This is a genomic window from Mycobacterium europaeum, assembly GCF_002102155.1.
GTDB classification, from domain to species: Bacteria; Actinomycetota; Actinomycetes; order Mycobacteriales; family Mycobacteriaceae; genus Mycobacterium; species Mycobacterium europaeum.
On record NZ_LQOU01000046.1, the window covers coordinates 57,672 to 101,182 of the forward strand.

Below are 43,511 nucleotides of genomic sequence, written 5' to 3' on the forward strand. Positions count from 1 at the left end.
GACGATGTCGAGCCGGCCGAATTGTTCGATCGCGTTCGCCACCACTCGCTGCTGGCCCGCCAGGTCGCGGACGTCGACCTCGTCGGCGATGATCTTGCGGCCCTCGCCCTCGACCAGGTTGACGGTTTCGGCCAGCTCCTCGGGGAGCGCCGGGGGGTAGCCGTTGTGTGCGGCGACCGGCGCGCAGGCGTCGATCGCGATGATGTCGGCGCCGGCCCGGGCCAGCCGGACGCAGTGGGAGCGGCCCTGGCCGCGGGCGGCCCCGGTCACGTAAGCGACCTTGCCGGCCAGTGGGGCGACGGGATCGGTCATGCCGAGAGCTCCTCTGCTTGAGACTTTGCCTGAGAATCACCGGCACGTTGATAGCTGAATTCGTAGTCCGACAATGGGGACCGCCGGCTGAACCGGCGCGACGCGGTGATGGTTTGCGGCCGGTGATACACGGTGTCGCGCTGCGAATTGACGAAATACGTGGAAAGGCGGGGGTTGCACGCCGTCAGGTACAGGTGGACGGCCTTGCCTTGGCGGTGCATCTGTTCGTTCCACCGGTCGAACGCCGCCGGGCTGACGGCAACGCTCGTCGCGCCGCGACGCCGGGTCTCGTCGATGAGGCGCACCGCGTGCGCGGCCATCGTCTCGACGAAATCGGGCCAGGCGAAGCCGACGAAGCCGAGCGGTCCGACGATTTCCCACCGGTTGGGCAAGCGCGGGTGCGCCGTTCCGGCGTAGCTGCGCAAGCCATGAGCGCGGTAGTCCTGGGCGAGGTCGAACCCGTTCTCGCCCAGTATCGTTCCGGGACGGTACGTTTCGGGATCGGTCCACAGCTCGTAGCCGGTGGCCAGCACGATCAGATCGGCCGGGTGGTCGACGCCGTCGGTGGTGCGGATGCCGGTCGCGGTGATCCGATCGATGGGAGCGGTGATCAGGTGAGTGCCCGCGTGGTTGAACACCGGCAGGAAGCTGCTGGAGATGACGGGACGTTTGGCGAGCAGGCCGTACCGGGGGACGAGAGCGCGACGTGTCCGCGGATCCTTGACCACCGAACGCACCAGCAGCCGGTAGAGCATCCGGCACCACGCGTCGTATAGGGGCATGAGCCGCACCAGCATTCGGTCGGGGAGCCGCGGCAGCAGGTGCACCAGCGGCGCGACCATGAGGGCATCCATTCCCGCCCGGCCCAGCGCGTTGATGGCATCGACCACACCCGGCAGGCGCAGCGCGAAGCGCATCCACGGCCTGATGTCGAAGTCGATCTTGGGCAAGACCCATGCGGGGGTGCGCTGGTAGATGTCGAGGGTGGCCGCCCGCGCCGACACGGCCCCGGCGATCTGGACACCGCTGGATCCGGTACCGATGATCGCGATGCGCTTGCCCGTGGTGTCGTAGTCGTCGTCCCACGCGTTGGGACGCAGGACGGTCCCGGTGAAGTCGTCGACGCCGGCGATGTCGGTGACGTCCTTGGCGTTGACGTAGCCGCCGACCGAGTTGATCACGAACCTCGCGGACACCGAATCCCGGCCGTTGAGCTTCAGCCGCCATCGGGACGCCTGCGCGTCCCACTTCTGTTGGACAACTTCGGCGTTCGGGCGCAGGTACGCGTAGAGCCCGAGGCGCGCGGCGGTGTCACGCAGGTAACGGTAGATCTCGGGGCCCGGCGCGAAGAACCTCGTCCAGTTGGGGTTGGGCGCGAACGACAGCTGGTACCAGAGCACGGGGATGTCGACGGCGAGGCCCGGATAGTGGTTGTCTCGCCAGGTGCCGCCAAAGTCATGGCCGCGTTCGAGGATGACGAAATCGGTTATCCCCTTGTCGCGCAGGAGCTTGGCCGCGGCGATGCCGCCGGGGCCGGCGCCGATGATTGCGACTTCGTAATCGGGGTCAGGCACGTTGCGCCCCGATCAATCCGGTGATCATGTGATCGCTGACGAACCGCCGGACCGCCCGAGGATTGTCGAGGTTCACCGAGATGGGCGGGATGAGCTCGAAACTGAACAACATTCGCACGATCCATTCACTGGCGCGCACGGGGTCGATGTCGGCTCCGACTTCCCCGCTGCGCTGGGCGGCTTTGACCAACGGCTTCCACAGCTCGATCGAACGGCGCATCAACTCGTCGCCACCGTGCTCCAGCAGCAAGACCAGGATGCTCTGATTGATGCCGCGGGACGTCGACAGCGATCGCTGACGATGCGCACAGATCAGCACCGCGACGGCCGCGGCCTGGTCGGCCAGCGTGCCTTCCTTGGCGACCTCCACGGCCATGGTGGCGATGAACCCGGAGGCCAACTCGTTGAGCGCCGCGGCGATGGCGTTGTCCCGGGTGCCCAACAGGTTGTGCACGGTGCCACGGGACACGCCGGCGGCCTCGGCCACCGCCGTCAGGCTGAATCGCCGCGGCCCCAGGTGGCGCAGCGTGTCGGTCGCGGCCGTCAACAACGCGGTCGGTACGGGTTTGACGGCGTCCACCGGCATTTGGACACATTAGCGATTTGTGTTCAAAGCGGTCAACGGTTGACCGATGCCCGAGGCGTCGGGCATGCGCTTTGCGTCCTCGTGAGAGCGATCGGAATGCTCGAACGGGCGGCGTCGTTGGTTGCCGATATGCCCACCGGAATCATCCTGATGGCGCGCCCGGATGCCGCCAATCTCGTCGACGATGTGATCGCGCAAGCCCGAGGAGCTTATGAGCACGGTGTCACCAACGTGATCGCCAGGGAACAAGTCGCCGGCGCCGTCGAACTCGCTGCCATCGGACCGGAAGACCTTGTCGTGCAACAGTTGCGCCGCTATCTCGATGCGGGTGCCACGGATCTGGTGATCAGCCCGATCGACCGCTCAGCGTCGGTGGACCGCGAGGCGCTGGGGAGAGTCACGGCCGCGGTGTGAACCGACGGGTGTCAATCGGCGACTGGTCGCCGAACAGGACCACCTCGAGCTGGTGCGTGGTCGAGTGATTCACCGCCATATAGCGGCGAGCGCGGGCCGGAGATCGGCCCCCCACTTCGGCCACGCTGCGGCTACGGTGATCTGTATGCCGCCGGCCAGCCGCTCGTCTACCAAGGAGGTCAAGCGGCGCCCCAAAGACCGCAAGGCACAGATCGCCCGCGCCGCCGCCGACGCCTTCAGTGAGCTGGGCTACCACGCGGTCAGCATGGAAAACATCGCGGCTCGGGTCGGAATCTCGGCGGCGGCCCTGTACCGGCATTCGCAGGGCAAATACGACCTCTTCAGGGACGTCTTCCTTGCGCTCGGTCAACAGCTCGTCGACGCGACCGCCTTCGCCGACGCACTGCCGGCCGACGCCGACCCCGAGGAGACGCTGCGCGCCGTCGTCAGCGCGCTCATCGATTCGACGATCGTCAACCGCACCGCCGGGGGGCTGTACCGGTGGGAGGGGCGTTACCTGCGTGGCGACGATCAGATCGCGCTTGCCGAGCAAGTCAAATTGCTCAACCGGCGCCTGCAGCGGCCGTTGGTCCAGATCCGCCCGGAGCTGACATCGCGGCAACGTTGGATCCTGTCCGCCGCGACCCTGAGTGTCATCGGCAGCATCACCGATCATCGTTCACGACTCGGCATTGCCGAGATCCGGGCGACGCTCTCCGACATCGCGGACGCCGTGTTGCAGGCGGACTTGCCGGCGTCACGCACGAGTACGCCCGAGCCGGTACGGCCGGCCACGCTTACCATCGCCGCCGGCAGCTATGAGCTGCTCCTGCACGAATCGATGCGGCTCTTCAACGAACGGGGCTACCGCGAAACCGGCATGGAAGACCTCGCGGCGGCCGTCGGCATACCGGTCGCAAGCATCTACCAGTACTTCCCGAGCAAGGCCGCCATCTTGGCCGTCTCCTACCGGCGCGCCGCAGACCAGCTGTCCGGTGACCTCTCGACGATCCTGGCCACCACCAGTGATCCCGACCGGGCGCTGGCCCAACTGATCGACGCGTACGTCACGCGATCGTTGGCGAATCCCGAGTTGGCCTGCGTGTATTACACGGAACGTCATAACCTGCCCGACACGGATGCCGTACTGCTGTACAACATCCAACGCTCCACCGTCGAGTCCTGGGCGCGGCTCGCGGTGGCGGCCCGGCCCGATTTAACGCTGGGCCGGGCGCGGTACGCCGTCCACGCCGCGTTCGCCCTCGCCGTGGACATCGGGCGACTCGTCCTGCCCGACCCGAACCAGCCCGCTCGCAACACGGTACGCCGGATGATGGAGGTGACCGTCTTGGGCAGACCCCTGACCACGTTCGGTAGCCCGCACCGTTCCAGCACGCGCCGCCGCTGACCGACGCCGATTGCACCGGCAGTCGGTCAAAGATCCACCACCAAATAAGAGCCGGCGCGAGAATAAGTACCCACTTGCGCGGCGGAGCCGTCTCGCGGTCTGCGGTTGACCAAGGCTAGGGAAACCCCAAACCTGTTGACTGGGAGCAATTCCGCTCAAGCGGCCAAAGTCATGTCTCGGCAGTAGCCATGACCATGCTCTTCACAAACCAGCCGAATAGCGATTAACATAGCTGCCATCTGACCCACCCGCCGCGGCGTGGCGACATTCACGCCGTCGTGCGCCGGCGCGACCCGGTACGCCCGCGCGAAAGGCACATCCGATGCTCGACAAGATTCGTCGCCTGCTCGACTACCAGCTGACGATCGCCGAGCTGCTGGGCCTGGCCGTGCTGCTGGGCACGCCGTACCTGATCGTCGGGGTGATCTGGTCGTCCACTCACACGGCGCACCTGCGCGACATGCACGGCGTCGACCTGGTGGTGTCTTTCCTCGGCTCGATCGTGTCATGGCCCGTGCTGATATTCGCCAACGTGTGCATGACCTAGGGGAGTGACATGACCAGACGTGGACCGCTGATCTTCGCGGTGGCCGCAGTAGCCCTGGCTATCGGGCTGGGCGCCTTACGGTTCCCCGTGTTCATCGACGCCTACGACCAGTTCGGCTGGCAGGTCAAATGCGGTAGCGGTTTCACGACCGACCTCACCCAGGCGGCGGTCGCTGACAACAGCAACGGCCACGGAACACCCGCGCAACCCGCCCGGTCCAGCACGAACTACGTCGGCCAATGCGACGACGCGCTGCTGATTCGGCGCGCGTGGGCTATCTCCACTGCGACGGTCGGTGGCCTCACGTTGATGGGGCTGGCGGCCGCGGCGCTCGCACAGGACCGCCGGCGGGCCGGGGGCTGAGGCGCTTCCGCTGTACGGCGCCGCTATGCGTGGCTGCGCAGCCTAGCGCGTGCTTTCATCGGCCGTGTCATGGCGGGACTGCTGCAACCCCGGCGCGTCCGGGTCGTCGTGCTGATGCTCGAGTTGTTCCTGCAGCTTGCGCTGTTCCTCGGTCGCCTGCCTGGCATCCTCGGGCGCGGGCGGCGGGTCGACATTGACTTGCTGGTCCACGTGAGATCTCCTCCGGCCGGTGCTGTCGCTCCAGGCAGGGTCTCCCGAATCGCGCGCCGCGAAACCTGCCGGCGTCCGGGCGCTAGCCGAGGTGCGCGGACAGCAGCCAGGCCCGCATCGACTTGCGGCCGTTGCCCTCGTCGCGGATGTCGGTGCCGGCGACGGCCCCGAATCCGTCCAGGACGCTGTCGGGAACGTTGGCGTGGATGCGTGCCGGCCGGATCTCGTCGATCACCCAGTATTTGGCGACCACATCGCGCAGCTCGTCCTCGGTCACCGCGTTGATCGGGCTGTCGGCCGGCATGCCTTCGCGGTCGAAGACCAGCACGAAATAGGAGGCGCCGGGTGCGGCCGCCCGCACGATGGACTGCTGATAGCCCTCACGCAGCTCGACGGGCATCGAGTGGAAGAGGGTGCTGTCGACGATGGTCCCGAAGCGACCGTCGTTACCGCCGAACGCGCTGATGTCCGCGACATCGAATGTGGCGTTGGCAAGGCCGCGCCTGGCCGCCTTTTCGCGGGCCAACTTGATGGCGGTGGGCGACTGGTCCAAGCCCACCGTGGTGAAGCCGCGCTCCGCGAGGAACAACGACACCGCCGCCTCCCCGCAGCCGGCATCGAGGACGTCGCCGTGGAACTTCCCGGCCTCGATCAGCGCCGCGATCTCCGGCTGCGGTTCGCCGATGCTCCACGGCGGGCGGTTGCCCTCGCCCATCTCCGGGGCCTCGCCCCGGTAGGCGGCTTCGAACATTTCGTGAGTCGGTTGAGACATGCCACCGTTATATCAACCACGCTGATATATGTCAACGGGATTGATATGGTTTCCGGTTTCCTTATCGCAGGGTTGCGGTCAGGTAACCGGAATCCTCGCCGAAGGAAGCCAGCTCATCGTCGGGAACGTCGAATCCGTGGGCGGCGAAGGCCTCCTCGGTTGTCCGGATGTCGACGTGCCAACCATGCGCCGCCAGGTATTCGGCGGCGGTATTGCGGTCGCCGGTGTAGAAGAGCTCGGCCAAATTGATGTCGGAGCCCAGGCGTTGTGACCGCTCGGTCAACTTCTGCGCCCAGTCCGTCGGGATGTTGCGCAGATCCATGTGTTCGGTCGCGATCCGGCTGCCCGGCGCGGACAACGCAACGATGTTGTCGAACAAACGGTCCTGCGCCTCGGGCGGCAGGTAGACGAGCAGGCCTTCGGCGCTCCACGCAGTCGGGGCGCCGGCGTCGAAGCCGGCCCCGACCAGGGCGGCCGGCCAATCCCCGCGCAAGTCGATCGCCACCGTGCGGCGCTCGGCGGCCGGCGCGGCGCCCAAGTCGGCGAGCACCCGCGTCTTGAACTCGATGACGTCGGGCTGGTCGATCTCATAGACCAGCGTGCCGGCCGGCCAGGGCAGGCGGTAGGCCCTGGTGTCCAGGCCGGAGGCCAGGATGACCGCCTGGCGAATGCCGGCTTCGGTTGCCTGCATGAAGAAGTCGTCGAAGTAACGGGTGCGGACCGTGATCTGCTCGTTGACGGCCCGGCGGTTGAGCAGGGGATCGTCGGAGCGGTCGATCTCGTTGTCGAGGAGCTTGACGAAGACCTCGCTGCCCACCGCGCGTACGAGCGGATCGGCGAGGGGGTCGTTCAGCAGGGGCCGGGGCCCCTGCGAAGCGATTGCCCGCTGTGCGGCGACCGCCGTTGCCGTCGCTCCGACGCTGGAGGCCAGGTCCCATCTGTCGTTGTCGGTGCGGGCCACGCCTCATCCCCTCCAATTAGTTAGCTCGTTTAAGCGATACCGTCCACTCTACGCGTCCGGCTGGGGGATGACTGCGGAGCGAGGACGTGTTGAGATCGGGTATGGCCGACGAGATCGAACTGAGCCCTAGGGGCTGGGTGCGCGACCAGACCGAGCAAATCCTCAAGCAGGGCACGACCGACGGGGTCGAGATTCTGGGTCGGCCCGTCGTGCTGGTGACCGTGACCGGAGCAAAGTCCGGCAAGAAGCGGTACGTGCCGATGATGCGCGTCGAAAACGACGGCCGTTACGCCATGGTCGCGTCGAAGGGCGGCGCCCCCGCCCATCCGTTGTGGTACTCCAACCTCAAGGCCAATCCGGACGTCACACTGCAGGACGGCGAAAAGGTGTTCGCGCTGAGGGCGCGCGAACTCGAGGGGGCCGAGCGCGAGCAGTGGTGGCAACGGGCGGTCGAGGCTTACCCTCCCTACGCCGAATATCAGGAGAAGACAACGAGGCGGATACCCGTCTTCGTCCTGGAGTAGATGCGCTGCGCCGCAGGTGATTTCGCCGGGCGGCGCGAAGCAGGGGTCATCGACACCCCGACCGTTCTGCGCGGCAAAAGATTTGCATTCGATATGCGCCCGGACCGTCGGGTTGCGACCGGGTTGACCGGCCCATACCGTCGATACGCATAGGCAGGGCACGCTGAGCAGAACAACGACGTTCCCGGCGGCGGTGATCCATTGTGCCCCAGATGTTTACAGTGCGCTCTTGGCGCGTCACGGGTGGCTACCCGAACGCGCCCCTCATTGCACATCCCAGGGAGGGCCGATGCTACCCGCCGGGCGGCCACGCGAAAACGACAGCGAGGGGGCGGAACCGACGCGCGCCGATCGGTGGCGCGCGGTCATGCAGTACGACCTGCCGGCGTCGTTGGTGGTCTTTTTGGTGGCGCTTCCATTGTCGCTGGGGATTGCGATCGCATCCGACGCCCCCGTGCTGTCCGGCTTGCTCGCGGCGATCGTCGGAGGCATCGTCGCGGGGTGCCTCGGCGGGTCACCGTTGCAGGTCAGTGGTCCGGCGGCCGGACTCACGGTCGTCGTCGCCGATCTGGTCTCGCAGTTCGGCTGGGCGGTGACATGTTTCATCACCGTCATCGCCGGAGCGCTGCAAGTCATGTTGGGACTCAGCAGAATCGCACGGGCAGCTCTGGCGATCTCACCGGTTGTGGTGCACGCCATGCTCGCCGGAATCGGGATCACGATCGCGCTGCAGCAGGTGCACGTATTGCTGGGTGGTGAATCGCAGAGCTCGGCCTGGACGAACGTCGTCGGCCTGCCCGCGCAAATCGTCGGTGCGCACCGGCCCGGGGTCGTCCTGGGCCTGCTTGTCATCGGCATCCTGGTCGCCTGGCGCTGGGTCCCGCCCCGGGTGGCCAAGATCCCGGGCCCGCTCGTCGCCATCGTCGCCGCCACCGTTCTCTCGGTTGCGTTGCCGTTCAACGTCTCCCGCATCAGGCTGGACGGCTCGGTGCTGGAGGCGCTGCGGCTGCCTCAGCTGCCCGAGGGCGACTGGGGGGCGACGGTGATCGCGGTGATCACCGTCACGCTGATCACCAGCGTTCAAAGCCTGCTGACCGCGGTCTCGATCGATCGCATGCACACCGGGGCGCGCACCGACTTCAATCGCGAGCTGATCGGGCAGGGGGCGGCGAATATGGCGTCGGGCGCGATCGGCGGGCTCCCGATCGCGGGCGTGATCGTGCGCAGCGCGGCGAACGTCAACGCGGGCGCCAGAACTCGCGCCTCGACGATCATGCACGGGGTCTGGATCCTGTTGTTCGCCGTGCCCTTCGCGGGGCTGGTCGAACAGATCCCCACCGCGGCGCTGGCGGGTTTGCTAATCGTCATCGGAATCGAGCTGTTGAAGCCGGCCCACATCGAGACCGCTTTGCGCAACGGCGATCTCGTCGTCTACCTGGTGACCATTGTCGGCGTCGTCTTCCTCAACCTGCTGCACGGCGTGATGATCGGTCTCGTCGTGGCGGTTGTCGTGACCGGGTGGCGGGTGGTGCGCGCCAAAGTGGAAGCCAAGCCGGTGGGTGACGAATGGCACGTGATCATCGAAGGGGCGTGCACCTTCCTCGCCCTGCCCCGGCTGACGGGCGTGCTCGCGACGATCCCCGAACGCACCACGGTCACCGTGCACCTGCTGGCCAACTACCTCGATCACGCGGCGCACCAGGCGATCAGCGACTGGCAGCGCCGGCATTGCGCGACCGGCGGAGAGGTCAAGGTCCACAACGGGCTGATGGAACCTCATGGGCGCGTGCGCAAGCCGCCGAAAGCCCACCGCGCCGTCCACCTGAGCCTGGTCGAAGCGGAAGCCGGTTAGCCGCTACTTCAGGTCGGCCGCGACCCGCTCCAGCGCGGCGAGGTGGTCGTCGACGGTCGCGAGCCCCGCGTTCATGGTGTTGACCGACAGGTGGGTGGCGCCCGCGGCGCGCCAGGCCGCGACGTCGGCGGCGGCCTTGTCGCGGTCGCCGGTCCAGCTGACCCGGCCTTCCATGCCGAGGCCGGCCGCGTCCCGGCCCGCGGCCGCGGCGGCGCGCTGCACCTGCGCGCGCGCATGGTCCAGGCCCGGTCCCGGAACGGTCATCGGGAACCAGCCGTCGGCGAGCCGTCCCGCGCGTTCCAACCCGCGGTCGGAGGCCGCGCCGATCCACACGGGAATCGGGCGTTGGGTGGGCAGCGGCGCCAGTCCCGCGGCGGTGACCGTGTGGTATGTGCCGTCGAATGTGACCGATCGTTCGGTCCACAGCCTGCGCAAAAGCTCGATCTGCTCCTCGGAGCGCCTGCCGCGATTGGTGAACGTCTCGCCCAGCGCCTCGTATTCCACGGCGTTCCAGCCCAATCCGATGCCCAGGCGGAACCTGCCACCGGTCAGCAGATCGGCTTCGGCGGCTTGCTTGGCCACCAGTGCCGTCTGCCGTTGCGGCAGGATGATGACACCGGTCACGAGTTCCAGTGACGTGATCGCGGCCAGGTAGCCGAACAGGACGAACGGCTCGTGGAACGTCGAGTCGATGTCGTAGGGCCCATCCCAGCCCCGGTGCACGCTCGGGTCGGCGCCCACCACGTGGTCATAGGCGAGGATGTGGGTGAAGCCGAGCCCTTCGACTGCCTGCCCGTACGTGCGGACGGCTGCGGGGTCTCCGCCGAGCTCTGTTTGCGGGAACACGACTCCGATGCGCATTCGTGTTGCAACCGCACCGCAGCGCCGTTGCTTCCCGCACGCGCCGAAAAAGTTTGGGACGGTGCCGTCTTCGCGCCTCGCGGCAAGTGGTCGCTCGAAGCGACGATTCTGAAGTGGTACCCGGGGGAATGTCCGACACCGTCGCGGTTGACAACGACGGTCGGCGCCCGGATATTTCCCCCACACTCGATGATGGAGAGGTGACCAGAACAAAGATCATGAGCGCGGTGCGGGTCGGCGCCTTCGAGCCGACCTTCGAAGCCGAGCTGAGCGCGCGCTACGACATCGAGAGGCTTCCCGACGGCCCCGGGCGGGCCGCCTTCCTGGCCGACCACGGGGCCGACGTCCGGGTGGTGATCACATCCGGCTCACCCGGCATCGACGCCGACATGATCGCGGCGCTGCCCAACCTCGAGGTCATCGTCAACAACGGGGCCGGGGTGGACCTGATCGATCTGCGGGCGGCGCAACGCCGCGGCATCGGCGTCAGCAACACCCCCGACGTCCTGTCGGAAACCGTGGCCGACACCGCCCTGGGCCTGATCCTGATGACCCTGCGCCGCTTCGGCGCCGCGGACCGCTACGTGCGGGCGGGCCGATGGGTACGCGACGGCCCTTTTCCCTATGGCCGCGACGTCAGCGGTCTGCAGGTCGGGATATTGGGCCTGGGCCGGATCGGGTCGGCCATAGCGACCCGTCTGCTCGGATTCGACTGTGCCGTCGCGTATCACAATCGCCACCGCATCGACGGGTCGCCGTACCGCTACGCCGGCTCGCCGGTGGCGCTCGCCGAGTCGGTCGACATACTCGTCGTGGCCACCACCGGCGACCACGAGACCCGCCATCTGGTCGACCGCACGGTCCTCGAGGCGTTGGGACCGGAGGGCTACCTGATCAACATCGCCCGCGGCAGCGTCGTCGATCAGGACGCGCTCGTGGAGTTGCTGGCCGGCGGGGCGCTGGGCGGGGCGGGGCTGGACGTCTTCGCCGACGAACCGCACGTGCCGGCCGAGCTGTTCACGCTCGACAACGTGGTGCTGTTCCCGCACATCGGCAGCGCGACCGCCCGAACCCGCAGGGCGATGGCGCTGCTCGCGATCCGCAACCTCGAGAGTTACCTCGACAGGGGCGAACTGGTGACACCCGTGCTGCGACCGCGCAGGTGACGGGGCCGGCGGATCATGTCAGATGCCTCACACCGGATGGTCCGCCCGCGGGATAACGGGTATCTGGCCATCCACCATGAGTGAGACCACCCAACGCCAGCTCGGGCAGACGGACAGTCCGATCGAGGACGAGCTCGAGGACGCCTTCAGCAGGATGCTGAGCGAGGGCACCCAGCGCCTGCATCGCACCTGGCGCGGCGTGCTGGTCACCGGCTTCTTCGGTGGCACCGAGGTGGGAATCGGGGTGCTCGCCTACCTGGCGGTGCTGGACGCCACCCACCGCCCGCTGCTGGCCGGCGTGGCGTTCTCGATCGGATTCCTCGCGCTGCTGCTGGGCCGCAGTGAGCTGTTCACCGAGGGTTTCATCATCCCCGTCGTCACTGTGGCCGCCAAGCGCGCCAGCCTCCCGCAGCTGTTCAAACTCTGGGGCGGCACCATGTTCGCCAACCTGGTGGGTGGTTGGGTGATCATGTGGCTGATCATGACCGGATTCCCCGAGCTGCATGCGCAGACCATCGAATCCGGCACCCACTTCGCGACCGCGCCGCTGTCCGGCCAGAGCATGGCGCTGGCCGTTCTCGGCGGCATGGTCATCACGCTGATGACCCGGATGCAACACGGCACCGATTCCGTCCCCGCCAAGATCGCCGCCGCCGTCGCCGCCGCCTTCCTGCTCGCCGGGCTGCGGCTGTTCCATTCGATTCTTGATTCGCTGTTGATCTTCGGCGCGCTGGCCACGGGCAAAGCGCCGTTCGGCTACCTGACCTGGCTGGGTTGGTTCGCCTACACGGTGGTGGGCAACATGCTCGGCGGCCTTCTGTTCGTGACGTTGCTGCGGTTGTTGCGCAGCAAGGATCGGCTCGAGGAGGAGCGCGCCGACGCCGAGTCCTCGTGACGAGCTTCTGTGCGCGTCAAAGCAGTTGCGGCATGACCTCGCTCGCCACCAACTCCAGATGCGCCAGATCGGACAGGTCCAGCAACCGGGTATAGACGCGCTGCACGCCGATGGCTTTCCAGGCGTCCAGCCTGTCGACGATCTCCGTGGGCGTGCCGACGAGTGGGCTGGTTGCCGCGTATTTCGCCGCCAGCTGCGGGGTCCGTTTGGCCTGATGCTCCTTCTCGAACCAGCCGCCGCCCAAGCCGAATTCGACCCGCCCCGAGCTCATCTCGTCCACCTGCGCCACCGCGATGGCCAGCGGGCCCGGATAGCGGGACGCCGCGTAGGTCACCAGGGTGCCCAGCCGGATGCTCGATATCTCTGTATGTCGTTGGACGGCAAGCCGATTCCCAATGGCTACCCGGCCGTGGCCAAAGCGAGACGGCCAACAAGTTAACACCACGCCCGCAACTGGGTATGCCCTTAGCATGACCTCACTTCTTCCACCCACGGTCGTGACTCCCGCGCGGTTGACCTGCGCCGGTGCCGCCGACGCCGTGACGGCGGCCGAACTGCGGCGCGCCCTGCGCCGGTGGCTTCAGGAGGTGACTGAGGCCCCCGCGGAGGTTCGCGACGACATCATCCTCGGCGTCAACGAGGCGCTGGCCAACTGTGTCGAGCACGCCTACCGGACCCACCGCGCGGCCGGCACCATGAAACTGCAGGCCAGCCACGACCCCGCCGCCCAGTCGATCAGCGTGTGCGTCAGCGACCGCGGATCGTGGCATCATCCCTCGCCGCAGCGCCTCAGCGATCCACGCCGGTCTCGCGGCATCATGCTGATGCACGCACTCGCCGACCACTGCACCATCAACGCCCACCCCGACGGCACCACGGTGTGCCTGGACTACACCACCCGGCCCCGGACGTCCTAGCCCGTCACCCGGTTACACCCCGACGGCGCGCTCGAGATCCTTCAGCGACGTCTCCAAGTGGCCCAGCAGCCGCTGCAGGTGTGGCACGCTGCGGCGGCAGCCCACCAGGCCGAAGTCGAGGTTGCCGGCGTTGTTGGTCACGGTGATGTTGACCGCCTGCCCGTCGAGCGGAATGGACAGCGGATAGTTTCCGTCCAGCCGCGCACCACGCCAGTACAGCGGCTCCGAGGGTCCGGTCGACACGTTGGAGATGACGATGTTGAACGGCGGTGACGCCGCCGACAGGTAGCCGGGGATCAGCCCGAAGAACAGGCCACCGATGTTGAATGCCGACAGCGCCAGCTGCTGAACCGGGGGCAACTGCTGGAACACCTCTTTGGTGTCGCGGATCGAAGTGCCGATGATCTCGAGACGCCGCGCCGGGTCGTCGAGGTCCGTGGCCAGGTTGCACAGGAATGTGCCGACCTGGTTGCCTCCGCGGTCGTCGTCGGCCTTGCGGAGATTGACCGGCACCATCGCCGTCAGCGGGGCGTCCGGCAGCGCGCCCTGCTCGAGCAGGTAGGCGCGCAGCGCCCCGGCACACATGGCGAGCACGACGTCGTTGATCGTCACCCCGGCCGTCGACTTGACCGATTTGATCCGGTCCAGCGACCACGACTGGGCGGCCACCCGGCGGGCGCCGCCGATCCGGACGTTGAACATGCTGCGCGGCGCCCGGAACGGCAGCGTGAGCTGTTGCTCGAGCAGCGCGGCCCGGGCCAGCTTGAGCGTGGACGGCGCCAGGGCGAGCGCCGAACCGGCGACGTCGCCGGCGCGCCCGAGCAGCGACCGGCGCTGGTGCCCCCCGCCACGTTTGCGCGGACCGAGACTCCACGGGACGCGCACCTCGTCGTCGTGCGGGTCGGGGGTGAAGGCGCGCTGCACCAGCCGCATCGCCGACACGCCGTCCATGAGGGAGTGGTGGTACTTGGTGTAGACCGCGTACCGGCCGTCCTGCAGGCCCTCGACCAGGTGGGCTTCCCACATCGGGCGGTGCCGGTCGAGGAGGCTGCCGTGCAGCCGGGACACCAACTCCAGCAGGTCGCGGACCCGGCCAGGCTCGGGGAGGGCCGAGCGGCGCAGGTGGTAGTCGAGCTCGACGTCCTTGTCGAACGACCACGCGAGGTTGGTCAGACCGCCGAAGAAGGCCGGATGCTTGCGGAACGTTGGTTGCACGTCCGTGCACTCGAGCATGGCCTGGTAGGACTCCCGGACGAAATGGGGTCCGGCGTCCTCGGGCGGTTCGAAGAGTTGCAGCGATCCCACGTGCATCGGGTGTTCGCGCGACTCGCCGATGAGGAACAGCGCATCGGTCGGCGATATCGGTTCCATGGTCAACCCCGTTCTTTCGTTGCGCCGTCCACGCGGCACACGCCCATGTCGTAGTAGCCGCAGCGCGCGTTTGTTAATCGCGAATCACCGCGCCGAATCCGGTCACCGGCCGAAGCGCTTGCGGGCGCGGCAGTTTGGGCGCATGCGCGCGAACGGGGGCGGTCGAGGGGTGAAGGTGCCGGCGAATGCCCGAAACGGGACGGGCGGGTGCGGCGGCTATCGCGACTTGCGGAAGGCGGCGGTGATCCCGGCGACCCGGGGGTCGGCGCGTAGCTCCTCGAGGGTGGCCGGTAGCGGAAGCCGCCAGTTCGGATACTCGTCGATGGTGCCCGGCAAGTTCGGCTGGCGGGGTTCGGCCAGCACGTCGTATGGCGAGATCAGCTTCAGACGGCTGGGGGTGGCCGCCAGCAACCGGTGCATCGCGGCGATGATCGCGGTTTCGTCCGGGTCCGGACCCGCCAGCAGGCCCTCGGCGCGCAGCAGCTCCAGCCACTCGGCGCGTTCCTTGTCGGCCACCGACTGCTCGCCCGCGACGTCGTCGAGCAGGCCCAGGTCGGCGCGCACCCGCACGTGTTCGCCGCGCAGGAATCCGGCCGCCGTGGGCAGGTCGTGGGTGGACAGGCTGGCCGCCGCCCGCGACGGCCACTTCGCCGGCGGAAGCAGCGGCTCGCCGGGCGCCGACTGGTCGCGGGTGAACCAGGACACCGCGCACCCGAGCATCTCGTTGTCGGCCAGCGCCTGGGTCACCTCCGGTTCGACGGTGCCCAGGTCCTCGCCGACGACGGTGGCGCCCGCCCGGTGCGCCTCCAGCGCCAGGACCGCCAGCATGACGTCGGCGTCGTAGTGCACGTAGGTGCCGCGATCCGGGCCGTCGCCCGGCGGAATCCACCACAGCCGCCACAGCCCGGCGACATGGTCGATCCGCAGACCGTCGGCGTGGCCGAGCACCGCCCGCAGCATGTCCCGCAGCGCGGCATAGCCGGTGGCGGCGAGGCGGTCCGGCCGCCACGGCGGCAGTCCCCAATCCTGTCCCCGCGGGGTGAAGTTGTCCGGTGGCGCCCCGACGCTCACCCCGGCGGCCAGCACGTCGGCCAGCGCCCACGCGTCGGCGCCGTTCGCGTCCACGCCCACCGGCAGGTCGTGCAGCACACCGAGCGCCATTCCCGCGTCCCGGGCGGCGTCGCGCACGGCGGCCAACTGCTCGTCGCAGCGCCGCTGCACCCAGGCATGGAACGCCACCCGCGGCGCCAGCTCGCGGCGGGCCGCCGCTACCGCCGGCCCGGCGACGTCACGCAGCGGCGCGGGCCATCGGGTCCACCGGCCGCCGTGGCGTTCGGCCAGCGCGCAGTACGTGGCCCAGTCCCGCAGCCCCGTCCCGGCGGGCGATTCGTCCAACGGGCTGGGCCGGCCTTCGGCTCGCCACAGCAGTTCCAGGGCCGACCGTTTGGCCGCCCACACCAGGTCATAGTCGATCCGCTCGGTGGTGGCCGAGACCCGCAGCGCGTCCACCTCCGCGCGGGTGTCCGGATCGGCCCGCCGGTACGCGTCGAGGTCCTCGACCCGCAAGGCCAGCGGAGTGGCGAACCGCCGGCTCGACGGGGTGTAGGGGGACGGCTGCACCGGATGCGTCGGACCGGGCGCGTGCAGCGGGTTGAGCAGCACCGCGCCGGCCCCGTGTTCGGAGGCCGTCCACTCGAGGAACTCCCGCAGGTCGCCCAGGTCGCCCACGCCCCAGGACCGCGCCGAGCGCAAGCCGTAGAGCTGCAGCATCCACCCCCACGTTTCCGGCGTCGGCGGCACGCGCGGCGGCGCGGCCACCAGGGTCGCTTCCTGGCCGTCGTCCAGGTGCAGCCGATACCAGCCCGGGGTCAGGTCACCGGGCAGCTCGTCGCGCACCTCGATCCGCTCGCCGTCCTCGCTGACCAGCAGGGCGGCGCGGGGCATCGGCCGGGGACGTCCGCCCACCCGCACGGCGACGGTCGGCGCCAGGGCGCCCGGGCGGTCACGCTCGGCCAGTCGGGCCAACTCGCGGCGCCGGTCGGCTTCGCTCGCGGCCTCGACGTCGAGCAGGCCGAGCACCCGGATGACGACCTCGGCGTCGACCTGCACGGGCTCCCGCCGCTCGTTGCGATAGGAGGTCGCCACCCCGTGTGCCGCGGCCAACCGGCGGAGGTCATCGGGAACCGGCTTGGGCTGCGCCGTCAACGCGGCGGCCCGGGTGGGGCGTCCGCAGGGGCGGCCGGACGGCGGTGACGCTGAAGCACAACGCTTATATACCCAGGCCGGGGATTCTCACACGCCCCACCCAAAGGCGTTCGCCGTCAGCCGCTTTCGCCTAGTGAACGCGAAACGGCCGCGTGAGCAACGGATTTCAGGTGTCTCGGCGGGAGGGCTACCTGACGTCGTCGGCCAGCTCCCGCGCCTCCTGTTCACTTTCCACCGCGGGCCCGGAACCGGGCAGCGGCTTGCCGGCCACCTCCGGTGTGAACAGCAGCGTGACGGCGCCCACCAGGCCACCGAAGATCAGCATGTAGGCGGGCGCCATGACGTTGCCCGTGCCGGAGACCAGCGCCTGGGCGATCAGCGGCGTGGTGCCTCCCACGGCCGATATCGAGATGTTGTACGAGATGGCCAGCGCCCCGTAGCGCACGTTGGTGGGAAACAACGCCGGCAGCATGGCGGGCGCGGTGCTGTCGAAGCACAGCTCCATCGCCCCGATCAGGAGAACGCCGAGGAAGATCACCGGGTAGATGCTGCCGAAGCGGATGAGCAGGAACGCGGGGATGGAGCCCACGATCAGCAGTGCACAGCCCGTCCACATGATCGGTTTGACGCCGATGCGATCCGACAGCGCGGCGACCAGCACCACCGTGACCATCAGGATCGCCAGCGTCACCACGATCATCACCAACCCGGCGGTGTGACCGACGCGAACGAACAACTTGAGGTACGTCGGCAGGTAGCCGGTCAGCATGAAGTCGGCGACCTGTGAGGTGAGCACCAGGGACGCGCAGATCAGCAGGCCGCGCCACTGGTCGACGACCGTGCGCCGAAACTGCTGCCGGCCACTCTCGGGCGGGTGCGCGCCGTCGGTCGCGGTCTCGTAGGCGGAGGACTCCTCGAGCCGCAGCCGCAGAAATAGCGCGAACAGGCCGAAGGGCAGACCCAGCAGCAGCGGAATGCGCCAGCCGTAGGTCAGCATGTCGTTCTCGGGCAGCCAGGTCTGCAGCCCGGTCACCAGCATCCCGGCGAGCACGAACCCGACCAGGTTGCCCATGGGCAAAAACCCGACCATCATGCCGCGTTTGTGGTCGGGCGCCTGCTCGACCAGGTAGGTCATCGCGCCCACGTACTCGCCGCCCGTCGACAGGCCCTGACAGACGCGGGCGACGACCAGCAGGACCGGCGCCCAGATGCCGATGACGCTGTACCCGGGAAGCAAACCCGTCACGGTGGTGCTCACCGTCATCATCAGGATGGTGACGACAAGGACCCGGTGCCGTCCGATGCGGTCGCCGAGCGGGCCGAAGATGAACCCGCCGAGCGGGCGCACCACGAACGCCGCCGCCAGGGTGCCGAAGGTCGCGAGGAGGTGGACGCCACTGACGCTCTTACCGGGATAGAACACCTGAGCGATGGTGGTGGCGATGTAGCCGTAGACGCCGAAGTCGTACCACTCCATGAAGTTGCCGATGGCCGTGCCCATGATGGTCTGGCGCATGGCCGGGTCGGCGACCCTGATCTCTTTGCGTGCCCATTTCCTCCGGCGGCCCCGTGCACTCATCGACGAATTGCGTACCCAGAAGTGTCGCGGGCCGAACAAATCTCACTCCCAACCGGCTCTATCGTCTCCACCCGACCGGTGGCCGATGGTAGCGACCCGGGCCGGGTCGACGGGAATTCACTGACCTTTCAGGCTGCCGATGCGAAGCGAGAAATCCTGCGGCGGCGCGGACCGTTCCCGTGGCGCGGACCGCCCGCCGGCCTCGATGTCCTCGACGTAGCGTTGGGGGTCGCGGTCGACGATCGGCAAGCCCTCGGTGGTGGGATGCTCGGCCATGAACTCGCTGTATTGGCGCCCCAGCGCTTCACGAAGGCCGATGGGGGCGCTGCGACGGAAGTCCGACAGCCCTTCTCGCTCCTCTTCACCCATGTGGTCGTCGTTGGCCTCACGGGTGCGCCCGACCGCGGCCCACCACTCTTCGTCGCCGACTTCGGCGGCGTTGGCGTCGCGCACCCCGTCGCGGATGTCGTTGTGGTCCCCGATGGCGTCGAGCGTCTCGCCTTCGGCGTCATCGGAGCCCCGCGTCAGCAACTGCGGGTAGAAGATCTTCTCCTCGATGTAGGCGTGCACGTCGAGCTTGTCGGCCAGGGGGCGCCACACCCGCGCCAGGGCGGCCTGGTCGGTCGGTGTCTGAGCCTGCAGGTCGTCCAGCCTGGCGAACTGTTCGCGGAACCACTCGTGGTCGGCGAGGATCAACATGGTGATGTCAGCCATCGCGACGCCCCACCTCCCTCACCGCTACGGTTCGCGGCCATGGTGTCCCATGGCGCCGAACCAGTCAACCGGGGGAACGCGCCGACGGGGCGGCGCAGACCGTGCGGATACACTGGGGCACCAGCATGCCGATCGACAGCGATCGCACGCCGTTAAGCCCCACCGATGTCAGAGGTTGTTTGTGCCGGAAAATCGCAGCGAGCCCGCAAGCCTAGAGCCGCATTTCGAGGACGTTCAGGCCCACTACGACCTGTCCGACGAGTTCTTCGCGCTCTTCTTGGACCCGACGCGGACCTACAGCTGCGCCTACTTCGAACGCGACGACATGACCCTCGAAGAGGCCCAGCTCGCCAAGGTCGACCTGTCACTGGGCAAGCTCGGGCTGCAGGCGGGCCAGACGCTGCTCGACATCGGCTGCGGCTGGGGTACCACCATCGTGCGGGCGCTCGAGCGTTACGACGTCAACGTCGTCGGCCTGACGCTGAGCCGCAACCAGCAGGCACACGTGCAGCAGCGCCTGGACCAGCACCCCAGCCCGCGCAGCAAGCGCGTGCTGCTGCAGGGCTGGGAGCAGTTCGACGAAAAGGTGGACCGCATCGTGTCCATCGGCGCCTTCGAGCACTTCGGCCGCGACCGCTACCCCGACTTCTTCAAGATGGCGTACGAGGCGCTGCCCGCCGACGGGGTGATGATGCTGCACACCATCATCAAGCCCAGCGACGAGGAATTCGCCGAGCGCGGACTGCCCATCACCATGACCAAGCTGCGGTTCATGAAATTCATCATGGACGAGATCTTCCCGGGCGGTGACCTGCCGCAAGCTAAGAACGTCGAAGAGCACGCGACCCGCGCTGGCTTCAGCCTCAAGCTCGTCCAGCCACTGCGGCTGCATTACGCGCGCACCCTCGACACCTGGGCGGCCGCCCTCGAGTCGCGCCGCGACGAGGCCATCGCGATTCAGTCCCAAGAGGTTTACGACCGGTACATGAAATACCTGACCGGCTGCGCCGACCTGTTTCGCGAGGGCTACACCGACGTCGCGCAGTTCACCCTGACCAAGGGCTGACAACCCGGGCGAGCCGCAGGCGCGCCCGGATCGGTTTATCAGCCCCGGTCCCGGGGTAAATCCACGAGCAACAACCTGTTTGGGTGCGCGCCGACCGTCGTCGGCGCAAAACCGCAGGGAAGGATGATCGTGAGTGCGAAGCATCGAATGACCGGGGCGCCAGAGCAAAGACGGCCAGCGGATCCTGCGGCGCGGCGGGGCTCGGGTGTCGCGGGCCTGTGTGACGTCATCTCCGCCTCGATGCTGTGCGCGGCGACCCTGACCGCCCTGGTACTCAACGCGCCCCACGACGAGAAGCGGACCGTCGGGGCGAGGCAGGAGTCGCCGCCGCCCGCGTCCCAGCCGGTGCGGCAGGAGGGCACCGTGATCGCCGTGTCGGAGGGCTCGGTCACCGCGCGCAGCGCCAACGGGTACACCCAGACCTATCTCGTCACCCCCGGCACCACCCTGATCGCTCACGGCGGCGTCCAATCCGGCAGCGCCACGCCGCGTTTCACCGTCAACGACCACGTCGAAATCGTCGGAACCATTCAGGACGGCACCGCCTTGGCCACCGCGGTCGCCGACCGCGACGTCGCCCACGGGGACGGGCCACCGATGGATTTCCTTGACGGGCAGGTGGTTCCGGCGGGACGCACCTGACGTTCGCCCGGTCTAAGCACCGAACCGACGAATAGCCCTGCCGCGCAACGTGTCCAGCGCGCGGCCGTTTTCGGTGGATCCCCCCTTCTCCTGTTCGGCCTCCCGGCCTAGTCTGTATGCCATCCAGCGCCAGAGGAGGCCCCGTGAGCGACCACGAAGTAAAGATGATCGTCCTGTCGACCGACGACCTCGACGAGTCGATCCGGTTCTACAGCGAGACCCTGGGCATGCCGCTCAAATTCCGCGACGGAGCGCACTTCGCCGCCCTCGACGGCGGCCCGGTGACGCTCGCGCTGGCGACGGCGGTGGACCATCCCATACCTGGCCAGGTCGTCGTCGGCATCAAGACCGCGGACGTCGACGCCGCGGCCAAGGCGGTGGAGGCCAGCGGCGGCGGCATCGTCAAGGGGCCCTACGACGACGCGCACGAACGCCGCGCAGTGGTCTACGACAACAAGGGCAACGGCCTGGTGTTCTACAAGTCGCTGGGCCGGTGACGGGCGCGCTCATTTGCCGGTGCGCTCGCGGTGCTTGCAACCCGGCCAGCAGCACGGCCGGCGCTTGCCCTCTTCCAGCTCCTCCTGCGTCCGGCGGATGCGGCGCTGACGGGTCGCCTCCTGCTTGGCGTCCTCGACCCAGCAGATGAACTCGTTGCGGGCCAACGGGGTGATGTCCTTCCATGCGGCGAGCGCCGTGGCGTTGCCGATCAGCGACTCACGCAGGTCCGCGGGAAGCTCGTGCACCACTCCGCCGGGTATCCGCTGGCTGCTCATGGGCTCAGGCTAACCCGGTCAGGACACGTCGTTTGCGGGCAGTCGCCCTCAGCAAGGAGGACACATGACGCCGGACCGGCGTGTGAGCGTGGTGGTGATCACCTCAGTGGGTCCGCCCGCACGGGCTAGGAGGTCAAGTGCGCGCTGTCGTCGTGCAATTCGTCGCGGCGCAAGGTCATCGGGGTGAGGTCGGGAACATCGCCCCCGGAGACCACGACACGGGTGATCGGCGTGAGCGCCCGGAACAGGGTTTCCACCTCGTCGTCGCTGAGCGCATCGAGTGCCGACAGGGAAAGCGCGTCGGTGGATCGTTCGATGTGGTCTTTGAGTTCGCGGCCGGCCATCGTCAGCGAGCCGTCATCGGCGAGCAGGCCCCGCTCGGCCAGCCGCCGTGCGTGGTGCGCCCATGCCGCCTCGTCGTAATCGCGGGTGCGCGCGATGTACTCGCGGGGCACCCCGCCCGCGGCGGCATGCAGCACGTTGGATTCCCGGCCCGAGATGCCGGCGGCGGCCAGCACCGCCACGTGTCCGTCGCCGCGGTGCTCGCGCAACAGGGTCGTCGCGTGCCACAGTGCGGCCAGCGGATCGTCCGGCCAGGGCAGCGCCAGGTTCGCGGCGAACAGCGGGCGCCCGTCCAGTGGCGCCTGCCGCGCCGCCTTCCCTGCTAAATCCGCTGCCGTGCGGACGTTTTCGTCCGCGCCCAGTCCGTAACGGCGCAGCGCGGCGACGGCGGACTCCTGGCGGGCGCGCAACGTCGCGTCGGGATCGGCGACCTGCCAGGCCGCCGGGAGAGCCTTGGCGACCCGCTCGGGGGCGAAGTTGTAGAAGATGGCGGTGACCACCTCGCGCGGCACCATGCCCAGCGGCGCGGACCGGGCCGCGAAGTAGCCCATCCAGAAACCGCGGAAACCGAGCGCGTCCAGCGCCGCACGCGCCTCCGGCGCGAAATACGTCACCGCATGCACCGGCTCGAACCGGTCGAAGAAGCGCCGCGCCAGCATCGGTTGTCTTTGCATCGTCGCAGTCAATCACAGGGCGGGAGCGGGCGGCGGCGTCAAAGCCTCAGCAGGCGCTCGGCGTTGCGGTGGGCGATCTTTTCCCTGTCGTCTTCGCTGATGGGCATCCGATCGAGAAACTGTCGGCAGGCGTTGATGTTTCCGTAGGGATAGTCGGCGGTGAACACGACGCGGTCGATGCCGATGACGTTCACCATCGCCAGATAGGCGGTGAAGGACAGACTCCAACTGGGATCCATCGCGCCGGGCTCCTGGGTGAAGAAGTCACCGGCGAGGATGCCGCCGTAGAAGTTCTCCCGAAGGTATTCCTTGACGGTGCGCTTGAGGCCGCTCACCTCTGCCGGAAACGAGTAGTCGGTCCGCCATCCCATCCAGCTCAGCGCCTCGAAGTGGTGGCCCACGATGATCTGCAGCGCGGGGAAACGGTCGAACACCCCACCCAGGATCAGCCGCAGGCAGTGCACTCCCGTGTCGAGGTGCCAGCCGACGCCAGCCCCCGCCAACCGAGCCGAGACTTTGCGGTCGAAGCCGGCGTAGTAGGCGTCGATGACCGGCTGTGGCGGCATGGTGGGGTGCAGAAAGACTGGCACGCCCAGCGTTTCGGCCGATTCGAAAACCGGCCAGAAGAAGGTGTCGTCGAGATAGCGGCCGTTGACGTGACCGTTGATCAGGGCGCCCACGAAGCCGTGATCGCGGACGGTGCGTTCGAGCTCGCCGGCGGCCGCCGCCGGGTCGCGCATCGGCAGGGTGGCGAAGCCGCGGAATCGGTCCGGGTGCCGGGCGATCGCGGCCGCCACCGCGTCGTTGGCCCGGCGGGCCAGCTCGATCGCCGCCGCGGGCTCCAGCGTCTCGGGTCCCGGGACGGAGTGGGAGAGGATCTGCAGGTCGACGCCCGCGGCGTCCATCGCGGCGATCCGGCCCTCGCCCAGGTCGTTGATGCCCGGCGGCCATTCCCCGTCCGGCCCGGGGGAGCCGTAACCGGCCTCCTTCAGCAGACCGGTCGCCGCGTCCTGCCCCTGCTTCTCGTGTTCTTCGGCGATGGCCGGGAGCTTGTAGTGCTCTTCGAAACCGATGACTTTCATCCTTCTCCTCCCGTACATGCACACCTACGACACCGGAGCGCCGGCCGTTCACCGGGGGTACCCGCGCCGGGCGCCGGCTGTCGGCGCGGCGACCGTTCGTGGGCCGCCCCGGCGACACCCCGCATAGTCTGCAACCGTGACGATCCCGTATGACGAGGCGCTGCGCGAGCGGATCAGGGGCCATCTGGCGGCCCACGACCGTCGCGAGTTGACCGACCCGACGAAGCGGCACGCGGCGGTCGCCGTGGTGTTGGTCGACTCGACCCTGGGCGAGGACCGGGTGGATCCGGCGCCGGTGGACGAGTGGATCGGAGGTCGTCCCATGCCGGAGCCCGGCCTGGACGGCCGGATGGTCGGGGTGTCCGGCGGTGCGGCTTTCCTGTTGTGCCGCAGGGCGTCTCGCCTCAATTCTCATTCGGCGCAATGGGCGCTGCCGGGCGGCCGGCTCGACCCGGGCGAGACCGCGACCGACGCGGCGCTGCGGGAAATGCGCGAGGAGGTCGACATCGACCTGCCGGGCTCGGCGGTGCTGGGCCTGATGGACGATTATCCGACCCGATCGGGCTATGTCATCACGCCGGTCGTGATGTGGGGCGGCGGGCGCCTCGATCCCCGCCCGGCGCCCGACGAGGTGGTGGCGGTGTACCGGGTGGGGCTACACCAGCTGCAGCGCGACGATTCTCCGCGTTTCATCTCGATCCCGGAGAGCCCCCGCCCGGTCGTGCAGATCCCGCTGGGCAACGACCTGATTCACGCACCCACCGGCGCCGTGCTGCTGCAACTGCGGTGGTGGTGTCTGGAGGGCCGTCACGACCCGGTCGACGAGCTCGAGCAACCGGTCTTCGCGTGGAGGTAGTCATCGATGGGATGTCGCACCCAATCTCGGCCGCTCACTCCTTCGCCCCCGCGGAGAGCCGGTGCTCGATGACGGCCAGCGCGCGTTCGGCCCATCGAATGTTCTCTTCCTCGAACGTGATTCCGCGCAGCAGGGTCAGGTAGGGGCCGACCCGTTCGGCGTGCGCCAGGTATTCCTCCTCGTCGCGCCCGTTGAGCACGCGCGCGCGCAACCGTTCGTAGCGTTGCAATTTGGCCGTCGACCACTGCAGGCGTTCCCAGATGAACTCGCGCACGGCGGCGGTGTCGCCGGTGTCTGCGGCCTGCACCTTGACCAGCAGGTCGTCGCGGATCGCCAACGGTTTCGGCGGCTTGCCGGTGAACTCCCGGATCGCGTCACGGCCGGCGTCGGTCAGTGCGAACAGGCGTTTGTTGGGCCGGCGTTCCTGGTGCACGAGGCGCGCCCGAATGAGGCCTTGCTCAGCAAGCCTGTCGAGCTCGCGATACAACTGCTGCGGGGTGGCCATCCAGAAGTTCGCGACCGACGCATCGAAGTCTTTGGCCAGGTCGTAGCCGGACGACTCGCCCTCGAGGAGGGCGGCCAATACCGCATCACGCAGCGCCACCGAAGAAGGCTACAACGATATGAGTAGTCAACAAAGTGATTAATCGCACTATGGACACCTCGGGGTGGACGGCATACCGTCAACGACACTTGGCGAAACGAGAGGCGAGGTGTCGGATGCATCCCTTCCGCAAGGCGGTCGAAGAACGCGACGAGAAGGGCATCCAGGCGCTGCTGGCCGACGATGTGGTGTTCACCAGCCCCGTGGCGTTCAAGCCCTATGTCGGCAAGCCGATGACGGCGGCGATCCTGCGCGGGGTGTTGCGCATCTTCGAGGACTTCCGCTACGTCCGTGAGATACACGACGGCAGCGGCCGGGACCACGCGTTCGTGTTCGAGACCGGACTCGCCGGGGCGCCCGGAGTCAAGATCACCGGTTGCGACTTCCTGCACTTCAACGAGGACGGCCTCATCGACGACTTCATGGTGATGGTGCGGCCGCTGTCGGGCGCGAAGGCGCTGTCCGAGGCGATGGGTGCCCAGTTCGAGCGGATCCAGCAGGACGCGCTCGAGCTGGCCGGCGAGTTCGCCACCGCGTAGGCGAACATGCGAATCGGACTGGGCATCAACTATGCGGGCGGTTTCAAGGACGTCGCCGCCGAAGTGGCCGATCTCGAGCGCGCCGGGCTCGACATCGTCTTCGTCCCGGAGGCGTATTCGTTCGACGCGGTGAGCGCGCTCGGCTACCTGGCCGCCAGCACCGACCGGGTCGAACTGGCCTCGGGCATCATGCAGCTCTACACCAGGACGCCCACGCTGACCGCGATGACGGCGGCCGGCCTCGACTACGTCTCCGACGGCAGGTTCACCCTCGGACTGGGCGCATCCGGTCCGCAGGTCATCGAGGGGTTCCATGGCGTCCCCTACGACGCGCCGATCGCCCGGACCCGCGAAGTGATCGACATCTGCCGCCAGGTGTGGCGCCGTGAGACCGTTCAGCACCAGGGCAAGTACTACACCATCCCGCTGCCCGCCGGGCAGGGCACCGGGCTGGGCAAACCCCTCAAGCTGATCAACAAGCCTGTCCGAGAACGTATCCCGATACTCGTCGCGGCGCTCGGGCCGAAGAACGTCGAGCTCGCGGCCGAGATCGCCGAGGGGTGGCAGCCGATCTTCTACCTGCCCGAGAAGTCGCAGGACGTCTGGGGTGAGGCGCTGGCCGCCGGCCGGGCCAAGCGGGATCCCGGTCTGGGCGAGCTCGAGATTTTCGCCGGACCGGTGCTGGCCATCGGCGAAAACGTCGACTCGCTAAGGGAATTCGTCAAACCTCACCTCGCCCTCTACATCGGCGGAATGGGCGCCAAGGGCAAGAATTTCTACCACGCCCTGGCGACCAAGTATGGCTACGGGCCGCAGGCCGATCGCATTCAAGAGCTCTACCTGGCCGGCGACAAGGACGGCGCCGCCAAGGTGGTGCCCGACGATCTCGTCCGCGACGTGAACCTGATCGGCAGCCGCGAATTCGTGCGGGACCGCGTGGCCGCGTTCGCCGAAGCGGGGGTGACCACCCTCAACGTCGCACCCATCGCGTCCACAGCCGCCGAGCGGATCAAGCTGATCGAGACGCTGCGCGAACTCGTCTGACGCCGACGAGGCGCGGCCGAAAACCCCGCCGCCAGAACGGCGAACGGCCGCGTGGTTGAGAGAGGCGAACGGCTAACCCTGGCGGTGGGCGTCACGCCGGAGCCGAACCGCCCGGCTCACTGCCGTTAGCAGCGCCAGTGCCGCCATCACCGCGAGGATGGCCGTCGACACCGTCCGCCCGACCGTCGCCAAGATCAGTGGCAAACCGAAACCGATGTACGTCACCACGTAGAACGCGCCAACGAGCCCGCCGCGCAGGCGTTTCGGCGCCGCGGCCTCCAGGTCGATCAAGCCCTCGCGCAGGCAGAGGCCGGACGCGCACCCCAGCATCACGAACAGCGGCACCCCCAACGCCAGCGGGATGGCCGGCGGGGCCAGCGCGGTGACCGCGTAGCCGAGCGCGGCCAGCGCCGCGCCCGCGATGCCGGCCTGCGGACCCCACCGGCGCGCCCGCGCCAGCACCTGGATCAGCCCGCTGACGCCGTTGACCATCAGCGTCGCGGTGCCGGCGGCCAGCGGAGCCGCCAGCCCGGTGTGCACGCGGCCGGGAATCGCGATGAAACCCAGTGTCGCCGAGGCGAACACCCACGGCGCCAGCGGCATGGCCCAACTCAACGCCGGCGCCACGCCCTGCTCGGCGGGCGTCGGCGGCTCCCACACCTCAGTGGTTGACCGCGCGGCGGCCCCCGAGTGCCGTGCCGTGACGACCACGACGGACATCGCCGCCACGCCGACGGCGGCCGCGATGCCGAACGACAACCGGATGCCGGCCGGCCCGGCGGCTGCGATCACGGCTCCCGCGAACGGGCCGATCGCGAAACCGGCCATCAACGCCGCACCGGCGGCCGCCGCCCCGGCGGGGCCATTCAGATCCGAGGCCCAGGCCGTGCACGAACTCATGGCCAGCCCGACCCCGAGCCCGACGATCAATCGTCCGATCAGCAACGCGTCGTACTGCTGTGAGCACAGCATCGCGATCGTCCCCGCCACGGCGGTCGCCGAGCCCGCCAGCGCCACCGATCGCCGCCCGAACGCATCCGATGCGCGCCCGCCGACGAGCAGGCCGGGCAACAATCCCAGCGCGTACACGCCGAAGATCACGTCGAGCGTGGCCGGGCTGAGCTGCTGGCGAACGCTGAGCACCGGCATCAACGCGACGAAGTGATTGGCTACCCAGCCGACGGACAACAACAGCACCAGCACACCGGCCAACACGCCCCGCGTCGACGCGGGGCCGCCGGCGATCGCCGGCGTGACCAATGTCGACCGCGTTGAACCATTGGACCCCGACACAGTCGTTTTCCCTCCTCGGGCCTGGGCGCGGCCGCACCGGCCCACCACGGAAGACGCCTGAACGACGATGTGGGCGACGCGGTTATTCCCGTCAGCCCGCCAATTGCCCGCGCCGCAAACCCGAGGAGCTGTCGGGCAACTCGGCTGTGGGGGTTTCAAATCGACCGATTTGGTGTACAGATACCACTACTGAAGCTCCAGGAAGGCAAACAATGAAGCAAATCGCGGCTGCCACGTTCGCGATCGCCGTACTCCTGTCCAGCGCGTGCTCGGCGTCACAGGTCATCAACACCGGCGGCGACACCAAGTGCAAGGACTTCACCTCGCAGGACGAAAAGAAGCAGAACGACGAGGTCAGCAAGATGCTGAAGGACAAGAACGGCACCGACCCGTCCAATGCCGAGATCTCGGCCACGCGCCTCTCGGCGTTGACGTACTGCCAGACGCTGGGCAAGCCCGACACCAAGATCTCCGACGCACCGCACGGCTGACCGCCCGGCCCGCGCCTATCCGGTTATCGGCGATCGGCGGTAATGCTCTCCTGTTGCCGGCGGCCGACGTAGGCCTCGGCGTGCATCCGGTCCACCATCTGCGGGTGGTGCAGTTCGAAAGCCGGGCGCTCCGAACGGATCCGGGGCAGCTCGGTGAAGTTGTGTCGCGGCGGCGGGCAACTGGTCGCCCACTCCAGCGAGTTGCCGTGACCCCACGGGTCGTCCACCAAGACGGGTTCGCCGTAGCGCCAGCTCTTGAACACGTTCCACACGAACGGCAACACCGAGGCGGCAAGGATGAACGCACCTACCGTGGAGACGAGGTTGAGCGTCTGAAATCCATCGGTGGGCAGGTAGTCGGCGTAGCGGCGCGGCATCCCGGAGTTGCCCAACCAGTGCTGGACCAGGAAGGTGGTGTGGAAGCCGATGAACGTGAGCCAGAAGTGCAGCTTGCCCAGTCGCTCGTCGAGCAGGCGCCCGGTCATCTTCGGGAACCAGAAATAGATGCCCGCATACGTCGCGAACACGATGGTGCCGAACAGCGTGTAGTGGAAATGCGCGACCACGAAGTAGGTGTCGGTGACGTGGAAGTCCAGCGGCGGGCTGGCGAGCAGCACGCCCGTCAGTCCGCCGATCAGGAACGTCAGCAAGAAACCGATGGCGAACAGCATCGGTGACTCGAACGTCAACTGGCCCCTCCACATGGTGCCGATCCAGTTGAAGAATTTGATGCCGGTGGGCACCGCGATCAAGAACGTCATGAACGAAAAGAACGGCAGCAGTACGGCTCCGGTGGCATACATGTGGTGGGCCCAGACCGCAACCGACAGCGCGGCGATCGACAGCGTCGCGTACACCAGCGTGGTGTAGCCGAACAGCGGCTTGCGGGAGAACACCGGGATGATCTCGGAGATGATGCCGAAGAACGGCAGGGCGATGACGTAGACCTCGGGATGCCCGAAGAACCAGAACACGTGCTGGAACAGCATCACCCCGCCGTTGGCCGGGTCGTAGATGTGTGCCCCGATGCGACGGTCGGCTTCGAGGCCGAACAACGCGGCGGTCAGCAGTGGAAAGACCGCCAGCACAAGCACGCTGGTGACCAGGATGTTCCAGGTGAAGATGGGCATCCGGAACATGGTCATGCCCGGCGCGCGCAGGCACACCACCGTGGTGATCATGTTGACGGCCCCCAGAATGGTGCCGAGGCCGCCGATGCCCACTCCCAGAATCCACAGGTCCCCGCCCACGCCGGGGCTGTGCACCGCATTGGACAGGGGCGTGTAGGCGGTCCACCCGAAATCGGCCGCGCCGCCGGGAACGATGAAGCCGCCCAACGCGATCAGCGCTCCGCAGACGAACAGCCAGAACGACAACGCGTTCAGCCGTGGAAACGCCACGTCGGGTGCGCCGATCTGCAGGGGCAGCACCAGATTGGCGAATCCGAAGACGATCGGGGTCGCATAGAACAGCAACATCGCCGTGCCGTGCATGGTGAACAGCTGGTTGTACTGCTCATTGGACAAGAACTGCAGCCCCGGCCGGGCCAGCTCGAGGCGCAGCAGTAGCGCCATCAGGCCGCCGATGAAGAAGAAGATGAAGCACGCGACCATGTACATGATGCCGATCATCTTGTGGTCGGTGGTGTTGATGACCTTGTAGATCAGGCTGCCGGTGGGGCCCAGTCGCGGGGGAAACGGCCGACGGGCCTCCAGGGCAAGGGCGGGCGGCGCCTCAGCGGTCATGGGTAACCTCCACACATCCGGATGCCGGACCGTAATCGTCAAGCCGCCCAAGTATTCCGAGCCGGCGCCGCGCGGACCTAGGGCCAAACGTCCCTAAATCCGCGCGAATCCTCCTGCCCTGGGACGCAGGAAGGGAAGCCTTCCCAATGCGGACAACGAATTTCGGGTCGATCGCGGAGTTTGGTGTTGACCGGTGACCCCTGAACGACGAACATCGACCCAACGCGGCGAGCATCTCCAGCCCGGAGAGGCCGGCACCCCACAATCGGCAACCGCACCGTAGGAGAACCGTATGAGCACCCGAATCATGGACGAGGCCGCGCGGGTTCTGGCCGATCCATCGGCTTACGCCGACGAGAAGCGGTTACACGAGGCGCTGACCTACCTCCGGGCTCACGCGCCGGTCTCCTGGGTGGAAGCCGAAGGCTACAAACCGTTTTGGGCGATCACCAAGCACACCGACGTGATGGACATCGAACGCCAGAATGACCTGTTCACCAACGATCCGCGGCCGCTGTTGATGGTCTCGGAGGGCGAAGACGTGCTGCACGCCCAGATGGAGGCCGGCATCGGCCTGCGCACGCTGATCCACATGGACGACCCGCACCACCGCGACATGCGAAAGATCGGCGCCGACTGGTTCAGGCCGAAGGTGATGCGGGAGTTGAAGTGTCGCGTCGACGAGCTGGCCAAGATCTACGTCGACAAGATGGTCGAGGCGGGACCCGAGTGCGACTTCGTCCAGGAGGTCGCGGTCAACTACCCGCTGTATGTGATCCTGTCACTGCTCGGGCTGCCGGAGTCCGACTTCCCGCGCATGCTCAAGCTCACGCAGGAGATGTTCGGCGGTGATGACACCGAGTTCCAGCGGGGCGCCACCACCGAGGACATGCTGGCCGTGCTGCTGGACTTCTTCAACTACTTCGCCGCGCTCACTGCGTCGCGCCGCGAGCACCCGACCGAGGACCTGGCCTCGGCGATCGCCAACGCCACGATCAACGGCGAACCGTTGTCGGACATGGACACCGCGTCGTACTACGTGATCGTGGCCAGCGCGGGCCACGACACCACCAGCGCGGGCATCGCGGGTGGCATGCTGGCGCTGCTGGAAAACCCCGGTGAGCTGGCGCGGCTGCAGAAGGACATGGGGCTGATGGGCACCGCGGTCGAGGAGATGATCCGCTGGGTGGTGCCGGTCAAGGAGTTCATGCGGACGGCGCAGGCCGACACCGAGGTGCGCGGGGTGCCGATCGCGAAGGGCGAATCGGTTTTGCTGTCCTACGTTTCGGCCAACCGTGACGAGGACGTGTTCACCGACCCGTTCCGCTTCGACGTCGCGCGCGATCCCAACAAGCACTTGTCGTTCGGCTACGGGGTGCACTTCTGCCTGGGCGCCGCGCTGGCCCGGATGGAGATCAACAGCTTCTTCTCCGAGCTCGTCCCGCGGATCAAGTCGATCGAGCTGGCCGGTGCGCCGGAGCTGATGGCCACGACGTTCGTCGGTGGCCTCAAGCACCTGCCGATCCGCTACTCGCTGAAGTGAATTCCTGCCGACTCAGGTAATGGCCAGGCAGGCCGCGCCAGCTCATAGGCGGCGGCGAGCCCACACACCCCGACGCCGACGATCACGATCACGCGGTCGGCATACCCACGCGCCTAGAAGAAGAACCCGGCATGTGGCGCGTCCGGCACGGCGAACAGCCGGTCCGCGGTGGCGATCGCAGACGGGTCCTCGGCCCGGGCCAGGCCTGCGACGGCAAGGTCGCGCCACGTCGTTCCGCCGAGCAGGACGGCGCCAAGCCCCTCGACGTCGACCTCGACGTCGGCTCGGCTTCCCGTCGGTTCGGCACCGCCCCCGCTGACCGTGAAGCGGGCCGAATTGGCCGGCAGCAAGGCGTCGTTGACCGCAACGGTGACGTCTCCGCCGCCGCCGCAGTAGTGGCGCGCATCCAGCGCCCGTGCCACGTCCACGACACGCAGCCAGGTCTCGTCGTGCACCGCGGTGACCCGGGCCGCCCGCCGGTCGGCCAGCAACCAGGGCAGCGGGTCGTCCATCGGCAACATCCAAAACACCACCCGGTCAATGAGATCCAACTCCAGCAGGAAGCGCAGCAATCCGAGATAGGCCTCCGCGGTGGGTGCGAAGAAATCCTCCACCGCGATGGTGCGCTGGTCGCTGACGAACCACCGTTCGGTGTCGACGGGTCGGTAGCGCGCGAAACCCGATTCGGACCCCGGCTCGCCGTGGATCGCGAAATACACAGGGCCGGGCGAGTGTTCGGTGCGCAGGCGCAGGCTCTCCCACCACGGCTCCGGCCGGTCGATCGTTCCCGGACGCGACGGGCGATTCCGGGCATAGATGCCGGGCAGCAGCTCCCAGGCGTGTGCGGCGTCGACCAACCGTACCGGGCCGCCGGCGGCGACGTCGCGGCGCAGCGCGGCGCGCGCCGTGTGCACCTCCACCGTCTGCGACGAGCTGGCGACGCCGTAGCCGTACCGGCCGTAGATCGTGGCCTCCGACGCCCGCAACGACGCCACCACTTCGCCGCGGGCGGCGATGTCGCGCAACTGATGACGAATCAGCTCCGTGGCGACACCTTGCCGGGTGAAGGAGGGCAGCACCCCGATGTGCGTGACGGCGGCGTGCCCCACCATCGCCCCGCCCGGAAGCGTCATTCGGCTGGTCACGGCGTCCGCGGTGCCGACGAGTTGGCCGCCGACGAACGCCCCGACGGTGCGGCCTGGTTCGAGCAACTTGGCGATCTGCCCGGGCGGCAGGTCCGGCAGCGGCGGGAAGCCGATCATCGCGACGCGGAACACGTTGGCGGCGGCGAGCAGGTCATCCTCGCTGTCGAGCGTCCGGATCTCGGTGGTCATCCGGCCATCATGTCTGGTGCCCGCCGGGAGGTGGGCCGCGGGATGCGGCCGCTAGCGAATCTGCAAGCCGGTCAGCGCCCGCGAGATCACCAGGCGCTGGATCTCGCTGGTGCCCTCGAAGATGGTGAAGATCTTGGCGTCGCGGTGCATGCGCTCCACGGGATAGTCGCGGGTGTAGCCGTTGCCACCCAGGATCTGGATCGCCTCGTCGGTGACATAGACGGCCGTCTCGCTGGCCACCAGTTTGGCCATCGACCCCTCGGCCGCGTCGAAGGACTGGTTGTTGCGCGCCATCCACCCGGCCCGCCACACCAACAGACGGGCGGCGTCGATGCGGCTCCTCATGTCCGCCAACTTGAATGCCACGGCTTGGAACTCACCGATCTTGCGGCCGAATTGCTCACGCTGGCAGGCATAGTCGAGGGCGTACTCGTAGGCGGCACGCGCGACACCGACGGCCATCGCCCCGACCGTGGGGCGGGTGCGCTCGAAGGTCTTCATCGCCGCCTGACTCCGCGCGGAGGCACCCGACTTGACGCGGGCGATTCGCGCCTCGAACTTCTCGCGGCCGCCGAGGATGTGGTCCTCGGGCAGGCGCACGTTGTCCAGCACCACCTCGGCGGTGTGGGAGGCGCGAATCCCGTGCTTCTTGAACTTCTGGCCCTGCGCCAGCCCGCTGACACCCGCCGGCACGACGAACGTGGCCTGCCCGCGGGTCCCGAGCTCGGGATAGACCGACGCGACCACGATGTGCACGTTGGCGATGCCACCGTTGGTGGCCCACGTCTTGGTGCCGTTGAGCACCCATTCCCGGGTGGCCTCGTCGTAGCGCGCCCGGGTGCGGATCGCGCCCACATCGGACCCGGCGTCGGGCTCGGATGAGCAGAACGCGCCCAGCTTGGGCTCGTCGGCGGTGCCGAACATCTCGGGCAGCCAGCGACCGAGCTGTTCGGGAGTTCCGTTGCCCGCCAAGGCCGCAGCGGCCAAACCGGTGCCCATGATGGACAGTGCGATGCCCGCATCGCCCCAGAACATCTCCTCGAAGGCGGTCAGCATGCCCAGGCCCGTGGGCTCGGCCGCCTGCTGCGCGAAGAAGTCGGGGGAGTACAGGCCCACCTTCGCGGCCTCGGCGATCACCGGCCAGGGGGTCTCCTCCCGTTCATCCCATTCGGACGCGGCGGGGCGGATGACGTCGGCGGCGAACTTGTGCACCCAGTCGCGCACCTCGATGACGTCGTCGGTCAGCTGCAACGAAAAACTCACGGTTCTACTCCTGAAAGGTTGTGTTGTTCAACGTGTTCCGTATTGCGAGAGGACACTGACGGTCTGGCTGACCCACGCCTCGAAGTACCGCTCCTCGTCGATGTTGCCGGGCAACCGGCCGGTCAGCGCCTGCAACGTCGCGGCGTAGGACAACGATCCGATCGCGACAGCGGCGGCCGCCTCCGGGTCCGGGATGCGGGTGCGGCCGGCGCGATTCGACGCGGCCAGTTCGTCGGCGAACCGCTGGTAGGCGTTGTCGGTGATGACCTGCCAGGTCTTCTCGTCCAGGTCACCGAGCTCCTCGGGCTCACGCAGCATGACCTTGAGCAGGTCCTCGCTCTGCTTGAGGTTGCTCCAAATCAGCTGGCCGGCGGTGCGCACCGCCTGTTCGACGCTGCCGGGCTGCCCGGCGTCGTATTCCTCCCGCGCCGCCACGATGCTGTCGATCCGGTACGCGACCGCGGCCTCGAGCAGCTCGCGTTTGGACCCGAAGTGCTTGTACAGCGCGCCCGATCCGGGCGCCAGGCCCGAGGCGCGCTGAATGTCGGCCACCGACGTCGCCGCGTAGCCCTTCTCCGCGAAGAGCCTGAGCGCCGCGGCCAGCAGCCGATCGCGTCCGGAGGCGAGCATGGTGAGAGAGTACTCACTCACCTCCCCCACGGCCAAATGTTGCCGGTCGCCGGGACGGGAGTTCAACGACGGGCGCTACATTCTCTGCAAAACGCCACGGCGCCTGGACGCGGCGAACCGGTATCGGTGTGAGGGTGGTGGTCAGGTGGTCGGCGCGTCGCCGGCCCGGTGCCACGAACCGCACAGAGGAGCGTGACATTCGCGTGTTACCGCACGTGCAGCTGCCCATGCGGGTGTTGTCGCTGCGCACCATCGTCGTCGTCGCCGCGCTGTCGGTCATCACCCTCGTCGTCCTGTTGGGCACCTGGGTGTGGGTGGGGGTCACCAACGACCAGTACAGCCAGCTCGACCGTCGGCTGGACTCGGTCAGCAGCCTGGGCGACATCAACTCGCTGCTCAACAATGTGGAGCACGCCAGCCCCGACCAACCCATGCCGGACGGCAACCTGGTGCGCACCGCTCGCATCGGCGACCAGACGGTCTCGGTGCCAAGCAACCTCGTGCTGCCCAAGCTGCCCAACGGGTATGCGAACACCACCATCAACGGCGTGCAGTACCGCGTCCGCACCTTCTCCGCGGGCCCCGCCTCGATCGCGCTGGCCGCGCCGCTGGCCGAGGCCCAGCACAGGATCAACGAGCTGCACCTACGGGTGCTGCTGATCTGCGCCAGCGTCATCGGCGGCACCGTGGTGGTCGGCTGGGTGATCTCGCTGATCATGGTGAACCCGTTCCTGCTGCTGGCCCAGCAGGCCCGCGCCATCAACGCCCAGTCCAGCCCCGATGAGGTCCAGGTCCGCGGGGTGCGCGAAGCCGTGGAGATCGCGGAGGCGGTCGAGGGCATGCTCGCGCGCATCGGTAACGAACAGCAGCGCACCAAGGCCGCGCTCGAGTCGGCCCGCGACTTTGCCGCGGTCGCCTCGCACGAACTGCGCACCCCGTTGACGGCCATGCGCACCAACCTGGAGGTGTTGTCCACCCTGGACCTGCCCCCCGAGCAGCGCCAGGAGGTCATCGGCGATGTGATCCGCACCCAGAGCCGCATCGAGGCGACGCTGACGGCGCTGGAGCGGCTGGCGCAGGGCGAGCTCACCACCGTCGACGATTTCGTCCCGTTCGACATCACCGAGCTGCTGGACCGCGCCGCCCACGACGCGCTGCGGATCTATCCCGACGTGGAGGTGTCACTGGTGCCGTCGCCGACCGTATTGATGGTCGGGTTGCCCACGGGGTTGCGCCTGGTGATCGACAACGCCATCGCCAACGCGGTCAAACACGGCAACGCCGGCAAGATCCAGCTCACCGTGAGCAGCTCCAGCGAGGGTGTCCAGATCGCGATCGACGACGACGGCACCGGCGTCCCGGAATCCGAGCGCGCCACCGTCTTCGAGCGCTTCACCCGCGGGTCGACGGCGTCGCGCTCGGGCTCCGGCCTGGGGCTCGCCCTGGTCGCCCAGCAGGCCGAATTGCACGGCGGCACAGCGGCGTTGCAGACCAGCCCGCTCGGCGGCACGCGGCTGCTGCTCAATCTGGCCGGCGACGGCCGCGGCCCGGCGTAGCTTTCGGCTGCTATTAACGCAGCGGAAAATTGCTGCCAATGCCCGGTCAATTCGTCTTTGAATCGGCAACAATATGCGCGGCGGAGATCCCTTGTTCGACCACGGTTTACGTTGGCCATAACTGCCAGGTATTTGCATGACCCACGCACACCGAAGCTTTCGCCCGTGAACCCGTGACCACAGTGTCTGCAGTGGCTCACGAGGTTGTTTGACGGATGACCGAGAGCGGGAATACGGCCGACCAGAACAAACACGTAATTTCCGGGCGCAGCCCGGGAGGAGCGAGTGAATACGCGAACCGTCGGATCGCACTAGACTGATGCGCCAAGCCCGTCTTTATGACGCTGAGCAATCGGAGGGAAATCATGACGATGTCGATGCAGCCAGAGGCGGTTCTGGCATCGGCAAGCGCGGAGTCGGCCATCAGCGCCGAAACGGAATCGGCGGCGTCGGCGGCGGCGCCGGCTCTGCTGGGGGCGATGCCGATGGGCGGCGATCCCGACTCGGCGATGTTCGCGGCGGCGCTGAACGCTTGCGGCGCCAGCTACCTGGGTGTGGTGTCCGAACACGCGGCGCAGCGCGGCTTGTTCGCCGGGGCGCAGGGACTGGCCTCGGGCACGACCGTCGCCACGGAAGCCGCTCGCCAGGCGGCGCTGCTGGCGACCGCGGCCACCAGCCTCTAAAAGGGGAAAGTACGCATGGCCGATCCGGGGTGGGCTGCGCGTACACCTGAGGAAAACGATCTACTGCTCAAGGGCGGCGCCGGGGTGGTCACTCACCTGGCCAACCAGGCCGCCTGGATGGCTCTGGCAGCCACCCACCACGCCTCAGGTATCGCGTCTGCGATCAACACGGCTGCGACATCAGCCAGCTGGCTGGGCGCCGGCTCGGCGGCTTCGGCGGCCAACGTCACGATGCTCAACGCGTCGCTGCACGGGCTGGCCGGCTGGGTCGATGTGAAGCCGCCGGTCGTTGCCACCGCGGTCTCCGCGTACCACATGGCGTACGGCGCGATGCGCCCCGCTCCCGAATGCATCGCCAATCGCGACGAGTGGGGAGTCGACAACGGGATCAACCCGCTGGTGCTGGGCGCCCTGACCCCCCGAATCGTGTCGCTCGACGTCCAATACTTCGGGGTGATGTGGCCGAACAACTCGGCCGTCGGGGCGAGCTATGGTGCCGTCCTCACGTCGCTGAGCGAAAGCCTCGCCATTGCGCCACCGGTGGCGACCATGGGCGCGTCGCCGGCTGCGCCGGCGCAGGCGGCGGCGGCCGTGGGCGAGGCGGCGGCGCAGGTCGGGGCCGGCGACGGCATGCGCTCGGCCCTGCAGGGAGCGCAGCAGGGCACCTCGAGCGCCGGTCAGGCCGCATCGGGCGGACAGGACTTCATGAGTCAGGCCGGCTCGTTCATGGAGCCGGTGCAATCGATGATGGGGGCCGTCCCGCAGGCGATGCAGGCGCCCATGCAGATGATGCAGTCGCCGATGCAGATGATGCAGCCGCTGCAGTCGATGATGGGCATGTTCGCCAATCCGGGCGCCATGGGTGGGGCGGCGCCGGGGGTTTCGGCGGTCTCGGCAACGGAGATGTCGGCCGTCGGCGCATCCGGCGGCGGCGGGGCCGCCTCGCTGGGCAGTGCGGGCATGCCCGCGACCAGTTTCACCCGTCCCGTCAGTGCGTTCGAACCGGCCGGCAGCGGAAGGCCGGTTGGGTTGCGGCCGAGCGGGGCGTTGGGCGCCGAGGCCATGCGTCCGCAGACCACGACGGTCGGCGGCGGCACACCGATGGGCGGCATGCCGGTCGGGCATGGGGCGGGAGGAGAGCGCGGATCCCGAGACAAATCCGAACAGCCCGCGACCGTGCGGGTAGTGGACACCAGAGTGTGAAGCCGGCCCGGCCAAGGGTGAATCGACAGGTATAAATAGCCGCCATACACTTCGCTCCATGCCCCAGGCATTTACGGGGGGCGGCCAACCGGAGAAGGAGAATTCAGTGACAATCAAGGTGACACCGCAAATGCTGCGCGATACTTCCAACGCCATTCAGGCGAACATGGAACACGCGATTGGGATCGGCCAGGGATATGTGGCCAATCAGGAGAATGTGATGAACCCGTCGACCTGGTCCGGTGACGCGGTGGTGGCGTCGCACGCGACGGCCATCGAGGTGCAAAACGACCTGAACAAGGTGCTGAACGGCGGCACCCGGCTGGCGGAGGGCCTCAAGCAGGCGGCGGCCCTGATGGAAGGTCACGAGGCTGATTCCTCGCACGCTTTCAGCGCTCTGTTCGGCCACGGCGGATCCTGACTCCCGCCCACCTCATTTGTGATTCCATAACCGGTTTTCTGAAAGGAAGTTAACAATGTCTGATCCAATTACTTACAACCCCGGAGCGGTGGCCGACTTCGCCAGCGACGTCGCTTCTCGCGCCGGACAGCTGCAGGGCATTTTCGATGACACCTCGAACCGGACGAACGCGTTGCAGGAATTCTTCGCCGGGCACGGGGCGTCGGGCTTCTTCGAGGCGCAGGCGCAGATGCTGTCGGGGCTGCAGGGCCTCATCGACACGATCCGCCAGCACGGGCAGACGACGTCGCACGTGCTCGACGGCGCCCTGAGCACCGACCAGCACATCGCCGGCTTGTTCTGACTCCGGCCGAGGGCCAGTGAAGGTGGGGCAGGCGCGCCCGAGCGTGTGTGCCCCACCTCTGGTGTCCTGCCACCGAGGGGAGAGACATGCTGACAACGACGGTCGACGGCTTGTGGGTGCTGCAGGCGGTCACCGGGGTGGAGCAGACCTGCCCCGAGCTCGGCTTGCGCCCGCTACTCCCGCGGCTCGACACCCCCGAGCGGGCGCTGCGCCACCCGGTGGCGGCGGAGCTGAAGGCCGCCGGCGCCCTCGACGACGCCGGCAACGTCGACCCGATGATCCGCGAGTGGCTGACCGTGTTGTTGCGGCGGGACCTGGGGCTGCTGGTGACCATCTCGGTCCCGGGCCGCGAGGCCACTCGCGCGTCCATTTGCCGATTCGCCTCCTGGTGGGTGGTTTTGGAACGCCACGGTGACCTGGTCCGTCTCTACCCCGCCGGCACCGCCAGCAACGAGAACGGGGCCAGTGATCTGGTGGTCGGCCAGGTCGAGCGGCTGTGCGGCGTGGCCGAGGTGGCGCCGCTGAAGCCGGTCACCTTGGACACCGAGCAGTTGCTCGCCTCGGTGCGCGACCCCGCCAGCTTGCGGACGTTTCTGCTCAGTCAGAACCTCGACGTCGACCAGCTCCAGATCGTCATGATGGCGGCCGATCCGGCGCGTTCCGCGCACGCGGCCATCGTGGGCCTGCAGGCCGGGGTGGGGCCGGACGAGATGGCGCGGATCGCCGTCGGCGATTCGACCGTGTCCATCATCGACACCCCGGCGGGCCGCGTCTGCGTGGAGAACGTGACTTCGGGGCAGCGGCGCTATCAGATCGTCTCGCCGGGGTCGCGCAGCGACATCAGTGGCGCGGTGCAGCGGCTCATCCGCCGCCTGCCCGCCGGTGAGGAGTGGTACTCGTATCGGCGGGTGGTCTGACCGGAGCCGGATTCTCAACTGACCCAAGATAAGTCGGTTAACCAATGCCGTGGAATAGCAAGCGCTTACGCACTTGTAGGGGTTTGTTGATCGGTAAACGCGGTATCGCCAAGCGTGTTAGCATCGCGACGTGACGAGCCCTTGGAATGACCCGAATATGTCGGACGAAGGGGCGCTCAGACGGGGGGAACCGTCAGGGGGCCGCAACTTCCCGGATTCGGTATCCGACACCATGCGCATTACCGATCTGGCCGCGCCTCGAAAGATTCCCCCGGGCTCCGGTTGGCGGAAATTCATCTACGTCATCTCTTTTAAAAAAATTAACCCCGGAGAATCGCCCAGCGAGCGGCACTACCGGGACTTGCAGAACCGCATCCGACGGCATATCCGCCGGCAGTACGTCATCACGGTCGTCTCCGGCAAGGGCGGGGTCGGCGTTTCGACGATGGTCGCCTGCATCGGCGGGGTGTTCCGAGAGTGCCGCCCGCAGAACGTGATTGCGATCGACGCGGTCCCGGGTTTCGGCACGCTGGCCGACCGCATCGACGAGTCGCCGCCTGGCGACTACACCGCCATCATCAACGACACCGACGTCCAGGGTTACGCGGACATCCGTGAACACTTGGGGCAGAACCCGATAGGCCTCGACGTGTTGGCCGGAAACCGCACGTCGGATCAGCCCCGCCCGCTGGTGCCGGCGATGTTCTCCGGCGTCCTGTCGAGGCTGCGGCGAACCCACACGGTGATGATCGTCGACACGTCGCCGGATTTGGAGCACGAGGTGATGAAGCCGGTCCTGGAGAACACCGACACCCTGGTGTTCGTCTCCGGCATCACCGCGGACCGGTCGCGGCCGGTGCTGCGGGCCGTGGACTACCTGAGGTCGCAGGGCTATCACGAGCTGGTCTCGCGCAGCACCGTGATCATCAACCACACCGACCAGATCACCGACAAGGATGCGCTGGCTTACCTGACCGAGCGGTTCAGCAAAGTCGGCGCGACCGTCGAAGAGATGCCGTTCGATCCGCACTTGGCCAAAGGCGGGCTCATCGACACGGTTCATGAATTGAAGAAAAAGACGCGGTTGCGGCTTTTTGAAATCACCGCCGGCTTGGCCGACAAATACATTCCGGATGCGGAGCGGACGGCGCCGTGACATCAGCGCATAAGGTCGCCTTCCCGGCGCGCTGTGCGGTCAATATTTCCTACGAGAAGCATCTGTGCTCGCAAGTGTTCCCCGCCGGAATTCCGGTAGAGGGATTCTTCGAGGGAATGGTCGAGCTTTTCGACGCCGACCTGAAGCGCAAAGGATTTGACGGCATTACGCTGCCGGCGGGCAGCTACGAACTGCACAAGATCAACGGCGTCCGGCTCGACATCAACAAGAGCCTGGACGAGCTGGGCGTGCAGGACGGCGACACCCTGGTGCTGGTGCCCCGGGTAGCCGGCGAGTCCTTCGAACCGCAGTATGAGTCGCTGTCGACCGGCTTGGCGGCCATGGGCAAGTGGCTGGGGCGGGACGGGGGCGACCGGATGTTCGCCCCGGTGACGCCCCTGACGGCCGCCCACACCGCAATCGCCATCATCGCGATGGCGGCCGCGGTGATCGTGGCCCTCACGCTGCGCGCGCGGACGTTCACCGACGGCCCGGTCCCGGCGGCGGTGGCCGGCGCCGTCGGGATCCTGCTGACGGTCGCGACCTTCGTCGTCTGGTGGGGTTGGCGCGAGCGGCGCGACATGTTCAGCGGGTTCGGCTGGCTGGCCGTCGTGTTGCTGGCGGTGGCGGGCGCCTGCGCGCCGCCGGGTTCGCTCGGCGCGGCCCACGCGGTGATCGGCCTGGTGATCGTGATTTTGGGGGCCATCGCCATCGGTGTGACGACGCGCAAGCGCTGGCAGACCGCGGTCGTCACGGCGGTGGTGACGGTGTGCGGCATCCTCGCCGCGGTCGCCGTCGTCCGGATGTTCCGGCCGGCCTCGCCGCAGGTCCTGGCCATCTGCGTGCTGGTCGGACTGTTGATCCTGGTCAGGATGACCCCGCTGATCGCGTTGTGGGTGGCGCGGGTGCGGCCGCCGCACTTCGGATCGATCACCGGGCGCGACCTGTTCGCGCGTCGCGAGGGGATGCCCGTCGACACCGTCTCCCCGGTCAGCGAGGACGAGTCCGAGGACGAGGACAACGAATTGACCGACATCACGGCGCGCGGCGCGGCGATCGCCGCATCGGCCCGGCTGGTCAACGCGGTCCAGGTCGGGGTATGCGTCGGGGTGTCGATCGTCTTGCCCGCCGCCGTGTGGGGAGTGCTGGCGCCCGGACGTACGTGGGCCTGGTTGGCGCTGGTGGTGGCCGGGCTGGTGGTGGGCATCTTCATCACCCAGGGCCGCGGATTCGCCGCCAAGTATCAGGCCGTCGCCCTCGCCTGCGGCGCCTCGGCCGCGGTATGCGCAGGAGTGCTCAAATACGCTCTCGCCGAGCCGAAAGACGTTGCAAGCGGCCTGCTGTGGCCCGCGGTAGCCATCGCCGCCTTCGCCGCATGCGGTTTGGCCGCGGCACTGCTGGTGCCCACGGTGCGGTTCCGGCCGTTCATCCGGCTGACCGTGGAATGGGTGGAGGTGTTGGCGTTCATCGTCTTGCTGCCGGCGGCGGCGGCCCTGGGAGGGCTCTTCACGTGGATTCGCCACTGAAACGGGTCGCGGCGATGACCGCGGCCGTCACCCTCGTCGCGCTGGCTGCGAATGTCCCTGCGGCCCAAGCCATCACGCCGCCGCAGGTGGATCCGGGATTGGTGCCGCCGGATGGACCGCCCCGATCGGACCAACCGATGCGCCGCGCCAACAGCTGCTCGACGCCGATCACCGTGCGCAACCCCGACGTGGCGCAGCTGGCCCCGGGCTTCAACCTGCTCAACATCAGCAAGGCATGGCAATACAGCACCGGCAACGGGGTACCGGTGGCGGTGATCGACACCGGTATTTCACCCAACCCGCGGCTGCCCGCCGTGCCCGGCGGCGACTACATCATGGGCGAGGACGGCCTGTCCGACTGCGACGCGCACGGCACGATCGTCGGCTCGATCATCGCCGCTGCGCCGCAAGGGGTTCTGCCCATGCCACGGCCGATGCCCTCGACGCCGGCTTTCCCTCCGCCGGCCGGACCGCCACCGGCCATCGGCGCGCCGCCGCCGCCCGTGGAGGTGCCGCCGCCGGTGGCGCCCCCGCCACCGGCGGCGGCACCTCCA

45 protein-coding genes and 2 pseudogenes (1 of these 47 only partly in view) are annotated in these 43,511 nt (G+C 68.0%); 26 read left to right on the plus strand and 21 right to left on the minus strand.

The genetic code is table 11. The features are described from left to right. The 3 genes in view from AWC03_RS21205 to AWC03_RS21215 are tightly spaced (each overlapping or abutting the next) and all read right to left on the minus strand, a layout consistent with a single transcriptional unit that may run on beyond the window. Window positions 1-312 carry the 5' end (the start) of a mycofactocin-coupled SDR family oxidoreductase gene (locus tag AWC03_RS21205; RefSeq protein ID WP_085242682.1) on the minus strand. 516 nt of this gene lie to the left of the window's left edge, so the window shows 312 of its 828 coding nt (coding positions 1-312); its start codon is at window positions 310-312; the stop codon falls past the left edge of the window. After that, complete coding sequence (locus AWC03_RS21210; protein WP_085242683.1) at window positions 309-1,886, minus strand: flavin-containing monooxygenase; 1,578 nt, start codon at window positions 1,884-1,886, stop codon at window positions 309-311. Before AWC03_RS21210 ends, AWC03_RS21205 begins: the two co-directional genes overlap by 4 nt. Beyond that, complete coding sequence (locus tag AWC03_RS21215; RefSeq protein ID WP_085242684.1) at window positions 1,879-2,472, minus strand: TetR/AcrR family transcriptional regulator; 594 nt, start codon at window positions 2,470-2,472, stop codon at window positions 1,879-1,881. Before AWC03_RS21215 ends, AWC03_RS21210 begins: the two co-directional genes overlap by 8 nt. 96 nt (window positions 2,473-2,568) lie before the next feature. Here AWC03_RS21215 and AWC03_RS27965 point away from each other — a divergent pair, with 96 nt between their 5' ends. The 4 genes from AWC03_RS27965 (at window position 2,569) to AWC03_RS21235 (ending at window position 5,204) form a co-directional block, all read left to right on the plus strand. Then, window positions 2,569-2,886, plus strand: coding sequence for a hypothetical protein (locus tag AWC03_RS27965; RefSeq protein WP_249025928.1), 318 nt, complete (start codon window positions 2,569-2,571; stop codon window positions 2,884-2,886). A 145-nt stretch (window positions 2,887-3,031) separates the two neighbouring features. Then, the gene (locus AWC03_RS21225) at window positions 3,032-4,294 is read left to right on the plus strand and encodes a TetR/AcrR family transcriptional regulator (RefSeq protein WP_085242685.1); all 1,263 of its coding nucleotides are present in this window, start codon (window positions 3,032-3,034) and stop codon (window positions 4,292-4,294) included. A 322-nt stretch (window positions 4,295-4,616) separates the two neighbouring features. After that, on the plus strand, window positions 4,617-4,841 hold the full coding sequence (locus AWC03_RS21230) for a hypothetical protein (RefSeq protein ID WP_085242686.1): 225 nt from the start codon (window positions 4,617-4,619) through the stop codon (window positions 4,839-4,841). Window positions 4,842-4,850: 9 nt separating this feature from the next. Then, window positions 4,851-5,204 (plus strand): hypothetical protein, encoded by a 354-nt coding sequence (locus tag AWC03_RS21235; RefSeq protein ID WP_085242687.1) that lies wholly within the window; start codon window positions 4,851-4,853, stop codon window positions 5,202-5,204. A 42-nt stretch (window positions 5,205-5,246) separates the two neighbouring features. On the opposite strand, the gene AWC03_RS27525 is transcribed toward AWC03_RS21235, so the two are convergent. The 3 genes from AWC03_RS27525 to AWC03_RS21245 all read right to left on the minus strand — a co-directional run bounded on the left by AWC03_RS27525 (window position 5,247) and on the right by AWC03_RS21245 (window position 7,147). Then, window positions 5,247-5,414 carry a hypothetical protein gene (locus AWC03_RS27525; RefSeq protein ID WP_167542648.1) on the minus strand — a complete coding sequence of 56 codons (168 nt, stop codon included), beginning with the start codon at window positions 5,412-5,414 and terminating at the stop codon, window positions 5,247-5,249. 82 nt (window positions 5,415-5,496) lie between these two features. Continuing rightward, the gene (locus tag AWC03_RS21240) at window positions 5,497-6,186 is read right to left on the minus strand and encodes a class I SAM-dependent methyltransferase (protein WP_169716543.1); all 690 of its coding nucleotides are present in this window, start codon (window positions 6,184-6,186) and stop codon (window positions 5,497-5,499) included. 61 nt (window positions 6,187-6,247) lie between these two features. Then, window positions 6,248-7,147 (minus strand): class I SAM-dependent methyltransferase, encoded by a 900-nt coding sequence (locus tag AWC03_RS21245; RefSeq protein ID WP_085242689.1) that lies wholly within the window; start codon window positions 7,145-7,147, stop codon window positions 6,248-6,250. Between the two features lie 101 nt (window positions 7,148-7,248). Here AWC03_RS21245 and AWC03_RS21250 point away from each other — a divergent pair, with 101 nt between their 5' ends. After that, window positions 7,249-7,671, plus strand: coding sequence for a nitroreductase family deazaflavin-dependent oxidoreductase (locus tag AWC03_RS21250; RefSeq protein ID WP_085242690.1), 423 nt, complete (start codon window positions 7,249-7,251; stop codon window positions 7,669-7,671). A 289-nt stretch (window positions 7,672-7,960) separates the two neighbouring features. After that, complete coding sequence (locus tag AWC03_RS21255; RefSeq protein ID WP_085242691.1) at window positions 7,961-9,523, plus strand: SulP family inorganic anion transporter; 1,563 nt, start codon at window positions 7,961-7,963, stop codon at window positions 9,521-9,523. Window positions 9,524-9,526: 3 nt separating this feature from the next. Here the strand turns inward: AWC03_RS21255 and AWC03_RS21260 are convergent, their stop codons facing one another. After that, window positions 9,527-10,384 (minus strand): LLM class F420-dependent oxidoreductase, encoded by an 858-nt coding sequence (locus AWC03_RS21260; RefSeq protein WP_085242692.1) that lies wholly within the window; start codon window positions 10,382-10,384, stop codon window positions 9,527-9,529. Between the two features lie 218 nt (window positions 10,385-10,602). Between AWC03_RS21260 and AWC03_RS21265 the strand changes: the two genes are divergently transcribed. Beyond that, window positions 10,603-11,550, plus strand: a complete 948-nt coding sequence (locus tag AWC03_RS21265) for a 2-hydroxyacid dehydrogenase (RefSeq protein WP_090421386.1) — start codon at window positions 10,603-10,605, stop codon at window positions 11,548-11,550. A gap of 76 nt (window positions 11,551-11,626) precedes the next feature. Continuing rightward, window positions 11,627-12,445, plus strand: coding sequence for a formate/nitrite transporter family protein (locus tag AWC03_RS21270; RefSeq protein ID WP_085242693.1), 819 nt, complete (start codon window positions 11,627-11,629; stop codon window positions 12,443-12,445). Window positions 12,446-12,461: 16 nt separating this feature from the next. Here AWC03_RS21270 and AWC03_RS21275 read toward each other — a convergent pair. Beyond that, window positions 12,462-12,809, minus strand: a pseudogene (locus AWC03_RS21275) (LLM class flavin-dependent oxidoreductase); the annotation flags it as partial. A gap of 106 nt (window positions 12,810-12,915) precedes the next feature. Between AWC03_RS21275 and AWC03_RS21280 the strand changes: the two are divergent. Next, window positions 12,916-13,362: an ATP-binding protein gene (locus AWC03_RS21280; RefSeq protein ID WP_085242694.1), complete on the plus strand. Its 447-nt coding sequence runs from the start codon at window positions 12,916-12,918 to the stop codon at window positions 13,360-13,362. A 12-nt stretch (window positions 13,363-13,374) separates the two neighbouring features. Here AWC03_RS21280 and AWC03_RS21285 read toward each other — a convergent pair whose 3' ends face one another. The 4 genes from AWC03_RS21285 to AWC03_RS21300 all read right to left on the minus strand — a co-directional run bounded on the left by AWC03_RS21285 (window position 13,375) and on the right by AWC03_RS21300 (window position 19,231). Continuing rightward, complete coding sequence (locus AWC03_RS21285) at window positions 13,375-14,733, minus strand: WS/DGAT/MGAT family O-acyltransferase (RefSeq protein WP_085242695.1); 1,359 nt, start codon at window positions 14,731-14,733, stop codon at window positions 13,375-13,377. Window positions 14,734-14,949: 216 nt separating this feature from the next. Next, complete coding sequence (malQ, locus tag AWC03_RS21290; protein WP_249025929.1) at window positions 14,950-16,878, minus strand: 4-alpha-glucanotransferase; 1,929 nt, start codon at window positions 16,876-16,878, stop codon at window positions 14,950-14,952. 247 nt (window positions 16,879-17,125) lie between these two features. Further along, window positions 17,126-18,454 carry an MFS transporter gene (locus AWC03_RS21295; RefSeq protein ID WP_085242696.1) on the minus strand — a complete coding sequence of 443 codons (1,329 nt, stop codon included), beginning with the start codon at window positions 18,452-18,454 and terminating at the stop codon, window positions 17,126-17,128. A gap of 180 nt (window positions 18,455-18,634) precedes the next feature. Continuing rightward, window positions 18,635-19,231: a hemerythrin domain-containing protein gene (locus AWC03_RS21300; RefSeq protein WP_085242697.1), complete on the minus strand. Its 597-nt coding sequence runs from the start codon at window positions 19,229-19,231 to the stop codon at window positions 18,635-18,637. 181 nt (window positions 19,232-19,412) lie between these two features. Between AWC03_RS21300 and AWC03_RS21305 the strand changes: the two genes are divergently transcribed. The 3 genes from AWC03_RS21305 to AWC03_RS21315 all read left to right on the plus strand — a co-directional run bounded on the left by AWC03_RS21305 (window position 19,413) and on the right by AWC03_RS21315 (window position 21,436). Beyond that, entirely contained in the window at window positions 19,413-20,297 is an 885-nt protein-coding gene (locus AWC03_RS21305) for a cyclopropane mycolic acid synthase family methyltransferase (RefSeq protein WP_085242698.1), read from the plus strand. Between the two features lie 123 nt (window positions 20,298-20,420). Further along, on the plus strand, window positions 20,421-20,939 hold the full coding sequence (locus AWC03_RS21310; protein ID WP_085242699.1) for a single stranded DNA-binding domain-containing protein: 519 nt from the start codon (window positions 20,421-20,423) through the stop codon (window positions 20,937-20,939). 143 nt (window positions 20,940-21,082) lie between these two features. Further along, window positions 21,083-21,436: a VOC family protein gene (locus AWC03_RS21315; RefSeq protein WP_085242700.1), complete on the plus strand. Its 354-nt coding sequence runs from the start codon at window positions 21,083-21,085 to the stop codon at window positions 21,434-21,436. Window positions 21,437-21,445: 9 nt separating this feature from the next. Here AWC03_RS21315 and AWC03_RS21320 read toward each other — a convergent pair whose 3' ends face one another. From AWC03_RS21320 to AWC03_RS21330, 3 genes are all read right to left on the minus strand, one after another. After that, the gene (locus AWC03_RS21320) at window positions 21,446-21,712 is read right to left on the minus strand and encodes a YdeI/OmpD-associated family protein (protein WP_085242701.1); all 267 of its coding nucleotides are present in this window, start codon (window positions 21,710-21,712) and stop codon (window positions 21,446-21,448) included. A gap of 125 nt (window positions 21,713-21,837) precedes the next feature. Next, window positions 21,838-22,728: an SCO6745 family protein gene (locus AWC03_RS21325; protein WP_085242702.1), complete on the minus strand. Its 891-nt coding sequence runs from the start codon at window positions 22,726-22,728 to the stop codon at window positions 21,838-21,840. Window positions 22,729-22,766: 38 nt separating this feature from the next. Further along, window positions 22,767-23,810, minus strand: coding sequence for an amidohydrolase family protein (locus tag AWC03_RS21330; protein ID WP_208859309.1), 1,044 nt, complete (start codon window positions 23,808-23,810; stop codon window positions 22,767-22,769). A gap of 136 nt (window positions 23,811-23,946) precedes the next feature. Between AWC03_RS21330 and AWC03_RS21335 the strand changes: the two genes are divergently transcribed. Beyond that, the gene (locus AWC03_RS21335) at window positions 23,947-24,666 is read left to right on the plus strand and encodes an NUDIX hydrolase (RefSeq protein WP_085242704.1); all 720 of its coding nucleotides are present in this window, start codon (window positions 23,947-23,949) and stop codon (window positions 24,664-24,666) included. Window positions 24,667-24,700: 34 nt separating this feature from the next. Here the strand turns inward: AWC03_RS21335 and AWC03_RS21340 are convergent, their stop codons facing one another. Next, window positions 24,701-25,270 (minus strand): PadR family transcriptional regulator, encoded by a 570-nt coding sequence (locus AWC03_RS21340; protein ID WP_085242705.1) that lies wholly within the window; start codon window positions 25,268-25,270, stop codon window positions 24,701-24,703. A 116-nt stretch (window positions 25,271-25,386) separates the two neighbouring features. Between AWC03_RS21340 and AWC03_RS21345 the strand changes: the two genes are divergently transcribed. Both AWC03_RS21345 and AWC03_RS21350 read left to right on the plus strand, forming a co-directional pair. Further along, window positions 25,387-25,809, plus strand: coding sequence for a nuclear transport factor 2 family protein (locus tag AWC03_RS21345; protein ID WP_085242706.1), 423 nt, complete (start codon window positions 25,387-25,389; stop codon window positions 25,807-25,809). Window positions 25,810-25,815: 6 nt separating this feature from the next. Next, window positions 25,816-26,853, plus strand: a complete 1,038-nt coding sequence (locus AWC03_RS21350; RefSeq protein ID WP_085242707.1) for an LLM class F420-dependent oxidoreductase — start codon at window positions 25,816-25,818, stop codon at window positions 26,851-26,853. Window positions 26,854-26,925: 72 nt separating this feature from the next. Here AWC03_RS21350 and AWC03_RS21355 read toward each other — a convergent pair whose 3' ends face one another. Continuing rightward, the gene (locus AWC03_RS21355; protein WP_420845689.1) at window positions 26,926-28,113 is read right to left on the minus strand and encodes an MFS transporter; all 1,188 of its coding nucleotides are present in this window, start codon (window positions 28,111-28,113) and stop codon (window positions 26,926-26,928) included. A gap of 245 nt (window positions 28,114-28,358) precedes the next feature. Here AWC03_RS21355 and AWC03_RS21360 point away from each other — a divergent pair, with 245 nt between their 5' ends. Next, a complete protein-coding gene (locus AWC03_RS21360) occupies window positions 28,359-28,637 on the plus strand; it encodes a hypothetical protein (RefSeq protein ID WP_085242708.1) in 279 nt (92 codons plus the stop codon). 23 nt (window positions 28,638-28,660) lie between these two features. On the opposite strand, the gene ctaD is transcribed toward AWC03_RS21360, so the two are convergent. Continuing rightward, the gene (ctaD, locus tag AWC03_RS21365) at window positions 28,661-30,382 is read right to left on the minus strand and encodes an aa3-type cytochrome oxidase subunit I (RefSeq protein WP_085242709.1); all 1,722 of its coding nucleotides are present in this window, start codon (window positions 30,380-30,382) and stop codon (window positions 28,661-28,663) included. 292 nt (window positions 30,383-30,674) lie between these two features. Here ctaD and AWC03_RS21370 point away from each other — a divergent pair, with 292 nt between their 5' ends. Continuing rightward, on the plus strand, window positions 30,675-31,925 hold the full coding sequence (locus AWC03_RS21370; RefSeq protein ID WP_085242710.1) for a cytochrome P450: 1,251 nt from the start codon (window positions 30,675-30,677) through the stop codon (window positions 31,923-31,925). A 113-nt stretch (window positions 31,926-32,038) separates the two neighbouring features. On the opposite strand, the gene AWC03_RS21375 is transcribed toward AWC03_RS21370, so the two are convergent. Genes AWC03_RS21375 through AWC03_RS21385 form a run of 3 tightly spaced genes read right to left on the minus strand, consistent with a single transcriptional unit; the run spans window position 32,039 to window position 35,152 of the window. Further along, window positions 32,039-33,259: a GNAT family N-acetyltransferase gene (locus AWC03_RS21375; RefSeq protein ID WP_085242711.1), complete on the minus strand. Its 1,221-nt coding sequence runs from the start codon at window positions 33,257-33,259 to the stop codon at window positions 32,039-32,041. A 51-nt stretch (window positions 33,260-33,310) separates the two neighbouring features. Continuing rightward, window positions 33,311-34,522, minus strand: a complete 1,212-nt coding sequence (locus AWC03_RS21380) for an acyl-CoA dehydrogenase family protein (protein WP_085242712.1) — start codon at window positions 34,520-34,522, stop codon at window positions 33,311-33,313. A gap of 27 nt (window positions 34,523-34,549) precedes the next feature. Continuing rightward, window positions 34,550-35,152 (minus strand): TetR/AcrR family transcriptional regulator, encoded by a 603-nt coding sequence (locus AWC03_RS21385; protein WP_085242713.1) that lies wholly within the window; start codon window positions 35,150-35,152, stop codon window positions 34,550-34,552. A 227-nt stretch (window positions 35,153-35,379) separates the two neighbouring features. On the opposite strand from AWC03_RS21385, the gene AWC03_RS21390 reads away from it, so the two are divergent. From AWC03_RS21390 to AWC03_RS21430, 9 genes and pseudogenes are all read left to right on the plus strand, one after another. After that, window positions 35,380-36,708 (plus strand): sensor histidine kinase, encoded by a 1,329-nt coding sequence (locus tag AWC03_RS21390; protein ID WP_085242724.1) that lies wholly within the window; start codon window positions 35,380-35,382, stop codon window positions 36,706-36,708. A gap of 365 nt (window positions 36,709-37,073) precedes the next feature. Further along, window positions 37,074-37,391 carry a PE domain-containing protein gene (locus AWC03_RS21395; protein WP_085242725.1) on the plus strand — a complete coding sequence of 106 codons (318 nt, stop codon included), beginning with the start codon at window positions 37,074-37,076 and terminating at the stop codon, window positions 37,389-37,391. Window positions 37,392-37,406: 15 nt separating this feature from the next. Continuing rightward, complete coding sequence (locus AWC03_RS21400) at window positions 37,407-38,594, plus strand: PPE family protein (protein WP_085242714.1); 1,188 nt, start codon at window positions 37,407-37,409, stop codon at window positions 38,592-38,594. Between the two features lie 58 nt (window positions 38,595-38,652). Beyond that, window positions 38,653-39,015: a WXG100 family type VII secretion target gene (locus tag AWC03_RS21405; RefSeq protein ID WP_090419178.1), complete on the plus strand. Its 363-nt coding sequence runs from the start codon at window positions 38,653-38,655 to the stop codon at window positions 39,013-39,015. Window positions 39,016-39,070: 55 nt separating this feature from the next. Beyond that, a complete protein-coding gene (locus AWC03_RS21410; protein WP_067920541.1) occupies window positions 39,071-39,358 on the plus strand; it encodes a WXG100 family type VII secretion target in 288 nt (95 codons plus the stop codon). Between the two features lie 86 nt (window positions 39,359-39,444). Next, window positions 39,445-40,275, plus strand: coding sequence for an ESX secretion-associated protein EspG (locus AWC03_RS21415; RefSeq protein WP_085242715.1), 831 nt, complete (start codon window positions 39,445-39,447; stop codon window positions 40,273-40,275). 130 nt (window positions 40,276-40,405) lie between these two features. Further along, window positions 40,406-41,431: a MinD/ParA family ATP-binding protein gene (locus AWC03_RS21420; RefSeq protein ID WP_090419175.1), complete on the plus strand. Its 1,026-nt coding sequence runs from the start codon at window positions 40,406-40,408 to the stop codon at window positions 41,429-41,431. Then, on the plus strand, window positions 41,428-42,957 hold the full coding sequence (eccD, locus tag AWC03_RS21425) for a type VII secretion integral membrane protein EccD (protein ID WP_085242716.1): 1,530 nt from the start codon (window positions 41,428-41,430) through the stop codon (window positions 42,955-42,957). The genes AWC03_RS21420 and eccD overlap by 4 nt, the downstream gene beginning before the upstream one ends. A 14-nt stretch (window positions 42,958-42,971) precedes the next feature. Further along, window positions 42,972-43,511 (plus strand): annotated as a pseudogene (locus AWC03_RS21430) (type VII secretion-associated serine protease); the annotation flags it as partial.

Bases quoted from the DNA above. Each gene is read 5' to 3' on its own strand.
- AWC03_RS21345 (WP_085242706.1), top strand. From the start codon at position 25,387: ATGCATCCCTTCCGCAAGGCGGTCGAAGAACGCGACGAGAAGGGCATC.
- AWC03_RS21235 (WP_085242687.1), top strand. From the start codon at position 4,851: ATGACCAGACGTGGACCGCTGATCTTCGCGGTGGCCGCAGTAGCCCTG.
- AWC03_RS21285 (WP_085242695.1), bottom strand. From the start codon at position 14,733: ATGGAACCGATATCGCCGACCGATGCGCTGTTCCTCATCGGCGAGTCG.
- AWC03_RS21385 (WP_085242713.1), bottom strand. From the start codon at position 35,152: ATGCTCGCCTCCGGACGCGATCGGCTGCTGGCCGCGGCGCTCAGGCTC.
- AWC03_RS21260 (WP_085242692.1), bottom strand. From the start codon at position 10,384: ATGCGCATCGGAGTCGTGTTCCCGCAAACAGAGCTCGGCGGAGACCCC.
- AWC03_RS21270 (WP_085242693.1), top strand. From the start codon at position 11,627: ATGAGTGAGACCACCCAACGCCAGCTCGGGCAGACGGACAGTCCGATC.
- AWC03_RS21225 (WP_085242685.1), top strand. From the start codon at position 3,032: ATGCCGCCGGCCAGCCGCTCGTCTACCAAGGAGGTCAAGCGGCGCCCC.
- AWC03_RS21300 (WP_085242697.1), bottom strand. From the start codon at position 19,231: ATGGCTGACATCACCATGTTGATCCTCGCCGACCACGAGTGGTTCCGC.
- AWC03_RS21415 (WP_085242715.1), top strand. From the start codon at position 39,445: ATGCTGACAACGACGGTCGACGGCTTGTGGGTGCTGCAGGCGGTCACC.
- AWC03_RS21410 (WP_067920541.1), top strand. From the start codon at position 39,071: ATGTCTGATCCAATTACTTACAACCCCGGAGCGGTGGCCGACTTCGCC.
- ctaD (WP_085242709.1), bottom strand. From the start codon at position 30,382: ATGACCGCTGAGGCGCCGCCCGCCCTTGCCCTGGAGGCCCGTCGGCCG.
- AWC03_RS21310 (WP_085242699.1), top strand. From the start codon at position 20,421: ATGATCGTGAGTGCGAAGCATCGAATGACCGGGGCGCCAGAGCAAAGA.
- AWC03_RS21295 (WP_085242696.1), bottom strand. From the start codon at position 18,454: ATGCGCCAGACCATCATGGGCACGGCCATCGGCAACTTCATGGAGTGG.
- AWC03_RS27965 (WP_249025928.1), top strand. From the start codon at position 2,569: ATGCTCGAACGGGCGGCGTCGTTGGTTGCCGATATGCCCACCGGAATC.
- AWC03_RS21265 (WP_090421386.1), top strand. From the start codon at position 10,603: ATGAGCGCGGTGCGGGTCGGCGCCTTCGAGCCGACCTTCGAAGCCGAG.
- AWC03_RS21395 (WP_085242725.1), top strand. From the start codon at position 37,074: ATGACGATGTCGATGCAGCCAGAGGCGGTTCTGGCATCGGCAAGCGCG.
- AWC03_RS21280 (WP_085242694.1), top strand. From the start codon at position 12,916: ATGACCTCACTTCTTCCACCCACGGTCGTGACTCCCGCGCGGTTGACC.
- AWC03_RS21320 (WP_085242701.1), bottom strand. From the start codon at position 21,712: ATGAGCAGCCAGCGGATACCCGGCGGAGTGGTGCACGAGCTTCCCGCG.
- AWC03_RS21370 (WP_085242710.1), top strand. From the start codon at position 30,675: ATGAGCACCCGAATCATGGACGAGGCCGCGCGGGTTCTGGCCGATCCA.
- AWC03_RS21375 (WP_085242711.1), bottom strand. From the start codon at position 33,259: ATGACCACCGAGATCCGGACGCTCGACAGCGAGGATGACCTGCTCGCC.
- AWC03_RS21330 (WP_208859309.1), bottom strand. From the start codon at position 23,810: ATGAAAGTCATCGGTTTCGAAGAGCACTACAAGCTCCCGGCCATCGCC.
- AWC03_RS21360 (WP_085242708.1), top strand. From the start codon at position 28,359: ATGAAGCAAATCGCGGCTGCCACGTTCGCGATCGCCGTACTCCTGTCC.
- AWC03_RS21250 (WP_085242690.1), top strand. From the start codon at position 7,249: ATGGCCGACGAGATCGAACTGAGCCCTAGGGGCTGGGTGCGCGACCAG.
- AWC03_RS21350 (WP_085242707.1), top strand. From the start codon at position 25,816: ATGCGAATCGGACTGGGCATCAACTATGCGGGCGGTTTCAAGGACGTC.
- AWC03_RS21215 (WP_085242684.1), bottom strand. From the start codon at position 2,472: ATGCCGGTGGACGCCGTCAAACCCGTACCGACCGCGTTGTTGACGGCC.
- AWC03_RS21400 (WP_085242714.1), top strand. From the start codon at position 37,407: ATGGCCGATCCGGGGTGGGCTGCGCGTACACCTGAGGAAAACGATCTA.
- AWC03_RS21390 (WP_085242724.1), top strand. From the start codon at position 35,380: ATGCGGGTGTTGTCGCTGCGCACCATCGTCGTCGTCGCCGCGCTGTCG.
- AWC03_RS21405 (WP_090419178.1), top strand. From the start codon at position 38,653: ATGCCCCAGGCATTTACGGGGGGCGGCCAACCGGAGAAGGAGAATTCA.
- AWC03_RS21325 (WP_085242702.1), bottom strand. From the start codon at position 22,728: ATGCAAAGACAACCGATGCTGGCGCGGCGCTTCTTCGACCGGTTCGAG.
- AWC03_RS21240 (WP_169716543.1), bottom strand. From the start codon at position 6,186: ATGTCTCAACCGACTCACGAAATGTTCGAAGCCGCCTACCGGGGCGAG.
- AWC03_RS21230 (WP_085242686.1), top strand. From the start codon at position 4,617: ATGCTCGACAAGATTCGTCGCCTGCTCGACTACCAGCTGACGATCGCC.
- AWC03_RS21255 (WP_085242691.1), top strand. From the start codon at position 7,961: ATGCTACCCGCCGGGCGGCCACGCGAAAACGACAGCGAGGGGGCGGAA.